56 protein-coding genes (1 of these 56 cut by a window edge) are annotated in these 54,922 nt (G+C 68.2%); 21 read left to right on the plus strand and 35 right to left on the minus strand.

Annotated elements, in window-relative coordinates; all coding sequences use genetic code 11:
• The 9 genes from AB4Z46_RS21160 to AB4Z46_RS21200 form a co-directional block, all read right to left on the minus strand.
• A partial coding sequence (locus tag AB4Z46_RS21160; RefSeq protein ID WP_341888899.1) for a GTP-binding protein occupies positions 1-144 on the minus strand: 144 nt, incomplete at its 3' end.
• 123 nt (positions 145-267) lie between these two features.
• The gene (gene fusA, locus AB4Z46_RS21165; protein ID WP_442285506.1) at positions 268-2,370 is read right to left on the minus strand and encodes an elongation factor G; all 2,103 of its coding nucleotides are present in this window, start codon (positions 2,368-2,370) and stop codon (positions 268-270) included.
• Between the two features lie 87 nt (positions 2,371-2,457).
• A complete protein-coding gene (gene rpsG, locus AB4Z46_RS21170; RefSeq protein ID WP_028249583.1) occupies positions 2,458-2,931 on the minus strand; it encodes a 30S ribosomal protein S7 in 474 nt (157 codons plus the stop codon).
• 147 nt (positions 2,932-3,078) lie between these two features.
• The gene (rpsL, locus tag AB4Z46_RS21175; RefSeq protein ID WP_013543948.1) at positions 3,079-3,456 is read right to left on the minus strand and encodes a 30S ribosomal protein S12; all 378 of its coding nucleotides are present in this window, start codon (positions 3,454-3,456) and stop codon (positions 3,079-3,081) included.
• Positions 3,457-3,727: 271 nt separating this feature from the next.
• Positions 3,728-4,897 (minus strand): D-alanyl-D-alanine carboxypeptidase family protein, encoded by a 1,170-nt coding sequence (locus AB4Z46_RS21180; protein WP_442285507.1) that lies wholly within the window; start codon positions 4,895-4,897, stop codon positions 3,728-3,730.
• A 24-nt stretch (positions 4,898-4,921) separates the two neighbouring features.
• Positions 4,922-5,554 (minus strand): alpha/beta hydrolase, encoded by a 633-nt coding sequence (locus AB4Z46_RS21185; protein ID WP_442285508.1) that lies wholly within the window; start codon positions 5,552-5,554, stop codon positions 4,922-4,924.
• Positions 5,555-5,706: 152 nt separating this feature from the next.
• Positions 5,707-6,060, minus strand: a complete 354-nt coding sequence (locus tag AB4Z46_RS21190; protein ID WP_442285509.1) for a (2Fe-2S) ferredoxin domain-containing protein — start codon at positions 6,058-6,060, stop codon at positions 5,707-5,709.
• A 9-nt stretch (positions 6,061-6,069) separates the two neighbouring features.
• On the minus strand, positions 6,070-7,191 hold the full coding sequence (locus tag AB4Z46_RS21195) for a VanZ family protein (RefSeq protein WP_442285510.1): 1,122 nt from the start codon (positions 7,189-7,191) through the stop codon (positions 6,070-6,072).
• A 5-nt stretch (positions 7,192-7,196) separates the two neighbouring features.
• Positions 7,197-7,625: a CopD family protein gene (locus AB4Z46_RS21200; RefSeq protein ID WP_442285511.1), complete on the minus strand. Its 429-nt coding sequence runs from the start codon at positions 7,623-7,625 to the stop codon at positions 7,197-7,199.
• A gap of 345 nt (positions 7,626-7,970) precedes the next feature.
• Between AB4Z46_RS21200 and hemB the strand changes: the two genes are divergently transcribed.
• Positions 7,971-8,975, plus strand: coding sequence for a porphobilinogen synthase (gene hemB, locus AB4Z46_RS21205; protein WP_442285512.1), 1,005 nt, complete (start codon positions 7,971-7,973; stop codon positions 8,973-8,975).
• Positions 8,976-9,053: 78 nt separating this feature from the next.
• Positions 9,054-10,193: a magnesium transporter CorA family protein gene (locus AB4Z46_RS21210; protein ID WP_442285513.1), complete on the plus strand. Its 1,140-nt coding sequence runs from the start codon at positions 9,054-9,056 to the stop codon at positions 10,191-10,193.
• Between the two features lie 62 nt (positions 10,194-10,255).
• On the opposite strand, the gene AB4Z46_RS21215 is transcribed toward AB4Z46_RS21210, so the two are convergent.
• Positions 10,256-10,624 carry a DUF4148 domain-containing protein gene (locus AB4Z46_RS21215; RefSeq protein ID WP_442285514.1) on the minus strand — a complete coding sequence of 123 codons (369 nt, stop codon included), beginning with the start codon at positions 10,622-10,624 and terminating at the stop codon, positions 10,256-10,258.
• A 212-nt stretch (positions 10,625-10,836) separates the two neighbouring features.
• Positions 10,837-11,187, minus strand: a complete 351-nt coding sequence (locus tag AB4Z46_RS21220) for an alpha/beta hydrolase (protein WP_442285515.1) — start codon at positions 11,185-11,187, stop codon at positions 10,837-10,839.
• Between the two features lie 124 nt (positions 11,188-11,311).
• Between AB4Z46_RS21220 and AB4Z46_RS21225 the strand changes: the two genes are divergently transcribed.
• Positions 11,312-12,268: a LysR substrate-binding domain-containing protein gene (locus AB4Z46_RS21225; RefSeq protein ID WP_442285516.1), complete on the plus strand. Its 957-nt coding sequence runs from the start codon at positions 11,312-11,314 to the stop codon at positions 12,266-12,268.
• Here the strand turns inward: AB4Z46_RS21225 and AB4Z46_RS21230 are convergent.
• From AB4Z46_RS21230 to AB4Z46_RS21240, 3 genes are read right to left on the minus strand one after another with little or no spacing between them, the layout of a single operon-like run.
• The gene (locus AB4Z46_RS21230) at positions 12,261-13,136 is read right to left on the minus strand and encodes an amidohydrolase family protein (protein WP_442285619.1); all 876 of its coding nucleotides are present in this window, start codon (positions 13,134-13,136) and stop codon (positions 12,261-12,263) included. The genes AB4Z46_RS21225 and AB4Z46_RS21230 overlap by 8 nt on opposite strands.
• 35 nt (positions 13,137-13,171) lie before the next feature.
• Positions 13,172-13,855 carry a dienelactone hydrolase family protein gene (locus tag AB4Z46_RS21235; RefSeq protein WP_442285517.1) on the minus strand — a complete coding sequence of 228 codons (684 nt, stop codon included), beginning with the start codon at positions 13,853-13,855 and terminating at the stop codon, positions 13,172-13,174.
• Positions 13,856-13,857: 2 nt separating this feature from the next.
• Positions 13,858-14,478: a 2-hydroxychromene-2-carboxylate isomerase gene (locus tag AB4Z46_RS21240; protein WP_442285518.1), complete on the minus strand. Its 621-nt coding sequence runs from the start codon at positions 14,476-14,478 to the stop codon at positions 13,858-13,860.
• A gap of 70 nt (positions 14,479-14,548) precedes the next feature.
• Here AB4Z46_RS21240 and AB4Z46_RS21245 point away from each other — a divergent pair, with 70 nt between their 5' ends.
• Both AB4Z46_RS21245 and AB4Z46_RS21250 read left to right on the plus strand, forming a co-directional pair.
• Complete coding sequence (locus AB4Z46_RS21245; RefSeq protein WP_442285519.1) at positions 14,549-15,295, plus strand: SDR family oxidoreductase; 747 nt, start codon at positions 14,549-14,551, stop codon at positions 15,293-15,295.
• A 14-nt stretch (positions 15,296-15,309) separates the two neighbouring features.
• Positions 15,310-15,951 carry a MarC family protein gene (locus tag AB4Z46_RS21250; protein WP_442285620.1) on the plus strand — a complete coding sequence of 214 codons (642 nt, stop codon included), beginning with the start codon at positions 15,310-15,312 and terminating at the stop codon, positions 15,949-15,951.
• A gap of 3 nt (positions 15,952-15,954) precedes the next feature.
• Here the strand turns inward: AB4Z46_RS21250 and AB4Z46_RS21255 are convergent, their stop codons facing one another.
• The 5 genes from AB4Z46_RS21255 to AB4Z46_RS21275 are packed head-to-tail and all read right to left on the minus strand — an operon-like array spanning position 15,955 to position 20,079.
• Positions 15,955-16,413: a metallophosphoesterase family protein gene (locus AB4Z46_RS21255; protein WP_442285520.1), complete on the minus strand. Its 459-nt coding sequence runs from the start codon at positions 16,411-16,413 to the stop codon at positions 15,955-15,957.
• A 30-nt stretch (positions 16,414-16,443) separates the two neighbouring features.
• Positions 16,444-17,094 (minus strand): ABC-type transport auxiliary lipoprotein family protein, encoded by a 651-nt coding sequence (locus AB4Z46_RS21260; RefSeq protein WP_442285521.1) that lies wholly within the window; start codon positions 17,092-17,094, stop codon positions 16,444-16,446.
• Between the two features lie 20 nt (positions 17,095-17,114).
• Entirely contained in the window at positions 17,115-18,098 is a 984-nt protein-coding gene (locus AB4Z46_RS21265; RefSeq protein ID WP_442285522.1) for an MlaD family protein, read from the minus strand.
• Between the two features lie 5 nt (positions 18,099-18,103).
• Entirely contained in the window at positions 18,104-18,931 is an 828-nt protein-coding gene (locus tag AB4Z46_RS21270; RefSeq protein WP_442285523.1) for an ABC transporter ATP-binding protein, read from the minus strand.
• On the minus strand, positions 18,931-20,079 hold the full coding sequence (locus AB4Z46_RS21275) for an MlaE family ABC transporter permease (protein ID WP_442285621.1): 1,149 nt from the start codon (positions 20,077-20,079) through the stop codon (positions 18,931-18,933). The genes AB4Z46_RS21270 and AB4Z46_RS21275 overlap by 1 nt, the downstream gene beginning before the upstream one ends.
• A gap of 222 nt (positions 20,080-20,301) precedes the next feature.
• Here AB4Z46_RS21275 and AB4Z46_RS21280 point away from each other — a divergent pair, with 222 nt between their 5' ends.
• From AB4Z46_RS21280 to AB4Z46_RS21290, 3 genes are all read left to right on the plus strand, one after another.
• The gene (locus tag AB4Z46_RS21280; protein ID WP_442285622.1) at positions 20,302-21,813 is read left to right on the plus strand and encodes a CoA-acylating methylmalonate-semialdehyde dehydrogenase; all 1,512 of its coding nucleotides are present in this window, start codon (positions 20,302-20,304) and stop codon (positions 21,811-21,813) included.
• 55 nt (positions 21,814-21,868) lie between these two features.
• Positions 21,869-23,503 (plus strand): GMC family oxidoreductase, encoded by a 1,635-nt coding sequence (locus AB4Z46_RS21285; protein ID WP_442285524.1) that lies wholly within the window; start codon positions 21,869-21,871, stop codon positions 23,501-23,503.
• A gap of 286 nt (positions 23,504-23,789) precedes the next feature.
• Positions 23,790-24,548, plus strand: a complete 759-nt coding sequence (locus AB4Z46_RS21290) for a sulfite exporter TauE/SafE family protein (RefSeq protein WP_442285525.1) — start codon at positions 23,790-23,792, stop codon at positions 24,546-24,548.
• Between the two features lie 4 nt (positions 24,549-24,552).
• Here AB4Z46_RS21290 and mrdA read toward each other — a convergent pair whose 3' ends face one another.
• The 4 genes from mrdA to AB4Z46_RS21310 form a co-directional block, all read right to left on the minus strand.
• Positions 24,553-26,529 (minus strand): penicillin-binding protein 2, encoded by a 1,977-nt coding sequence (mrdA, locus tag AB4Z46_RS21295; RefSeq protein ID WP_442285526.1) that lies wholly within the window; start codon positions 26,527-26,529, stop codon positions 24,553-24,555.
• A 147-nt stretch (positions 26,530-26,676) separates the two neighbouring features.
• The gene (gene mreD, locus AB4Z46_RS21300; protein WP_442285527.1) at positions 26,677-27,198 is read right to left on the minus strand and encodes a rod shape-determining protein MreD; all 522 of its coding nucleotides are present in this window, start codon (positions 27,196-27,198) and stop codon (positions 26,677-26,679) included.
• The gene (gene mreC, locus AB4Z46_RS21305) at positions 27,195-28,196 is read right to left on the minus strand and encodes a rod shape-determining protein MreC (RefSeq protein WP_442285528.1); all 1,002 of its coding nucleotides are present in this window, start codon (positions 28,194-28,196) and stop codon (positions 27,195-27,197) included. The genes mreD and mreC overlap by 4 nt, the downstream gene beginning before the upstream one ends.
• A gap of 140 nt (positions 28,197-28,336) precedes the next feature.
• Positions 28,337-29,380 (minus strand): rod shape-determining protein, encoded by a 1,044-nt coding sequence (locus tag AB4Z46_RS21310; protein WP_077002382.1) that lies wholly within the window; start codon positions 29,378-29,380, stop codon positions 28,337-28,339.
• A 225-nt stretch (positions 29,381-29,605) separates the two neighbouring features.
• On the opposite strand from AB4Z46_RS21310, the gene gatC reads away from it, so the two are divergent.
• From gatC to gatB, 3 genes are read left to right on the plus strand one after another with little or no spacing between them, the layout of a single operon-like run.
• The gene (gatC, locus tag AB4Z46_RS21315; protein ID WP_442285529.1) at positions 29,606-29,905 is read left to right on the plus strand and encodes an Asp-tRNA(Asn)/Glu-tRNA(Gln) amidotransferase subunit GatC; all 300 of its coding nucleotides are present in this window, start codon (positions 29,606-29,608) and stop codon (positions 29,903-29,905) included.
• On the plus strand, positions 29,902-31,389 hold the full coding sequence (gatA, locus tag AB4Z46_RS21320) for an Asp-tRNA(Asn)/Glu-tRNA(Gln) amidotransferase subunit GatA (protein WP_442285530.1): 1,488 nt from the start codon (positions 29,902-29,904) through the stop codon (positions 31,387-31,389). The genes gatC and gatA overlap by 4 nt, the downstream gene beginning before the upstream one ends.
• Before the next feature lie 15 nt (positions 31,390-31,404).
• On the plus strand, positions 31,405-32,892 hold the full coding sequence (gene gatB, locus AB4Z46_RS21325) for an Asp-tRNA(Asn)/Glu-tRNA(Gln) amidotransferase subunit GatB (protein WP_442285531.1): 1,488 nt from the start codon (positions 31,405-31,407) through the stop codon (positions 32,890-32,892).
• Positions 32,893-33,046: 154 nt separating this feature from the next.
• Here gatB and AB4Z46_RS21330 read toward each other — a convergent pair whose 3' ends face one another.
• The 3 genes from AB4Z46_RS21330 to pyrE are packed head-to-tail and all read right to left on the minus strand — an operon-like array spanning position 33,047 to position 35,458.
• The gene (locus AB4Z46_RS21330; RefSeq protein WP_442285532.1) at positions 33,047-34,036 is read right to left on the minus strand and encodes an acyltransferase family protein; all 990 of its coding nucleotides are present in this window, start codon (positions 34,034-34,036) and stop codon (positions 33,047-33,049) included.
• A gap of 39 nt (positions 34,037-34,075) precedes the next feature.
• Positions 34,076-34,750: a DUF4124 domain-containing protein gene (locus AB4Z46_RS21335; RefSeq protein ID WP_442285533.1), complete on the minus strand. Its 675-nt coding sequence runs from the start codon at positions 34,748-34,750 to the stop codon at positions 34,076-34,078.
• 24 nt (positions 34,751-34,774) lie between these two features.
• Entirely contained in the window at positions 34,775-35,458 is a 684-nt protein-coding gene (gene pyrE / locus AB4Z46_RS21340) for an orotate phosphoribosyltransferase (RefSeq protein ID WP_442285534.1), read from the minus strand.
• A 13-nt stretch (positions 35,459-35,471) separates the two neighbouring features.
• Here pyrE and AB4Z46_RS21345 point away from each other — a divergent pair, with 13 nt between their 5' ends.
• From AB4Z46_RS21345 to AB4Z46_RS21380, 8 genes are all read left to right on the plus strand, one after another.
• Positions 35,472-36,275, plus strand: a complete 804-nt coding sequence (locus AB4Z46_RS21345; RefSeq protein WP_442285535.1) for an exodeoxyribonuclease III — start codon at positions 35,472-35,474, stop codon at positions 36,273-36,275.
• A gap of 88 nt (positions 36,276-36,363) precedes the next feature.
• Entirely contained in the window at positions 36,364-37,707 is a 1,344-nt protein-coding gene (locus AB4Z46_RS21350) for an AmpG family muropeptide MFS transporter (protein ID WP_442285536.1), read from the plus strand.
• Positions 37,708-37,815: 108 nt separating this feature from the next.
• A complete protein-coding gene (locus AB4Z46_RS21355) occupies positions 37,816-39,009 on the plus strand; it encodes a beta-ketoacyl-[acyl-carrier-protein] synthase family protein (protein ID WP_442285537.1) in 1,194 nt (397 codons plus the stop codon).
• Entirely contained in the window at positions 39,006-39,836 is an 831-nt protein-coding gene (locus AB4Z46_RS21360) for a beta-ketoacyl synthase chain length factor (RefSeq protein ID WP_442285538.1), read from the plus strand. Before AB4Z46_RS21355 ends, AB4Z46_RS21360 begins: the two co-directional genes overlap by 4 nt.
• 7 nt (positions 39,837-39,843) lie before the next feature.
• Positions 39,844-41,466 (plus strand): NAD(P)/FAD-dependent oxidoreductase, encoded by a 1,623-nt coding sequence (locus AB4Z46_RS21365; RefSeq protein ID WP_442285539.1) that lies wholly within the window; start codon positions 39,844-39,846, stop codon positions 41,464-41,466.
• A 117-nt stretch (positions 41,467-41,583) separates the two neighbouring features.
• Positions 41,584-42,297, plus strand: a complete 714-nt coding sequence (locus tag AB4Z46_RS21370; protein ID WP_442285540.1) for a response regulator — start codon at positions 41,584-41,586, stop codon at positions 42,295-42,297.
• Positions 42,298-42,386: 89 nt separating this feature from the next.
• Entirely contained in the window at positions 42,387-43,571 is a 1,185-nt protein-coding gene (locus AB4Z46_RS21375) for an ATP-binding protein (RefSeq protein ID WP_442285541.1), read from the plus strand.
• A 139-nt stretch (positions 43,572-43,710) separates the two neighbouring features.
• Positions 43,711-44,973, plus strand: coding sequence for an O-antigen ligase family protein (locus AB4Z46_RS21380; RefSeq protein WP_442285542.1), 1,263 nt, complete (start codon positions 43,711-43,713; stop codon positions 44,971-44,973).
• Between the two features lie 16 nt (positions 44,974-44,989).
• On the opposite strand, the gene AB4Z46_RS21385 is transcribed toward AB4Z46_RS21380, so the two are convergent.
• The 3 genes from AB4Z46_RS21385 to AB4Z46_RS21395 all read right to left on the minus strand — a co-directional run bounded on the left by AB4Z46_RS21385 (position 44,990) and on the right by AB4Z46_RS21395 (position 46,600).
• Complete coding sequence (locus tag AB4Z46_RS21385) at positions 44,990-45,325, minus strand: hypothetical protein (protein WP_442285543.1); 336 nt, start codon at positions 45,323-45,325, stop codon at positions 44,990-44,992.
• A 118-nt stretch (positions 45,326-45,443) separates the two neighbouring features.
• On the minus strand, positions 45,444-45,656 hold the full coding sequence (locus AB4Z46_RS21390; protein ID WP_442285544.1) for a zinc-finger domain-containing protein: 213 nt from the start codon (positions 45,654-45,656) through the stop codon (positions 45,444-45,446).
• A gap of 5 nt (positions 45,657-45,661) precedes the next feature.
• Positions 45,662-46,600 (minus strand): branched-chain amino acid transaminase, encoded by a 939-nt coding sequence (locus AB4Z46_RS21395; RefSeq protein WP_442285545.1) that lies wholly within the window; start codon positions 46,598-46,600, stop codon positions 45,662-45,664.
• Positions 46,601-46,716: 116 nt separating this feature from the next.
• Between AB4Z46_RS21395 and AB4Z46_RS21400 the strand changes: the two genes are divergently transcribed.
• Positions 46,717-47,712, plus strand: coding sequence for a recombination-associated protein RdgC (locus AB4Z46_RS21400; RefSeq protein ID WP_442285546.1), 996 nt, complete (start codon positions 46,717-46,719; stop codon positions 47,710-47,712).
• A 33-nt stretch (positions 47,713-47,745) separates the two neighbouring features.
• On the opposite strand, the gene AB4Z46_RS21405 is transcribed toward AB4Z46_RS21400, so the two are convergent.
• From AB4Z46_RS21405 to AB4Z46_RS21430, 6 genes are all read right to left on the minus strand, one after another.
• Positions 47,746-48,222 (minus strand): glycerate kinase, encoded by a 477-nt coding sequence (locus AB4Z46_RS21405; RefSeq protein ID WP_442285547.1) that lies wholly within the window; start codon positions 48,220-48,222, stop codon positions 47,746-47,748.
• A gap of 155 nt (positions 48,223-48,377) precedes the next feature.
• A complete protein-coding gene (locus AB4Z46_RS21410; RefSeq protein WP_442285548.1) occupies positions 48,378-49,025 on the minus strand; it encodes a dihydrofolate reductase family protein in 648 nt (215 codons plus the stop codon).
• A 125-nt stretch (positions 49,026-49,150) separates the two neighbouring features.
• Positions 49,151-50,710 carry a methyl-accepting chemotaxis protein gene (locus AB4Z46_RS21415; RefSeq protein WP_442285549.1) on the minus strand — a complete coding sequence of 520 codons (1,560 nt, stop codon included), beginning with the start codon at positions 50,708-50,710 and terminating at the stop codon, positions 49,151-49,153.
• Positions 50,711-50,854: 144 nt separating this feature from the next.
• On the minus strand, positions 50,855-51,646 hold the full coding sequence (locus AB4Z46_RS21420) for a hydroxyacylglutathione hydrolase (protein WP_442285550.1): 792 nt from the start codon (positions 51,644-51,646) through the stop codon (positions 50,855-50,857).
• 58 nt (positions 51,647-51,704) lie between these two features.
• On the minus strand, positions 51,705-52,691 hold the full coding sequence (locus AB4Z46_RS21425) for an aldo/keto reductase (RefSeq protein ID WP_442285551.1): 987 nt from the start codon (positions 52,689-52,691) through the stop codon (positions 51,705-51,707).
• Positions 52,692-52,826: 135 nt separating this feature from the next.
• On the minus strand, positions 52,827-53,792 hold the full coding sequence (locus AB4Z46_RS21430) for an AraC family transcriptional regulator (protein ID WP_442285552.1): 966 nt from the start codon (positions 53,790-53,792) through the stop codon (positions 52,827-52,829).
• 231 nt (positions 53,793-54,023) lie between these two features.
• On the opposite strand from AB4Z46_RS21430, the gene AB4Z46_RS21435 reads away from it, so the two are divergent.
• Positions 54,024-54,922, plus strand: the beginning of a protein-coding gene (locus AB4Z46_RS21435; RefSeq protein WP_442285553.1) for an arylsulfatase. Its footprint extends 1,480 nt past the window's final position; 899 of the gene's 2,379 nt are visible here — the first part of the coding sequence; its start codon is at positions 54,024-54,026; its stop codon lies beyond the right edge, outside the window.

Genomic DNA, 54,922 nt, shown 5'->3' on the forward strand with positions numbered 1-54,922 from the left:
GTCGTAGGCCTTCGCTTCGCCGCCGAACTTGGCCGACAGCACGGTGGCGATCGCCGCCGTCAGCGTCGTCTTGCCATGGTCCACGTGACCGATCGTGCCCACGTTGACGTGCGGCTTCGTGCGGGTGAATTTTCCTTTTGCCATTTTCTATCCTTGAAAGAGCATTGCCCGTGTGAGGTTTAACGTCTGCACCCTGTTGCTGGTTCTCTCGCCACGGGCAACGAGAGGCACAGGGTCGCAGACCCGGGGCGCGAGCCCCTTGACTTGTTACTTGGAGCGCGACGCGACGATGGCTTCAGCCACGTTGCGCGGTGCTTCGGAGTAGTGCTTGAATTCCATCGTGTACGTGGCGCGGCCTTGGGTGGCCGAGCGCAGCGTGGTCGAGTAGCCGAACATTTCCGACAGCGGGACTTCAGCCTTGATGAGCTTGCCGCCGCCGATCATGTCGTCCATGCCCTGCACCATGCCGCGACGCGACGAGAGGTCGCCCATCACGTTGCCGGCGTAGTCTTCAGGCGTTTCGACTTCCACGGCCATCATCGGCTCAAGGATCACCGGCGAAGCCTTGCGGGCGCCTTCCTTGAAACCGAAGATCGCAGCCATCTTGAAGGCCATTTCGTTCGAGTCCACGTCGTGGTACGAACCGAAGTGCAGCGTGACCTTGACGTCGACGACCGGATAGCCGGCCAGCACGCCTTGCGTCAGCGCTTCGATCACGCCCTTCTCGACCGCGGGGATGTACTCGCGCGGCACCACGCCGCCCTTGATCGCGTCGACGAACTCGAAGCCCTTGCCGGCTTCGTTCGGCTCGAGCTTGAGCACCACGTGGCCGTACTGGCCCTTGCCGCCCGATTGGCGAACGAACTTGCCTTCGGCATCTTCGACCGTCTTGCGAATGGTTTCGCGGTAGGCCACTTGCGGCTTGCCGACGTTGGCTTCGACGCCGAACTCGCGCTTCATGCGGTCCACGATGATTTCGAGGTGGAGCTCGCCCATGCCGGAGATGATGGTCTGGCCGGATTCTTCGTCGGAACGCACGCGGAACGACGGATCTTCGGAGGCCAGGCGCTGCAGCGCGATGCCCATCTTTTCCTGGTCGGCCTTGGTCTTGGGCTCGACGGCCTGCGAGATCACGGGCTCGGGGAATTCCATGCGCTCGAGCGTGATGATGGCATCGGGGTCGCACAGCGTTTCGCCGGTCGTGACGTCCTTCAGGCCCACGCAGGCGGCGATGTCGCCGGCACGGATTTCGTCGATTTCGAGACGCTCGTTGGCGTGCATCTGGACGATACGGCCGATGCGCTCCTTCTTGCCCTTGACCGGGTTGTAGACCGTGTCGCCCTTGCTCAGCACGCCCGAATAGACGCGCACGAAGGTCAGCTGGCCCACGTACGGGTCGGTCATCAGCTTGAATGCCAGCGCCGAGAACTTCTCTTCGTCGGCGGGCTTCCGGCTGGTTTCCTTCTCGTCGTCGTCGGTGCCGGCGACCGGCGGGATGTCCAGCGGCGAGGGCATCAGCTCGATCACGGCGTCGAGCATGCGCTGCACGCCCTTGTTCTTGAATGCGCTGCCGCACATCATCGGCTGGATCTCGCCGGCGATGGTGCGGGTGCGCAGGCCGAGCGTGATCTCCGCCTCGGTGAGGTCACCCTCTTCGAGGTACTTGTTCATCAGCTCTTCGGAGGCCTCGGCGGCGCTCTCGACCATCTTCTCGCGCCATTCCTTGGCGGACTCGAGCAGTTCGGCCGGGATCTCGCGGTAGTCGAACTTCATGCCCTGCGAGGCTTCATCCCAGTAGATGGCCTTCATCTTGCGCAGGTCGACCACGCCCTGGAACTTGTCCTCGGCACCGATCGGGATCACGATCGGCACGGGGCTGGCCTTCAGGCGATCGATCATCATCTGGCGCACGCGGAAGAAGTTGGCGCCGATGCGGTCCATCTTGTTCACGAACGCGAGACGGGGCACCTTGTACTTGTTGGCCTGGCGCCAGACGGTCTCGGACTGGGGCTGCACGCCGCCGACCGAGTCGTACACCATCACGGCGCCGTCGAGCACGCGCATCGAGCGTTCGACTTCAATCGTGAAGTCCACGTGGCCCGGGGTGTCGATGATGTTGATGCGGTGCTCGGGCATGGAGTGGTCCATGCCCTTCCAGAAACAGGTCACGGCGGCCGAGGTGATCGTGATGCCGCGCTCTTGCTCCTGCTCCATCCAGTCGGTGGTGGCGGCGCCGTCATGCACTTCGCCCAGCTTGTGGGTCACGCCGGTGTAGAACAGGATGCGTTCGGTGGTGGTCGTCTTGCCGGCGTCGATGTGCGCCGAGATACCGATGTTGCGGTAGCGCTCGATGGGGGTCTTGCGTGCCATGAAATTTACTCCGTTAACGGATGAAAGCCCGCCCACCGGTCTCGGTGGTTCGGGCTTCCAGCCTGTCTGATTAGGGGGGAACGACTCTTAGAAGCGGAAGTGGCTGAAGGCCTTGTTGGCCTCGGCCATGCGGTGCACTTCATCGCGCTTCTTCATGGCGCCGCCACGGCCTTCCGTGGCTTCCATGAGTTCGTTGGCCAGACGCAGGGCCATCGACTTTTCGCCGCGCTTGCGGGCGGCTTCCTTGATCCAGCGCATCGACAGCGCCAGGCGACGGACCGGGCGCACTTCGACTGGCACCTGGTAGTTCGCGCCGCCGACGCGGCGCGACTTCACTTCGACCATCGGCTTCACGTTGTTGATGGCCATCGTGAAGGCTTCCAGCGGGTCCTTGCCCGGGTTCTTCTTCTCGATCTGGTCGAGCGCACCGTAGATGATGCGTTCTGCGACCGCCTTCTTGCCGCCTTCCATGATCACGTTCATGAACTTCGACAGCTCGACATTGCCGTACTTGGGATCCGGCAGGATTTCACGTTTGGGGACTTCGCGACGACGTGGCATTTTTCTAACCTCTTTGCTTCAGTTGGCGCCGTTTCCAGCACCGCGAGAGCCAACAAGAACTCTCACTTACTCGACCCAATATCGGGTCACTTCGCTCGATGCACCGGCCAGGGCACTCGAACACCGCTGATTGAAATACAGAAAGCCTTAGGCCTTCTTGGGGCGCTTCGCGCCGTACTTGGAACGCGACTGCTTGCGGTCTTTCACGCCTTGCAAGTCGAGCGAACCGCGCACGATGTGGTAGCGAACACCGGGCAAGTCCTTGACACGACCGCCGCGAACCAGCACGACGCTGTGTTCCTGCAGGTTGTGGCCTTCGCCGCCGATGTAGGAAATGACTTCGAAGCCGTTGGTCAGGCGCACCTTGGCGACCTTGCGCAGCGCCGAGTTCGGCTTTTTCGGGGTCGTGGTGTAGACCCGGGTGCAGACACCGCGACGTTGCGGCGAGTTCTGCATGGCAGGGCTCTTCGAATTGATCTTTTCGACCGTTCGACCCTGACGCACCAGTTGATTGATGGTTGGCATGTGTAAATAAGTCCCAAAACTACCCCGAAGGCCCCAGGCGTGAACCGGCCGGACGGGGGGAACGACCAATAATTGGCCGAAAACGTGAATCCCTTCGGATTTTCCGAAAAGCCCAACAGTATAGCACGCTCCCAGGTTGCCCGCACTTCGTGTCGGGCGCCCACCCCCTACCGGGGGCAACACCAGCGGCCCGGCGAAGCCGGTTCCGCGGTGTTCCACCAACGGGCCTGGCTGCGCCGGCCGACAGCAATCAAGGGGCGAGCAACTGCAACTACTTGATCCAGAGGCGTACTGCGTCCCAGGCGCGGCCGAGGACGCCTGCTTGCTGCACGGCATCTAACGCCACCAGGGGAACCTCGGCCACGGGCTCGTCGCCCAGCGTGACCTTCAGGGAGCCGATCGGCTGGAACTTGGTAAAGGGCGCGACCAGCGGATCGGGGCGCACCACCTGCGTCTTGATCTTGCCTGCCGAGCCAGCCGGCACAGCCACCACGATGGCGTCCGGACGGCCGAGCTTGACGGTGTTTTCCTTGCCCTTCCAGACCGCCGGCGTCGCCACCGCCTGGTTGGCGTCGAACAGACGGACCGCGTCGAAGGCCGTGTAGCCCCAGTTGAGGAGCTTCTGCGATTCGTTGGCGCGCGCGTTTTCGCTCGCGGCGCCCAGCACGATCGACACCAGGCGCCGACCGCCCGTGAGATTCGGGAAGTCGCGCTTGGCGGTAACGATCATGCAGTAGCCGGCCGCCTGGGTATGGCCGGTCTTCAGGCCGTCGACGGTCGGGTCGCGGAACAGCAGCAGGTTGCGGTTGGTGTCGTTGGTCGACGGCGTGCCGGGGAACCGGTATTTCTTGATCGCGTAGTAGTGCACGTACTCGGGAAAATCGCGCATCAGGCGGGTCGCCAGGATGCTCAGGTCGCGCGCGGTGGTGGTGTGGCCGGGCTCGGTGAGGCCTTCGGGGTTCTTGTAGGTCGTGTTCTTCATGCCCAGGGCCTTGGCCTGCTCGTTCATGAGTTCGACGAAATGCTCGACCGTGCCGCCCACGCCCTCCGCCAGCGCCACCGTGGCGTCGTTGCCCGACTGCACGATCAGGCCCTTGATCAGGTCTTCCACGGGCACCTGCATCTTCGGGTCGATGAACATGCGCGAACCCGGCATCTTCCAGGCGCGCGTGCTGACCGGCAGGGTCTGCTGCAGGCTGATCTTCTTCGCGCGCAGCGCGTCGAAGACCAGGTAGGCCGACATCAGCTTGGTCAGCGACGCCGGTTCGACCTGGCTGTCGATGTCCTTCTGCGCCAGCATCTGGTTGGCAGTGACGTCGAGCAGCATGAAGCTGCGCGCGGCGATCTCCGGCGGCGCCGGCACCTGGGCCCCGGCGGCAAGACAGAAAGATGCGGCAGCGGCGACTGCGAAGGCACGCAGCGCCTCAACAAAACGATTCATGGGGGAGCGAGACGACGAAAAAAACTAGCCCGCGCGCAAATGGCGGACGACGAGGCTCTTGAGCAGCGGCAATTGTCCGTGAAAGAAATGGCCCCCTCCGGGAACGACTGTGACAGGAAGTGACTGCGGCCGGGCCCAGTCCATCACCGCGGCCAGCGGCACGGTGTCGTCCTGCTCGCCGTGCACCACCAGGGCGCACTCGTGGGCCTCGGCCGGCAGCGCCGCGACCGAGAAGCGCGCCGCCGCCGTGCCGACCAGCACCACGTGGTGGATGTCGCGCGCGGCCCAGAGCTTGTCGATGGCGCAGCTGGCGACGAAGGCGCCGAAGGAAAAGCCGGCGATCGCCAGCGGCCCCTCGGGCGCCAATTGCTCGACCACCGCGCGCATGTCCTCGCACTCCCCGCGGCCTTCGTCGTGCACACCTTCGCTGGCGCCGACACCGCGGAAGTTGAAGCGCACCGCGGTCCAGCCGCAGGCGACGAAGGCGCGCGCCAGCGTCTGCACCACCTTGTTGTCCATGCTGCCGCCGAACAGCGGATGCGGATGGGCGATCACCGCCACGCCGAGCGCCGGCGCACCTTCGGCCGCGCGGTCGCGCAGTACTTCGATGACGCCTGCCGCGCCCTTCAGTTGGAGCTTTTCGGTCCGCGCGTTCATCTCAGTTTTCCACCACGCGATCACATCGCCCACGACGCATGAAACCGGCGCAGTCAAAGGCCAGGAACGCCGCGGAACCGGCTCTGCCGGGCCGCTGGGGTTGCCCCCTTGAGGGGGAGGCGCCGCAAGGCGCATCGGGGGTGAGCTTCATACTAGCGACCGACATCGGGCGACAGCAGCAGCCGCTCGACCACTTGGCCGTTCTTGAGGTGCGACTCGACGATCTCGTCGATGTCCTCGTCGTCCACGAAGGTGTACCAGACCGCGTCCGGATAGACGACGGCGACCGGCCCACCGGCGCAGCGGTCCAGGCAGCCGGCCTTGTTGACCCGGACCTTGCCGGGTCCGGCCAAGCCGGCCTCCTTGACGCGCGACTTGCAGCGATCGAAACCGGCCTGGGCCTCGTGCTTCGAGCAGGAATCCTCGCCACTCTTGCGTTCGTTCAGGCAGAAGAAGATGTGGCGGCCGTAATAGCCCGCCGGCGCGGGAATGCTGGAACTCGACATCGACCCATTCTATTGAGCCGGCGCGCCGGGCGCCCTGCGCGACAGCTCTACCAGTACGTAAGCGAGGGTTGCAAAAGGCCAGGTCCAGCCCAGCCACTGCGCAAGGCCATGGAAGCGGATGAACCGCCCCTGCTCCCAGGTCGCCAGCGTCTGGGCGAAATAAGCGCTCTCGGGCGCCTGGTTCAGGAGGCTCAGGTGCACCACCAGCGCGATCAGCAGCAGGGCCGCGCAGAAGCGCCGCGGAGCGCCCAGCAGCAGCACGCCGATGAACAGAGCGGCCGCGATGCCGACTTGCACCGGCAGGCTGAGCCAGGCCCAGGCGTGCGGCGGCCCGTAGCTGAGCGCCGCCGACAGCGCCGAGGCGCCCACGCCCGCCAGCAGGATCAACGGCAGCAGGATCGCCCGCCGGGCGGCCGAACGCGTGACCAGAAAGCCGAGCAGGCAAGGCACCAGCGCGCCCAGCATGACGCAGAGCAGTTCGACCCCCGGCACCAGGGGTTCGAGTTCGAACTCGCGCACCGGCATCCATTCGATGAAGGGCGTGTCGACCAGCCAGTCGGCAATGCCGGCCTCGAGCCGCTCGAACACCTGGCCCAGGCCGAAGCTGACGGCGGCCGGAAACAGCAGCGCGATCGGCCACAGGGCCAGCAGCACCAGCCCGCCGCGCGAATCGTCGACGAACCAGTTCGAGCGGGTCCGATGCCAGTGGGCGACCGCGCCGACACGCTCGAGCACCGCCGCGAGCACCGCGCCGACGAACGCGCCGACGATGTTGAGCCCGAGGTCGACGTTGGAGGGAATGCGCGCCGGCAGGTAGCTCTGCAAGGTTTCCATGGCGAACGAAATCGCCGCGGCCACGGCCGTGGCACGAAGCACGGCGCGGATGCCGCCGGTGGCCGGCCGGTTGCGGATCACCGCGATGGCGGCGAGAAAACCCAGCGGCAGATAACCGACGACATTGATGCCGAAGTCGAAGCCGGTCCAGTACTTGGGCCAGGGCGCCGCCAGGTAGGCCCAGGGCGCGATGCCCTGGTCGCGCCAGTCGGCGAAGGGATACAGGCTCGCGTAGACGATCAGCGCCGCGTAGGCGAGCGCCAGCGGCAAGGCGACGGATTTGTGCTGCGTGGCCACCGCATTCAGAACGGCTTGACGACGACCAGCACCACGATGGCGAGCAGCAGCAGCACGGGCAGTTCGTTGAACCAGCGGTACCAGCGATGGCTGCGGCGGTCGTTGCCCGCCACGAAACGGCGCAGCAGCACGCCGCAGCCATGGTGATAGCCGATGGCCACCAGCACCAGGGCCAGCTTCGCATGCATCCAGCCGCTGCCCGGTCCGCGGCCGATGCCGTAGCCGAGCCAGAGCCACAGTCCGAAGCCGAGCGCCGGCACGGCGAGGAAGGTCATGAAGCGGAACAGCTTTTGCCCCATCAGCACCAGCCGGGCCCGCTCGGCGACCGATTCCGGCGCGACCAGTGCCAGGTTGACGAAGATGCGCGGCAGATAGAACAGTCCCGCGAACCAGCTGGCGATGAAGACGATGTGCAGCGATTTGACCCAGAGCATGGCGGCAGTTTAGTGGGGCGCTCCCTCCCCGCCCGGCCCACGCCCGCCGTCGGACGCGCAAAAAAAAGCCCGACGTCAAAACGTCGGGCTTGGGAAGCCCTTTTGCTGTCACACATCAAGGCACCCGCTCAGGGAGGAAAAGCGGGGAGCGGCAAGCCGCCCGGGACAGAATTTAACAAAGGCAAAACAACCTATCAAGCAAGACGGGCCATTTTTTTAACCTTATGGTTGAAACCACTAGTACCAATAGCTTCGTTTCATTCTCGATTGCGAGCAGAAATAAGCAGAAGATCGTGTGAAAGCCGGATTCCAAGCGGTCGTCGCTCTTGGGGCACAATTTTCGACATGACCTTCCACGCCTCTTTTCCCGCCGGCCGGCCGCGCCGCCTGCGCCGGGACGCGTTCACGCGCAATCTCGTGCGCGAGCACACACTCACAACCAATGACCTGATCTACCCGGTGTTCGTGCAGGAGGGAGAGAAACGGCGCGACGCGGTCGCGTCGATGCCGGGCGTGGAACGGCTGAGCCTCGACCTGCTGCTGCCGGTCGCCGAGCAGTGCGTGGCGCTCGGCGTTCCCGTGATGGCCTTGTTCCCCGTCATCGATGCCCGGCTGAAGACGCCGGCCGGCGACGAGGCCTTCAATCCCGACGGCCTGATCCCGCGCGTGGTGGCGGCGCTCAAGTCGCGCTTTCCCGAGCTCGGCGTGATGACCGACGTCGCGCTCGACCCCTACACCAGCCACGGCCAGGACGGGCTGCTCGACGACAGCGGCTACATCCTCAACGATCCCACCGTCGAAGTGCTGGTCAAGCAGGCGCTCGCCCAGTCGCGCGCCGGCGTCGACATCGTGGCGCCGAGCGACATGATGGACGGCCGGATCGGCGCGATCCGCAACGCGCTCGAGGCGCGCGGCGACATCCACACGCGGATCATGGCCTACAGCGCCAAGTACGCGAGCGCCTTCTACGGCCCCTTCCGCGACGCGGTCGGCTCGGCCGCCAACCTCGGCAAGAGCGACAAGAAGGTCTACCAGATGGACCCGGGCAACAGCGACGAAGCGCTGCGCGAAATCGCGATCGACATCGCCGAAGGCGCCGACATGGTGATGGTGAAGCCCGGCATGCCCTACCTGGACATCGTGCGCCGGGTGAAGGATGAATTCCGGGTGCCTACCTTCGCCTACCAGGTGAGCGGCGAGTACGCGATGCTCAAGGCCGCGGCCCAGAACGGCTGGCTGGACCACGACGCGGTGATGATCGAAAGCCTCCTGGCCTTCAAGCGCGCCGGGGCCGACGGCGTGCTGACCTATTTCGCGCTCGATGCGGCGCGGCTGCTCAAGCAAAACTGAGACCTTGCGGGACAGACCCGCAAAACTGCACGGCAGTTTTTTGCTCTGTCCTCAACTGACTAGGAATACGCCCCCCCCATGCGCATCTTCAAGATCGACGGCACGCAGGTCACCGAGCACGACGCGCTGGCGCCGATGGCGGCGCCGGGCGCCTGCGAACGGGGCTACCTGTGGCTGTCGCTGACGCGGGACGAATTCCGGACCTCGCTGCCGCAGGTGCAGGAGGTGCTGCAGTCGCTGTGCGGCACCCTGCTGCTGGACCTCCACGTGAGCGATCTGCTCAACGACCAGTTGCCCTCGCGCTACGACTACACCTCGCAGTACGACCTGCTGGTGTTCCGCCGGCTGGCCGCCTCCAACGGCAAGGAGCCGTCGCCGAAGGCCGACACGCCGGTGCGCGGCGGCCCGACCGTGCTGCGCCGGGTGGACACCCGTCCGGTCGGCTTCGCGGTGTTCGATCGCGTGCTGCTGTCGGTGCATCCCGAGGACGGTACGGTGCGCGACGCCTTCGCCGCCAAGCTGCTGGCGGCGGCGGCCGCGCCGGACGACCGCGGCCGCGCGGCGGTCCCGGCGCTCGACATCCGCGCGGTGTCCTCCCGCATGCCCTCGGGCCCTGCCGACCTGATGCTGCGCGTCGTCAACCAGATCGTCGACGCCTACCTCGACCTGCGGCGCGAGTTGACACGCCAGCTCGACCACTGGCAGGCCGAGCTGATCGACCCGCGCAGCCGCTTCACCAACTGGAGCGCGCTGATGGATTCCCGGCAGTCGCTCTACCACCTCGATGAGATCTGCGAGGACCAGCGCGGCGCAATCCAGGACTGGATTGATGCACTCGAGACCTTGCCGACGCCGGCGGGCACCGCCGAGCAGCGCGAGCGCGAACTGGTCATGGTCCGCAGCCGCGACGTCCTCGAGCACATCGAGCGCGTGGTGCACCACGTCCGGCGGCTCGAGCAGAACGCCGAAACCGCGGTCCAGATGCATTTCAGCGTCCAGGGCCACCGCGCCAACGACATCATGCGGGTGCTGACCGTGCTGACCGCGATCTTCCTGCCGCTGAACCTGATTGCCGGCATCTTCGGCATGAACTTCGAGTTCATCCCCCTGGTGCACAAGGCCGACGGCTTCTGGATCGCGATGGGATCGATGGGCGTGATCGCGGTGGTGCTGATCCTCGTCTTCTGGCGCAAGCGCTACCTGGCCCGACCCCATTGACCCATTGAAAAAGCCGGAGGGCGCTCTCGCGCCCTCCGGCTTCTGGTCAGGCAGCGCCCGGCTTACTTGACGGTTGCGGCGCCGGCCTTCTGGGCTTCCACGCGCGGTTCCGCCGACTTGTTCATGGTCGAGATCACGCGGCTGTTGACGCGCGAACCGCCGACGACGTTCTGGTCGGGTGCGTTCGCGGTGGCGACGGCCTGGGCACGCACGGCTTCCGGGTTGGCGACCGAGTTGAAAGGCTCGGCGCCGCGCGAACCGCGCACCACGTTCTGGTTCGGCGCAGCCGCGGTACGGACCGCTTCGGCGCTGACTTCGTCGCGGCTCTTGGCCGAGACGGCGGTGTGCACGCCCTGGTAGGTTTCGGCCTGGGCGCCAGCGGCGGCGAGGAAGGACAGTGCGGCAGCGGCGAGGATGCGGGAGGTCTTCATTTCAGTTCCTTTGGAGTCGTCGGAGTTGGTTTCAAACCAGGCTCGCTGTCGCTGGCCTGTGCGCTCGAGTGTCGAGCCGAATCCCTAAGGGAAAACACCAAGAAAAGAGACACCGCGTTTCCCGGATCGAAACAATCCCGATTCCCAGGGGGAAAAGGGAAAAGCCGGACCGTGCCTCGGCATGGTCCGGCCCTCCGGCCCATCGACGCGGATCAGAGGCCGGCTTGCTGCGTCACCGGGCGGACGATCTTGTATTGCGCCGGCACCACGCTGTTCACGAAGGCCTTGCGGTCCAGGTTCTGGTTCGGCTCGTGGGCGGTCGCCACGGCCTGGGCACGGATCGTTGCGCGGTCGGCCGGGGCGGTCAACGCCGGGGCGACGCGCGAGGACACGCCGTCTGCATAGGGGTTCTCGCTGCGCGCGGCCACCACGGCCTGGGCATTCACATCGGCGCGGCTGTTGGCCGACACCGGGGCTTGCACGCCTTCGTAGGTTTCGGCCTGGGCACCCGCGGCGGCCAGGATCGAAAGGGCGGCGGCGGCGATGATCTTCGAAGTCTTCATTTCAGTGTCCTTTGTGTACTTGGGGGGTGGGCTGCTCAGTGGGATAGAGTCTGCCTCAGATTTCTAGGTATAAACCCTATGAAAATGAATCAGGGTGTTCATCAAACAGAAACAATGGAGCGCCATGGACGGCCTGGAACTGCTGAAGACCTTTCGTGAAGTCGCCTTGCGCGGCAGCTTCTCTCGTGCCGCCCACTCGCTCGGGATGTCCAAGGCCAACGCCAGCAAGTACGTAGCGCTGCTGGAAACCCGCTTCGGCGTGCGCCTGCTCAATCGCTCGACACGCTCGGTGAGCCTGACCGACGCGGGCCACCTGCTGCTCGAGCGCAGCAAGCCGCTGCTCGAGATGATCGAGCTGACCCAGTCCGAACTGCAGGGGCACGCGGGACACCCGCGAGGCCGGCTGCGGGTCACGGCGCCGCACGGGCTCGGCCAGAGCAGCTTTTCGGGACTGATCGGCGAGTTCATGGTCACCTACCCGGACGTGCACGTGAGCCTGCACGTGAGCAATCGCGTGATCGACCTGGTCGAGGAAGGGGTGGACATCGCCCTGCGGCTGGGCCGCATCCGGGACGAGAACCTGATCGTGCGACGCCTGCGGCTGATGGACCTGGCCCTGTGCGCCACGCCCAGCTACTGGGCCCGGCGCGGCATGCCGAAGCAGCCGGACGACATGCGCCGGCACGACGTCCTGACTTATTCGCTGGCAGGCGGCGCGCCGCACCTGCCGTTCGAGGTCGACGGCCAGCCCTACAGCGTGCCTGTGACCAGCCGCATGGACGCCAACGACGCCGCGCCGCTGATCGGCGTCGCGCTGGCCGGGCTCGGTGCGGTCTGCGTGCCGACGATGATGGCGCAGTCGCACATCGAACGCGGCGCGCTGGTGCCGGTGCTGAAGGAATTCATGCCGCGCGACCTCTGGCTGTACGCCGCCTATTCGCAGCGCCGCCACAACAGCGCCGCGCTGCGGGCGCTGCTGGACTTTCTCGAAGCGCGCGTGCGAGGCCCCGAACCCTCGGCCGAACCCGAAAAGCCTCCCGCCGCCGGCGGCCGGCGCGTGAAGCAGCAACCCGCTACCTGAGGCCGAACATCGCAGCCGCGTTGCCCCAGGCGATGCGCTGCGCGACCTCCGGCGGCAAGTCGCCGAGCCACGCGCGGTAGCCGCGCATGATCTCGTCGTAGGCGCTCCAGCGCTGGTTCACCCAGGTGTCGGAACCCACCATGAAGCGGTCGGGGTAGCGCAGGATCAGCGCGCGCCATTCGGGGCACAGCATGCCGCCCTCGCAGGTGAGCCCGGGCCGGTACGACAACTCGCCCATCAGCCCGGGATAGCGCTCCAGCAGCGCCTGGACCCGTTCGATCGGCGGGCCGGCGATGCCGGTGTGCGCCCATATCAGGCGCAGCGCCCGGCCCTTGGACGGCGCATGGGCCATCAGCCGATCGATCGCCACGTCGTCCACGTGAGCGAGTACGGCGAGCTGCTTCTGTTCCGCGAGGACGATCAGTTTCCTGGCGACCGGCCCGTCGGCGTTGGCGCTGTCGTAGAGATGGAACTCGCCCAGCCCCTTGTACGGACCGCTCGACGTGCCGCGGGCCAGCTCGGCCTGCACCATCTCGTAGATGCTCTCGTCGCGGAACCAGTTGCCGTAGTCGTCGCGGTTGCGGTAGAGCCGCACGAAGGGCACCACCGCCACGCCGGCCTCGCGCGCTTCGCGGGCGGCAGCGAGCGTCTGCGTCCCGGCGTTGGGGCGGGAGTTGGCGACGATCGCCTTCACGCCGTTGCGCTGCATCCGTGCCAGCGCATCGGCCGGCGGATAGGGCCCGGTGCTGCCGTCCCAGGCCTCCTGGTTGTAGTGCAGGTGGGCGTCGAACAGCGGCCCGGCATAGTCGGCCGACCACGCGCCCGAGCCGAAGGCCATCGCCACCGCCGCGACCAGCGCGGACGGCATGAACCGCTGGCGGCTGGCGGCCATGGACGGCCCGCTCAGCCCAGGTGCCTGGCGAAGAACGCCAGCGTTCGCTCCCTGGCCAGCTTGGCCGCGGAGGCGTCGTAGGAGCCGCGCTGGTCGCAGTTGAAGCCGTGGCCGCATTCGTAGACCTGGACCTCGACGTCGGGATGCGCCTTCCTGAAGGCGTCGACGGTGTCGAGCGGAATCCAGTGGTCGTGGCTGCCGAAATGGACCAGCACCGGCACCTTGGGCTGGAGCGCGCTTTCTTTCGGCGTGGTCATGCCGCCGCCGTAATACGGGGCTGCCGCCGCCAGGCCCGACACGCCGGCCGCCGCGCGCCAGGTCAGGAGGCCGCCCCAGCAATAGCCCACGATACCGACCTTGCCGGCCCGCGCCGCGTGGTCGACCGCCGCCTGGATGTCCTGCAGCACGCCGGGCGCCGGCAAGGCCTCGACCGCGGTCTTGAGCGCGAAGCCGGCCTTCATGTCGTCGTCGGTGTAGCCCAGCTCGACGCCTTGCTGCGCCCGGTGGAAGGTCGCCGGTGCCACCGCCAGGTAGCCTTCGGCCGCATAGCCGTCGGCCACCGCGCGGATGTGCGAGTTGACGCCGAAGATCTCCTGTACCACGACGACGGCCCCCTTGGGCTTGCCCGCCGGCTCGGCCACGTAGGCGGGAAAGCTGAAGCCGTCCCTGGCGGTGAGGTCGATGAATTGGCCCATGGTCATGCTCCTGGATGGGATGTCTGGCGATTCAGGGCGCGCTCGACGAAATCGAGCCGGTCCTGGCCCCAGAAGATCTCGCCGTCGATCACGTAGCTCGGGGCGCCGAACACCTTGGTGTCGATGGCCTGCTGCGTGTAGTCCTCGTAGCGCTCCTGCACCGCCTGGCTTTGCGCCTGGTCGACGCGGCGGGCGTCGAGCCCGCATTCCGCCGCCAGCGCCTCCAGCACCTTCGGGTCGGCGATGTTGCGCTCCTGAACCCAGACCGCCGCGAACACCGCGCCGCAGAGCTTCATCGCGGCTTCGGTGCCGTCGTGCAGGTCGGCCGCGATGATGAGCCGGGCGGCGTCATCGCTGGCGACCGGGAAGAACTTGGGTTTGGGGTTCAGGGCGATGTCCAGGTGCTGCGAGAAGCGGACCAGGTCCACCAGGCGGTAGGCCTGCCGCTGCGGCGCGCGCTTGCCCAGCGGCAGTCCGCCCGAGACCGGGAACACGGCGCCGAAATCGATCGGGCGCACGCGCACCGTGGCGCCCGAGGCCTTCGCGATGGCGGCGAAGCGCGCATGGCCGAGGTAGGTCCAGGGGCTTTGCGGCGTGAAGTAGTAGTCGATGCTGCGGCTCAAGAGCGTCTCCTCGATGATGTAATCCGCTGTGGTTTTAACTGACGCGCGGCTTCCGTGCAGGAGGTGGGATTTGGACCAGGTGCTCTTGATCACCGGCGGCAGCCGCGGCATCGGCGCCGCGACCGCGCTGCTGGCGGCGCGCCGCGGCTACGCGGTCGCGGTCAACTATGCCAGCAACTCGCTGGCCGCCGACGAAGTGGTGCGGGCCATCCGCGCCGCCGGCGGCACTGCGATCACGGTCCAGGCCGACGTCGGCGACGAGGCGCAGGTGCTTGCGATGTTCGAGAAGGTCGACGCCAAGCTCGGCCGCCTGACGGCGCTGGTCAACAACGCCGGCGTGGTCGACGTGCAGTCGCGCGTCGACCAGATGAGCGTGGCGCGGCTCGAACGCATGCTGCGCATCAACGTGATCGGCAGCTTCGTCTGCGCCCGCGAGGCGGTGCGGCGCATGAGCACGAAGCATGGCGGCGACGGCGGCGCGATCGTCAACCTCTCGAGTGCGGCCGCGCGGCTCGGCTCGCCGGGCCAGTACGTGGACTACGCCGCGAGCAAGGGCGCGATCGAGAGCTTCACCGTCGGGCTGGCCAAGGAGGTCGCGGACGAAGGCATTCGCGTCAACGCGGTGCGCCCGGGGCTGATCGACACCGAGATCCATGCCTCGGGCGGCCTGCCCGACCGCGCGTTCCAGCTGGCCTCGACCGTGCCGATGAAGCGCACCGGCAGCGCCGACGAGGTGGCCAACGGCATCGTCTGGCTGCTGTCGGCCGAGGCCGGCTACGTGACGGGAACCTCCCTCGACATCACGGGCGGACGCTGATGGCAACGCCCACGATGGACCTGATCAAGCCGCTGATCACGCTGCTGGCCATCGTGAACCCGCTGGCGATCGTGCCTTTCTTCATCCACTACACGCAGGGCTGCACCGACCACCAGCGCAAGCGCACGGCCTGGGTGTCGGCCTTCAGCGCCTTCATCGTGATCGCGGTCAGCGCGCTGCTGGGGCTGCAGTTGCTGTCCTTCTTCGGCATCTCGATCGCGAGCTTCCAGGTCGGCGGCGGCATGCTGCTGCTGATCAGCTCGCTGTCCATGCTGAACGCCGAGCCGGCGGAGTCGAAGACCAACAAGGACGAGATCCGCGCCACGGAGGTGAAGGCCTCGCTCGGCGCCTCAATCGCCGTCGTGCCGCTGACCATCCCGCTGCTGACCGGCCCGGCCACCATGTCGACGGTGGTCATCTTCGCCGACCGGACGCAGCATGTCTGGGAGCTCGCCATCCTGGTCGGCTACGGCGTGGTGATCGGCCTGGCGACCGGCGTCACCTTCTCGCTGGCCGAGCCGATCGCGCGGGTGCTCGGCAAGACCGGCATCAACGTCATGACGCGGTTGATGGGCCTGATCCTGGCGGCGCTGGCGGTCGAGGTGATGGCCGACGGGCTGGGCACCCTGTTCCCGGTGCTGCACCGCGCCATCTGAGCGCTACGCGCCCAGTTCGACGATGCGCGGCACGATCGCCTCGCCATCGATCCGCAGCTCGGCCACCGAGACCGGCAGCCTGAAGCGGCGCGGCCCGGCACTGCCCGGATTGAGATAGAGCACCGGGCCGCGCTGCTCGGCCCGCGAGCGGTGCGAGTGGCCGGACACCACGACGCGAATGCCGGCCGCGACCGGGTCGATGCGCAGTTGCGCCAGATCGTGGATCACGAAGAGGCGCAGGCCACCGGCTTCCAGCAGCGCCGTCTCCGGCACCGCCTCGGCCCAGGCGCCGCCATCGTTGTTGCCGCGCACCACGGTCAGCGGCGCGAGCGCGGACAAGGCGTCGATGATCTCCAGCCCGCCGATGTCGCCGCCATGCACGATGTGGTCGCAGCCGCGCAGGAAGTCCAGCGCTTCGGGCCGCAGCAGCCCGTGGGTGTCGGAGAGGATGCCGATGCGCATGCGGCCGCCGAAGGCTTCGGTCGCGCGGCCCTACTGCGCGTCGACCCAGGCCACCAGTTCGGCCACCACGACCTCGCTGGCGGCCGCCAGGGCCTTGACGCCGCCGGGCCCGTCGGGGGTCGGCGCCGGTTTCCGGACCATGAAGCTGCGCTGGGCCAGCACCTTGTCGCCGCCGGGCTGGTTGCGGGTCAGGGTGGCGCTCACGCGCACCAGGCCGATGCTGCGCTCGCGCGACTCGAAGTACTGGCTGAATTCCTCCAGCGTGACGCGCAGGGTGTCGGGCAGGCGGCCCGCGGTGCGGGCAATGGTGGCGCTCTCCTCCGGGCCCAGCACCGTGTGACCGGCCGAGAGCGCCTCGCGCAGGCGCTGGCGCAGCAGTTGCGCCGGCGGCTGGCTCCAGCGCGACTGGCCGTAGGGCCGCAGTTCGTTCGCGTCCGCATAGCCGAGGCGGTACAGCAATTGGGTGCCGTCGAGCCGCGAATTGGCATCGACCTCGGCCAGCGCGATCATCGGCAGCGCGCGCGGGGCCGGCGAGGCGGCGGCGGCCGGCGCAGGCGCCGTGCTGCCGGGCCCGAAATCGTAGAGGGCGGCCCGGGCCGGCTTGTCGGGCAGCGCGCCGCACCCCGCCAGCAGCAGCGCGACGGCGAGGCCGGTCAGGGCGTGCTTCAGTGCGTCGTTCATGGGAATCATGGAATGGGCCTTCACGGACTTGCGGTCGCCGCCGGCGCGGAGAAGCCGGGCTCCCCCGGGCCGGCGACGACGCCGCCGCTGCCGAACAGCAGCGACTGCGGGTTGTCGTTGATGCCGTCGGCCRCGCGGCCGAGACGGCGCACCGCGCGGGAGGTGTCGTCGGCGACGCGGTTCACGCGCGGCAGCGTGGCGTTGTTGAAGGAATCCACCGCCTGCGACAGGGCCTTGGTGCCGTCGCCCAGGCGGTCGATCGGACCGTCCTTGGCGTTCAGGCGGGTCGCGGTGGCATTGAAGTTGTTGGCCACGCGCGAGACGTCCGCGGCCGCGGCCTTGACCGTCACCATGGTGTCCTTGGTGCGCTCCACCAGCGGCGGCAGCGCCCTGAGCGCCGGGTTCAGCCCGGTCTTGACCGTGTTGTCGAGCGACTTCGTGAGCTGGTTGGCGCCCGCCGCGGCGGCCGAGATGTTCTCCAGGGCATCGGCGATGCGCTTCTGGTTGTCGTCGCCGAGCAGCGTGTTGACCCGCTGGGTGACTTCCTCGACCCGGTTGATGATGGCCTCGCCGCGGTCCTGCAACTGTGCCAGCAGCGAGGGCCTGAGCGGAATGCGCGGCGGGTTGGCGTTGTCGGGCACCAGCGAGACCTGGGATTCGCCCTTGTCGTCGAGGGCGATGAAGGCCAGCCCGGTGACGCCCTGGTAGCTCAGCGTCGCGAAGGTGGAGGTGGTGAGCGGCACGCGCTCGTCGACGGTGATGCGCACGCGCACATTGCCCTTGACCTTGGGGTCGAAGTCGATCGACGCGACCTTGCCGACCGCGATGCCGCGGTAGCGCACCATCGCCTGCGGCTGCAATCCGCTCACCGGGTCGCGGGTGGAGAGTTCGTACATGTTGCGCACGGTGTCGTCGCGCGTGAGCCAGACCACCAGCGCGACGAGCACGGCGACCAGGCCGAGCACGAAGGCGCCGGCAGCGATGGCATGGGACTTGTTTTCCATGGCGGCTACCTTTGGTTGAGAGGAGCCGGCCGGCTGGCCGCCCCTTCATGGAGCGCTTCCATGGCGCGTCGGCCGCGGCCACCGAGGAAGTACTCGTGGATGAACGGATGCGGATAGGCGATCACGTCGCGCACCGTTCCGGAGACGATCACCTTGTGGTCGGCCAGCACCGCGATCCGGCTGCTGAGGTCGAACAGGGTGTCCAGGTCGTGCGTGACCATCACCACCGTGAGGCCGAGTTCACGGTGCAGACCGCGCAGCAGGTCGCAGAAGCCGTCGGCGCTTTCGGGGTCGAGACCCGCCGTGGGCTCGTCGAGCAGCAACAGCGGGGGGTCCATGATGAGCGCGCGTGCCAGCGCCACCCGCTTGATCATCCCGCCCGACAGATCGGACGGACTCTTGGTGGCCTGCTGCGGGCTCAGGCCGACCATCTGCAGCTTGACCAGCGCGGCGTCGCGGATCAGGTCGTCGGGCAGCAGCTTGAGCTCGCGCAGCGGAAAGGCGATGTTGTCGAGCACGCTGAAGGCCGAGAACAGGGCGCCGTGCTGGAACAGCATGCCGACGTTGGCGGCGCCCATCGCGCTGAGCTGGCCGGGCGGCCGGCCCAGGACCGTGAGCTCGCCCTTCGTCGGGTGCTCGAGCCCGAGGATCTGGCGCAGCAGCACGGTCTTGCCGGTACCCGAGCCGCCCACCAGCGACAGCACCTCGCCGCGCAGGAGGGTCAGGTCGAGATCGCGGTGCACCACCTGGTCGCCGTCGGGCGTCTTGAAGACGGTCCAGAGCTTGCGGATGTCCACCACGCGCTCGGCCTCGTTGGCGGGGAAGTCGGCCATCAGCGGAGCCCCACCCCTTTGAACAGCACGGCGAACAAGGCATCGACCAGGATGACCACCGTGATCGAGGTCACGACCGAGGAGGTGGTGCCGCGGCCGAGGCTTTCGGTGTTGGGCTTCACCTTCAGGCCGAAGTAGCAGCCGATCAGCGCGATCAGGACGCCGAACACGGCCGACTTGGCCAGCGCCAGGTACAGGTTCGACATCGGCACCGCGCGCGGCAGCGCCGACAGGAAGTAGGCCGGCGAGATGTCGAGCGCGAGGTCGGCCGCGATCATGCCGCCGAACAGCGCTGCCATCGAGGTCCACATGCTGATCAGCGGCATCGAGATGGCCAGCGCCAGCACCCGCGGCATCACCAGCCGGAAGCCGTGCGGGATGCCCATCACGCGCATGGCGTCGAGCTCCTCGGTGACCCGCATGACGCCGATCTGCGCGGTGATGGCCGAGCCCGAACGGCCCGCGATCAGCACCGCCGCCAGCACCGGGCCGAGTTCGCGGATCAGCGACAGGCCGAGGATGTTGACGATGAAGGTCTCCGCGCCGTACTGGCGCAGCTGCTGCGAGGTCAGGTAGGCCAGCACCACGCCGATCAGCAGCCCGACCAGGGCCGTAATCGGCAGCGCGGTGGTGCCGAACTGGTAGATCTGGCCCGAGAAATCGCGCCACGGGCCGCGGTGCGGTGCCCGGGCCAGCTTGCCGAGGTCGAGCGTGAGCTGGCCGATCAGCCCGAGGAAGTCGCGCGCCGCGAACATCATGCGCGGCCCGTTGTGGGCGAAGGCCTTGAAGCGCGCGGCCAGCGTCACCACAGGCTCGGTGGGCGCGCTGCAGGTGTACAGGGCGACCTGGTCGAGCACGGCCTTGTGCTGCGAATCCATCTCGAGGCGAGCCGGCCAGGCCTGCCGCCAGTGATCCCAGAGCAACTGGGCGCCGATGTGGTCGAGCTGCTCGATCGGCCGCAGGTCCCAGGGCCGATCGTCCTGCGCGGGAATCCCCTTCAGGCTCTCGGACAGGACACTCCAGGCGCTCGGGGAGGACATCGCCAGCACGGTCCATCGCCCGCTGGCGATCGCCCATCGGCGGCCCTCCTGCTCGCGCTCGGCCACGCGCGGCGGCGCGCCCTGCGCATCTTGCGCGTCGGCGGGCATCGGCGAATCGGTCGGCATGGAGGCGGCGGGCAGGTCGGACAGCGAAAAACGCAACATCGTAACCGGGTGCGTCCGCGCCGGACCTCTCGATGGCCGCCCTTGCATGCAGGCGATCGCGCATCCCTCGGGCGTTTGCCACAATCGGCGCTGGACCGCACCCTCCCCGTCCTGTCCCGCCATTCCCCCACTCGCCGGCCGCGCCGGCAGGAGCACACCATGCAGATGAGCAAGACCCCGATCCACCACTTCGTCGGCGGCCGCGTCGTGGCCCCGAAGTCCGCCCGCGCCCAGGACGTCTTCAACCCTGCGACCGGCGCCGCCACCGGCAGCGTGGCGCTGGCCAACCGCGCCGACGTCGATGCCGCCGTGGCCGCCGCCCAGGCCGCCTTCCCGGCCTGGGCCGACACGCCGCCGATCCGTCGCGCCCGCGTGATGTTCAAGTTCCTCGAACTGCTGAACCGGCACAAGGACGAACTCGCCCACCTGATCACCGCCGAGCACGGCAAGGTCTTCACCGACGCCCAGGGCGAGGTCACGCGCGGCATCGACATCGTCGAGTTCGCCTGCGGCATCCCGCAGCTGCTCAAGGGCGACTTCACCGACCAGGTCTCCACCGGCATCGACAACTGGACCCTGCGCCAGCCGCTGGGCGTGGTGGCCGGCATCACGCCGTTCAACTTCCCGGTGATGGTGCCGATGTGGATGTTCCCGGTGGCGATCGCCGCCGGCAATACCTTCGTGCTCAAGCCCAGCCCGACCGACCCGAGCCCGTCGCTGCGCATGGCCGAGCTGCTCAAGGAGGCCGGGCTGCCCGACGGCGTCTTCAACGTCGTCCAGGGCGACAAGGAGGCGGTCGACGCGCTGCTGGAGCACCCGGACGTCAAGGCCATCAGCTTCGTCGGCTCGACCCCGATCGCCAACTACATCTACGAGACGGGCGCGCGCCACGGCAAGCGGGTGCAGGCGCTCGGCGGCGCCAAGAACCACATGGTGGTGATGCCCGATGCCGACATCGAGCAGACCGTGGACGCGCTGATCGGCTCGGGCTACGGCTCGGCCGGCGAGCGCTGCATGGCGATCTCGGTGGCGGTGCTGGTGGGCGACGTGGCCGACAAGGTGATGCCGCTGCTGACCGAGCGCGCCCGGACGCTGAAGGTGCTGAGCGGCACCAACCTCGAGGCCGAGATGGGCCCGATCGTGACGCGCGCGGCGCATGAGCGCATCACGGGCTACATCGCCCAGGGCGAGAAGGAAGGCGCGAAGCTGGTGGTCGACGGCCGCGGCTTCGACGGCGATGCGGCAGGCGAAGGCTGTGGCGACGGCTTCTGGATGGGCGGCACGCTGTTCGACCACGTCACGCCCGAGATGCGCATCTACAAGGAAGAGATCTTCGGCCCGGTGCTGTCCTGCGTGCGGGTGCACGACCTCAAGGAGGCGGTGGACCTGATCAACGCGCACGAGTTCGGCAACGGCGTGAGCTGCTTCACGCGCGACGGCAACGTGGCGCGCGAATTCAGCCGCCGCATCCAGGTCGGCATGGTGGGCATCAACGTGCCGATCCCGGTGCCCATGGCCTGGCACGGCTTCGGCGGCTGGAAGAAGAGCCTGTTCGGCGACATGCACGCCTACGGCGAGGAAGGCGTGCGCTTCTACACCAAGCAGAAGTCGATCATGCAGCGCTGGCCCGAGAGCATCGGCAAAGGCGCAGAGTTCGTGATGCCGACGGCGAAGTAGCCTTCGTCGAAGGCGGAGTGGATTCCCATAACGACAAGACACAAGCAAGACCCGAATGAGCGATACCACCTTCGACTACATCGTGATCGGCGGCGGCACCGCCGGCGCGCTGATGTGCAACCGCCTGACCCGCAGCTCGCAGCAGCGCACGCTGCTGATCGAGGCCGGCCGCAAGGACGACTACCACTGGATCCATATCCCGGTGGGCTATCTCTACTGCATCGGCAACCCGCGCACCGACTGGCTCTACAGCACCGAGCCCGATGCCGGCCTGAACGGCCGCACGCTGCGCTACCCGCGCGGCAAGACGCTGGGCGGCTGCTCCAGCATCAACGGCATGATCTACATGCGCGGCCAGTCGCGCGACTACGACCAGTGGGCCGCGCTCACCGGCGACGACACCTGGCGCTGGAACAACGTGCTGCCGGCCTTCAGGCAGCACGAGGACTACTACCTCGGCGCCGACGAGATGCATGGCGCCGGCGGCGAGTGGCGGGTCGAGAAGCAGCGCCTGCGCTGGGACATCCTCGACGCCTTCGCACAGGCGGCGCAGGAGGCCGGCATTCCGCGCAGCAGCGACTTCAACCGCGGCAGCAACGAGGGCGTGGGCTACTTCCAGGTCAACCAGAAGGACGGCTGGCGCTGGAACACGGCCAAGGCCTTCCTGCGGCCGACCTGCTACGGCCGGCCCAACTTCGAGATGTGGGTCAACGCCCAGGTGACGAAGCTGATCGTCGAGGCGCAGGCCGACGGCACGCGGCGCTGCACCGGCGTGCAGGTCTGGGACGGCCACGAGATGGTGACCGCGCACGCCACCCGCGAGGTGCTGCTGTGCGCGGGCAGCATCGGCTCGCCGCAACTGCTGCAGCTTTCGGGCATCGGCCCGGCCGAGCTGCTGAACCGGCATGGCATCGAGGTGGTGGCCGACCTGCCCGGCGTCGGCGCCAACCTGCAGGACCACCTGCAGATCCGCGCGGTCTACAAGATCAAGGACGCACCCACGCTCAACGTGATGGCCTCGTCGCTCTACGGCAAGGCCAAGATCGGCCTGGAGTACCTGCTCAAGCGAACCGGGCCGATGAGCATGGCGCCCTCGCAGCTCGGCGCCTTCACGCGCAGCTCGCCCGAGCACGAATGGCCGAACCTCGAATACCACGTGCAGCCGCTCTCGCTCGATGCCTTCGGCGAGCCGCTGCACAGCTTCCCGGCCTTCACCGCCAGCGTCTGCAACCTGAACCCGACCAGCCGCGGCACGGTGCGCATCAAGAGCGGCAAGTTCAACGATGCGCCGGCGATCGCGCCCAACTACCTGAGCACCGACGAGGACCGCAAGGTGGCGGCCGACTCGCTGCGCGTGACCCGGCGCATCGCGGCCCAGCCCGCGCTCGCCAGGTACGCCCCCGAGGAATGGAAGCCCGGCGTGCAGTACCAGAGCGACGAGGAGCTGGCGCGGCTGGCCGGCGACATCGCGACCACCATCTTCCATCCGGTGGGCACCACCCGGATGGGCGCCGACGGCGACCCGATGGCGGTGCTGGACTCGCGCCTGCGCGTGCGCGGCATCCAGGGACTGCGGGTGGTCGACGCCGGGGCCATGCCCACCATCACCAGCGGCAACACCAACAGCCCGACGCTGATGATGGCCGAGAAGGCGGCCGGATGGGTGCGAGAGGCCGCTGTCGCCCCGTGATGTATCCGTTTGTTTCTTTTGGCGGGTAATCCCCGATGCACTGGCACGGTGCATCGAACTAAAGTCTCGGCACTCGCAAACGGGCCAGCCCGCAGCGCGGGGGACCGAGGAGACATCTTTCCAAGAACCAGAACAAGCTCAGTCAAGGCATCCGGACGAGATGCCGTTTTTTTGAACAAGGCGCCGCGAGTCGGCGCCTTTTCTTTTGGGCTCGCCAGCGGCGGCCGCCGGGCGATCGAGGTCTGCTGCCAGAGGGCGCACAACCCCGGATGAGACAATTTCCTCCATGGAAGTTCTGGTGCTGACCCTCGCCTCGCTGTTCGCGGGTTTCATCGATTCCATCGTCGGCGGCGGCGGCCTGATCCTGGTGCCGGCGCTGTTCAGCGTGCTGCCGGGCACCGCCCCGGCCACCTTGCTGGGCACCAACAAGAGCGCCTCGGTCTGGGGCACGGCCGCGGCCGCGGCGCAGTTTCACCATCGCGTCGGCCTGCGCTGGCACACGCTGCTGCCGGCCGGCGCGCTGGCCTTCGCGGGCTCGCTGGCCGGGGCTTGGGGCGTGACGGTGGTGCCGGGGGATTTCCTGCGCAAGCTGCTGCCGCTGGTGCTGGTCGCCCTGCTGCTCTACACGCTGGCGCGCAAGGACATGGGCCGCCACCATGCGCCGCGCTTCAGCGGCCGCGCCGAACTGCTCGCCACCTGCTCGATCGGCATGCTGCTCGGCCTCTACGACGGCTTCTTCGGTCCGGGCACCGGCAGCTTCTTCGTCTTCCTGTTCGTGCGCTGGATGGGCTACGACTTCCTCAACGCGGCGGGCTCCGCGAAGCTGCTCAACACCATGACCAACCTGGGCGCGCTGCTGCTGTTCGGGCTCAAGGGCCACGTGCTGTGGCAGCTGGCGCTGACCATGGCGGTCGCCAACGTGGCCGGCAGCGTGATCGGTGCGCGGGTGGCGATCAAGCATGGCGCCGGCTTCGTGCGCAAGGTGTTCATCGTCGTCGTCGGCGCCCTCATCCTGAAGACCGCCTACGACGCCTTCCTGCGCTGAAGCCTCAGGGGGCGGCCGCCGCTTGCGCGGCGCCGCCGGCGGGCGGCCAGGCAACTTCGCTCGCCACGCGCGGCTTGCCGATCGGCGCGGTGGCCTTGCCGATCTGGATGGCGGCCATGTCGGCTTCGCTCGGGTACTGGTTCATGAGCCAGTAGTCGAACACGCGACGCGCGATCGGGGCCGCGGCGCCGGCGCCCCAGCCGGCGTTCTCGACGATCAGCGCCACCGCGATCTTCGGGTCGTTGACGGGCGCGAAGGCCATGAACAGGGCGTGGTCGCGCTGGTGCTCCTCCAGCGCCTTGGCGTTGTACTTGGTGTTCTGCGCCTGCGTCACGGCCTGCGCGGTGCCGGTCTTGCCGGCCGCCTGGTAGCCGGCGCCGGCGAACACGCCGCGCGCGGTGCCGCTGGTCACCACCGCGGTCAGTCCCTCGCGGATCACGGCGACGTCGGCCGGCCTGTAGCCGAGGTTCTCGGCCGGCGGCTGCGCCACCTGCTTGACCTCGCCCGTGACCGTGTCGCGGATCGCCAGCACCAGGTGCGGCCGGTGCTTGATGCCGCCATCGGCCACGATCGACGTCGCCTGCGCCAGCTGCAGCATCGTGAAGGTGTTGTAGCCCTGGCCGATGCCCAGCGAGATGGTCTCGCCGGCATACCACTTCTTCTGCTCGGGCCGGCGGTAGGCGTTGCGCTTCCACTCGGTGCTGGGCAGCACGCCGCGCACCTCGCCGCCGATGTCGATGCCGGTGATCTGGCCGAAGCCCAGCGGCTTCATCGCATCGTGGATCAGGTCGACGCCCATCTCGTTGGCCAGCGAGTAGTAGTAGATGTTGCTCGACAGCTGGATCGAGCGGCGCATGTCGACGTTGCCGATGTTGCCCTCGGGGCTGCCGAAGCGGTGGCCGCCGAAGTTGAAGTAGCCGGGGTCGTTGACCAGCACGCTGGGGCCGCGCTTGCCGGTCTGCAGCGCGGCCAGCGCCATGAAGGGCTTGTAGGTCGAGCCCGGCGGATAGGTGCCGCGCAACGCGCGGTTGAGCAGCGGCTTGTCGAGCGACTCGCTGAGCTCCTTCCAGCTCTCGGTGTCGATGCCCTCGACGAACAGGTTCGGATCGAAGGTGGGCTTGCTCACGAAGGCCAGGATCTCGCCGGTCTTGGGGTCGAAGGCGACCAGGGCGCCGCGGCGCTCGCCGTACATGTCCTCGACCAGCTTCTGCAGCTTGATGTCGAGCGACAGCATGACGGTGTTGCCGGGCGTCGCCGGGTGGGCCGCGAGCCGGCGTACGGCGCGGCCGCCGGCCGAGGTCTCCATCTGCTCGACGCCGGTCTGGCCGTGCAGCGTCTTCTCGTAGCTCTGCTCGATGCCGAGCTTGCCGATGTACTCGGTGCCCTTGTAGTTGGCCAGGTCCTCGTCCTCCCAGTCTTCCATCGCCGTCTTCTCGGCCTGGTTGATGCGGCCGATGTAGCCCAGCACATGGCTGGCCAGCTCGCCGTGGGGGTAGTTGCGGAACAGCCGGGCCTTGATCTCCACGCCCGGAAAGCGATAGCGCTGGGCCGCGAAGCGAGCCACTTCCTCGTCGCTCAGGCGGGTGCGGATCGGCACCGAGTCGAAGCTGCGCGAGTCTTCCCGCAGCCGCTTGAAGCGCCGGCGGTCGCGCGGCGAGATCTCGAGCACCTCGGTCAGGGCATCGATGGTGTCCTCGAGATTGCCGGCCTTGGAGGGGGTGATCTCGAGCGTGTAGGCCGAGTAGTTGGAGGCCAGGACGATCCCGCTGCGGTCGAGGATCAGGCCGCGGTTCGGCACCACCGGCACGATCGCCGTGCGGTTGCTCTCGGCTTGCTCGGCCAGGTCTTCGTGCCGGACCACCTGCAGGTAGGCCAGCCGCGCGCACAGCAGTCCGAAGGCCGCGAGCACGACCACGCCGATCACGATCACTCGCCGCCTGAAGCGGGAGAGGTCGGCGGCAACGTTGCGGATCTCGGTCATTGGCCCACCCCCAGGCTGCGCGCACTTCGTGTCGCTTCGCCACCCCCCTTCGAAGGGGCGCCGGCAGCGGTCCGGCGAAGCCGGGCCCGCGCCGGCTCCCGAACGGAGGCGGCGCAGCGAGCCCGAGATGCGGCTGCGGGCGCCATCTTAGAGCGGGCGGTTGGCATCCGGTTCCGGGGTTCTGCGCTGCGGCGCCAACAAGACCAGGCTGACCAGCGGCCACAGGGCGGCCTCCAGCGCCGGCGCCACCAGCAGCGACCAGCCCGGGAAGACGCCGCCGCCGATCATGCGGATCGCGAGTTCGATCAGGTGCGACAGCGCGAACAGCGGCAGCACCTGCAGCGCCTGCGAGAAGAGCGGGAACCACAGCAGGCGCCGGTGGACCATGGTCGCCAGGAAACCGAGCGTGGTGTAGGAGAGGGCATGCTGGCCGAGCATGGCGGCCTGGTGCACGTCCATCAGCAGGCCGAAGACGAAGGCCGCGCCGATGCCGATGCGCGCCGGCTGGTGCACGCTCCAGAACACGATCACCAGCGCCAGCAGGTCGGGCGTCCAGGCCGCGCGGCCCAGCGGCACCATGTTGAGCAGCAGGGCCACGATCAGGCTGGTCCACATGAACAGCGGACTGACGGGCAGCAGAAGCTGCTGCTGGCCTGGACGCATGATCATCGCGGCCCCGCTTCCTTCTTGTCGGTCTTCTTGCCCGCTTTCGCCTCGGCCTTGGCGTCGGCCTTCGCATCCGCCTTGTCGGCCTTCTTCTTCGCGGCGACGGCCGAGGGGGAGTTGGGCGGGGTCGGCTTCGGCACCGCCTGGGCACCGGTGGGCGCCAGCACGAGCACGTAGCGCGCCGCGCTCACGTGGGCCAGGGGCAGGCAATGGATGCGCGCGAACGCGGAGTCGGCGCGGCGCTCGATGCGGTCGATCTTCGCCACCGGCAGGCCCGGCGGATAGACGCCGTCGACGCCGCTGGTGGTCAGCACGTCGCCTTCCTGCACATCCGAATTCGCCTGCATGAAGCGCAGCTCGAGCCCGCCGCCGTGCGCGCTGGCGTCGCCGAAGGCCACGCTGCGCGCACCGGTGCGCACGTTCTGCACCGGGATCGCCAGGTCGCGGTCGATCACCAGCGTGATCTCGCTCGAGAAGGGTTGCACCTGCGTCACCTGGCCGAGCACGCCGTGCTCGTCGATCACCGGGGAGCCGGGCGCGATGCCGTTGGTGAGGCCCTGGTCGATCACCAGCTTGCGGGTGTACGGATCGGCCGCGTCGTAGAGCACCTCGGCCGCCCGGCCCGGGGTCTGGGTGGTCTGGCGCAGTTCGAGCATGGAGCGCAGGCGCGCGTTCTCCTGCGCCAGGGTGTCGGCCTGGCTGGCGCGCTCGGACTGCAGCGCGAGCGCCTTGCGGGCGTCCGCCTCCTTGCCTTGCGCGGTCTGCAGGTCTTCGAGGTAGCGCCCCCCGCCGGCCACCAGTTGCACCGGCTTGAGCGCCAGCCACTGCACCGGATAGAGCACGGCGCCGATCGCCAGCCGGATCGGCTGCACGAGGTGAAAGCGCGCGTCGGCCACCATCAGGAACAGCGCCAGCGCGCTGAAGAAGATCAGTTTGCTCAGCGCCGACGGCCCCTGGTTGAAGAGGGGCGGAGCGGTTCGATCGAGGGTGCCAAGCGGCATGACGCTTTATGCCACGAGAGCAGCGCTGTTTGTTTTTGTGTGTTCCAGGGTTGCCGCGGAACCGGCTTCGCCGGGCCGCAGGCAACGCCCCCGGTAGGGGGTGGGAGGGCTACACGCAGTGAGCCCGACCTGGGGGCGAGTCATTCGCTCGTGAAGATGCTGCCCAGGCGATCCATGCGCTCGAGCGCGATACCGCAGCCGCGCACCACGCAGGTCAGCGGGTCTTCGGCGACCAGCACCGGCAGGCCGGTTTCCTCGGCCAGCAGGCGGTCGAGGTCGCGCAGCAGCGCGCCGCCGCCGGTCAGCATCATGCCGCGCTCGGCGATGTCGGCGCCGAGCTCGGGCGGCGTCTGCTCGAGCGCGTTCTTGACGGCCGAGACGATGTTGTTGAGCGGATCGGTCAGGGCTTCCAGCACCTCGTTGCTGCTGATCGTGAAGCTGCGCGGCACGCCTTCGCTGAGGTTGCGGCCCTTGACTTCCATCTCCTTGACTTCGGAGCCCGGGAAGGCCGAGCCGATGTTCTTCTTGATGACTTCGGCCGTCGGCTCGCCGATCAGCATGCCGTAGTTGCGGCGGATGTAGTTGATGATGGCCTCGTCGAAGCGGTCGCCGCCGACGCGAACGCTGCCCTTGTAGACCATGCCGCCGAGCGAGATCACGCCGACTTCGGTGGTGCCGCCGCCGATGTCGACCACCATCGAGCCGCTGGCCTCGGACACCGGCAGGCCGGCGCCGATCGCGGCGGCCATGGGTTCTTCGATCAGGTAGACCGAGGTCGCGCCGGCCGCTTCGGCCGCGTCCTTGATGGCGCGGCGCTCGACCTGGGTCGAGCCGCAGGGCACGCAGATGATGATGCGCGGGCTCGGCGTGAGCAGCGAGCGCGGGTGCACCATCTTGATGAACTGCTTGATCATCTGCTCGGTGATCACGAAATCGGCGATCACGCCGTCCTTCATGGGACGGATGGCCTCGATGTTGCCGGGCACCTTGCCGAGCATCGCCTTGGCTTCCCGGCCCACGGCCTGGATCACCTTCTTGCCGTGCGGGCCGCCTTCATGGCGGATCGCGACGACCGAGGGCTCGTCCAGGACGATGCCCTTGTTGCGGGCGAAGATCAGGGTGTTGGCGGTGCCGAGGTCGATCGCCAGGTCGGTCGAGAAGTACCGACGGAAAGCTCCAAACATGGTGGAATCCTCTGGGGCACGACATGCGCGTCGGCATGCCATCGCCCTCTTTTTTGGGTCGTGTGACGGGTGGTTTGAAACGTTTTTGCGGCAAATGCCGGCGCGTTCGCGGGGGTTGCGGCAAAGGCGGGATAATAACCGAATCCCCTGACTCTCCCGCGGTTTCACGCACCTTTGCGGGGGGTGAACACACCCGATTTTCGCGTCAGAACGCTCTTTTTCCCGATGTCCCTCACTTCCAACGATATCGCGCGCATCGCCTCGCTCGCGCGGCTCCAGCTGGCCCCTGACGAAAGCGAGCGAATGCTCGGCCAGATCAACGGCTTCTTCGACCTCGTCGAACGCATGCGCGCGGTCGACACCACCGGCGTCGAGCCGCTGGCCCATCCGGTGGCCGCCATCGAGGACATCACGCTTCGCCTGGCCGCGGACGTGGTGAGCGAACCCAACAACCGCGAGGCCAACCAGCGCAGCGCGCCGGCGGTCGAGAACGGCCTGTTCCTGGTCCCGAAGGTGATCGAATGAGCGCGGAAATCCATCACATGGGCGTGGCCGGGCTGGCCGCAGCACTGCGCCAGCGCAAGGTTTCGGCCGTCGAGGCCGCCCAGCACCACCTGTCCCGCATCCGCGATCACAAGGATCTCGGCGCCTTCGTGGCGCTCGACGCCGACCTCACGCTGGCCCAGGCCCGTGCCGCCGACGCCCGCATCGCCGCCGGCTCCGGCGCGGCGCTGGAGGGCGTGCCGATCGCCCACAAGGACATCTTCGTCACCGCCGACCTGCCGACCACCGCAGGTTCGCGCATCCTGGCCGGCTACCGCTCGCCCTTCGACGCCACCGTGGTGCGCAAGCTGGCCGAGGCCGGCGCGGTGACGCTGGGCAAGCTCAGCTGCGACGAGTTCGCGATGGGCTCGGCCAACGAAAACGTGGCCGTGCCGGCGATCGGCTTCGACCACGCGGTGCCGGTACGCAATCCCTGGGACACCGGCCGCATCCCCGGCGGCTCGTCGGGCGGCAGCGCCGTGGCGGTCGCGGCAGGCCTGGCGCCGGGCGCCACCGGCACCGACACCGGCGGCTCGATCCGCCAGCCGGCCTCCTTCTGCGGCGTCACCGGCATCAAGCCGACCTACGGCCGCGCCTCGCGCTACGGCATGGTCGCCTTCGCCTCCAGCCTCGACCAGGCCGGACCGATGGCCCGCTCGGCCGAGGACTGCGCACTGCTGCTGTCGGCGATGTGCGGGCCCGACCCGGACCGCGACTCGACCTCGCTGGCCCGACCGCCCGAGGACTTCTCGCGCTCGCTCAAGGATTCTCTGGAGGGCTTGCGCATCGGCGTACCGAAGGAGTTCTTCGGCGAGGGCGTGGCGCCCGGCGTGCGCGCCGCGGTCGATGCGGCGCTGGCCGAGTACGAGAAGCTCGGCGCGCGCCGCGTCGAGATCACGCTGCCGCGCACCGAACTGTCGATTCCCGTGTACTACATCATCGCGGCCGCCGAGGCCTCGAGCAACCTGAGCCGCTTCGACGGCGTGAAGTTCGGGCACCGCGCCAAGAACTACCGCGACCTCGCCGACATGTACGCCCAGACCCGCGAGGAAGGCTTCGGCGACGAGGTCAAGCGCCGCATCATGATCGGCACCTACGTGCTCTCGCACGGCTACTACGACGCCTACTACCTGCAGGCGCAGAAGGTGCGCCGCATGATCGCGGACGACTTCCAGCAGGCCTTCGCGCAGTGCGACGTGATCGCCGGCCCGGCCGCGCCCAGCGTGGCCTGGAAGCTCGGCGAGCACGGCGGCGACCCGGTCGCCGACTACCTGGCCGACATCTTCACCTTGCCGGCCTCGCTGGCCGGCCTGCCCGGCATGAGCGTGCCCGCCGGATTCGACGGCGGCCTGCCGGTCGGCATCCAGCTGATCGGCAACTACTTCGCCGAGGCGAAGCTGCTCAACGCGGCGCATGCCTTCCAGCAGGCGACCGACTGGCACCTCCGCACTCCGGCGGGCTTTTGATGGCGAAGAACTGACATGAGCGAAACCAACACTTTCGAAGCCGCACAGAGCGGGCGCCCGACCGGCCCGCTGGTGCGCGGCTATGAAGTCATCATCGGCTTCGAGACCCACGCCCAGCTCTCGACCGCCTCGAAGATCTTCAGCCGCGCATCGACCGCCTTCGGCGCCGAGCCCAACACGCAGGCCTGCGCGGTCGACCTGGCCCTGCCCGGCACGCTGCCGGTGATGAACAAGGGCGCGGTCGAACGCGCCATCAAGCTCGGCCTCGCGCTGGGCTCGACGATCGCACCGCGCAGCGTGTTCGCGCGCAAGAACTACTTCTATCCCGACCTGCCCAAGGGCTACCAGATCAGCCAGTTCGAGATCCCGGTCGTGCAGGGCGGCTCGGTCAGCTTCTTCCTCGGCGACGAGCCCAAGACCGTGCGCCTGGTGCGCGCCCATCTCGAGGAGGACGCGGGCAAGTCGCTGCACGAGGACTTCATCGGCCAGTCGGGCATCGACCTGAACCGCGCCGGCACGCCGCTGCTCGAGATCGTGACCGAGCCCGACATGCGCTCCACCGCCGAGGCCGTGGCCTATGCGCGCGAGCTGCACAAGATCGTCACCTGGATCGGCATCTGCGACGGCAACATGCAGGAAGGCAGCTTCCGCTGCGACGCCAACGTGTCGGTGCGCAAGCCCGGCGACAAGTTGGGCACGCGGCGCGAGATCAAGAACCTGAACAGCTTCAAGTTCATGCAGCAGGCGATCGACTACGAGATCCGCTGGCAGATCGAGGAGATCGAGGACGGCCGCCAGGTCCAGCAGGCCACCGTGCTGTTCGATCCCGACACGGGCGAGACCCGCGCCATGCGCACCAAGGAAGACGCGGCCGACTACCGCTACTTCCCCGACCCCGACCTGCCGCCGCTGGCGATCGCGGCCGAATGGATCGAGCGCGTGCGCGCCGAGATGCCCGAGCTGCCGCGCGCGATGGCCGAGCGCTACGTGCGCGATCACGGCCTGTCGGACTACGACGCCGCGCAGTTGACCCAGAGCCCGGCGCTGGCCGGCTACTTCCAGGCCGCGGTGGCTGCCGGCGCCAATGCCAAGCTGGCGAGCAACTGGATCACGGGCGAGATCGCCCGGCGCCTCAACCAGCAGGACATCGCGATCACCGAGGCGCCGGTGTCGGCGGTCCAGCTGGCCCGGCTGGTCGAGCGCATCGGCGACGGCACGATCTCGAACAACGCCGCGCGCCAGGTCTTCGATGCCCTGTGGACCGGCGAAGGCCAGGAGGTCGACGCCATCATCGAGGCCAAGGGCCTGAAGCAGATGAGCGATTCAGGCGCGCTGGAAAAGATCATCGACCAGGTGCTGGCGACCAACGAGAAGAACATCGCCGAATACCGCGCAGGCAAGGACAAGGCATTCAACGCGCTGGTCGGCCAGGTCATGAAGGCCAGCCAGGGCAAGGCCAACCCGGCGCAGGTCAATGCGCTGCTGAAGGCCAAGCTGGGGTGATTTCGCTCGCCCCCAGGTTGGCTCACTTCGTGTAGCCGCCCACCCCCTTCCGGGGGCAACACCGGCGGACTGGCGAAGCCAGATCCGCGGTGTTTCACCAACGGGCCTGGCTGCGCCGGCCGGAGCGGAGCCCTGCGGTGCGGGTGTCTTTGCTTCAGGTGCGCGCGGCGGGCTTGAGCTGGCGCTGCTGCAGCGCCCTTCTCGCCGATATCGGCAGCCGCTGCGACCACTCGCTCGACGGCTTCTCGACCAGCCTGAAGAGCACGTAGGCCACCGCGCTGCAAACCACAACGCCGATCGGCACCCACAACGCATGCAGCGACTCCGGCGTGCGGGGGAGCACCAGGTTGAGCAGTTTCACCCCGAGCGGGAAATGGATGAGATACAGGGAATAGGAAATGGAGCCCAGGAAAAGCGCCACCCGCAGCCGCATCGCCGGCAGGTAGCGGATCGCCAGGTAGCACGAGAGGCCTGCCGCCAGTTCGGGGTAGGAGGACTTCGGTATTGCGGCGGCGGCGGCCAGCAGGACCAGCCCTGCGGCCTCGGCCATGGGGATCCGAAGGATGGCGACGTAGCAGGCCACGAATCCCATCAAAAAATAGGGAAGATGGCGGACGACATCCAGCCGATCGGCTCCGAACGCGGCGACCGCGGCACAGACGCAGAACGAGACGATGCGGACCAGGCGGCGCTGCGAGAACAGGAGCGGAAAGAAAATGGAGATGAAAAGGTAATATTTCATCTCCACGATGAGCGTCCATATCACCGGGTTCTCGCCCGGGACGTCCAGGTACAGCAAATACTGCGACAGCTGCAGCAGCGAGATCTTCGGCGCCTCGCCCTTGACCATCGCCGCCCCCAGCGAGAGCGTGAACGTGAACAGCAGCGCGACGGCGTACGTGGGCTGCAGGCGCAACAGCCGCTTGAGCCAGAACCGGCCGATGTCCGTGATCCGGTACTCCCCCTTCAGAAGGCTGTAGGGAATGATGTAGCCCGAGATGACGAAGAACACCTGGACGCCGACCGCTCCGTGCTTCGCGAGATCGGCCGCGGTCCCCGAAAGTGCCGGAGCGAAATGGCAGATGCACACCATCAACGCCGCGAGGCCGCGCAGATAGTCCAGCGTGAAGATCCGGTTGCCCATGCGACTGTTTCCTTGGATGCAGTCAGGGCGCGCCGACTGCTACCGCGCTGAAGCGGCAGCCGCGCTCGACGCCCAGAGCGGCTTGAGACGCGCCTGTTCCTCGTCGAAGCGCGCATTCAGGCGCTTCTTCTCGTCTTCCTGCTCCCCGATGAAGCGGTTCTGCACCGCGACGCTCCTGGCGTTGTCTTCCATCTTGCGGCGCACCGCTTCGGGGGCCTTGCTCGGGTCCTTCTTGTAGAACTCGAGCTCGTCGTCGATCTTCCTGCGGTCGTCGGCCAGCTCGCCCAGGCGCTTCCTGGCGGCCTGGATGACGACGTCGATCTGTACCAGGGCCTCGGCGCGCTCGCGGTCGTGGGTTGCCGGGTTGGGGTAGCGCACCAGCAGCGCTCGCTCGCGCCGCCGCTCTTCCAGCAGCCGGGCCGCCTGCAGTTGCGTCAGGCGTTCCCGCTCCTCGCGCTCGGCCTGCTCGCGCGCCGTGTAGGTCGGCTCGAGCTTGCGGCGCATGGTGCCGCTCGGGTTGAGTTCGCGCTGTTCACGGTCGATGCAGTCGGGGATCGGACGGTCGGCGGTGATGGTGCGCCCGCGCGCGTCGGTGCAGCTGTAGATGCCTGTCGAGGCGGATGGCGTGCGCGCGGGCTGCTGCTGTGCCTGCACCGCGCCGGCCGCAGCCAGCGAGAACGCCAGAAATGCCTTCAGTGCTTGCTTGCTCGCCAACATCAATCCTTCAGACGGGTTGAATCAGCCCGCGCCGTAACGTGCCCGGTACGCCAGCACGTGCTGGCGGTGGGTGCCCAGCGCGTCATCCGCGCGGCCCGAGAGATACTGTAACAAGTCATCCAGCGTTGCAATGGAAATTACTGCAAGTCCGAGCTGATTGCGTACATATTGCACGGCGCTGTGGTCCACGTCGACCCCGTTCTCGGTCGCCTTTTCCTGCCGGTCCAGTGCGATCGCGACCGCGTGCGGCGTGGCGCCCGCGGCCCGGATGGCGGCGATCGACTCGCGCACCGCGGTGCCTGCCGACATCACGTCGTCGACGATCAGCACCCGGCCCTTGAGCGGGGCGCCGACCAGCGTGCCGCCTTCGCCATGGTCCTTGGCTTCCTTGCGGTTGTACGCGAAGGGCACGTTGCGGCCGCGCCGCGCGAGCTCGGCCGCCACCGTGGCGCCGAGCGGAATGCCCTTGTACGCCGGGCCGAAGATCATGTCGAACTCCAGCCCGCTCGCGATCAGCCGGTCTGCATAGAATTCGGCCAGCCGCGCGAGCTTGGCGCCATCGTCGAACAGGCCCGCGTTGAAGAAATAGGGGCTGATGCGGCCGGCCTTGGTCTTGAACTCGCCGAAGCGCAGCACCCCCGACTCCAGCGCAAACTGCACGAACGCCTGTGCCAGCGCGCCGCCTTCTTCCATCTTTTCAGCCATAGGGAATGTCCTCGTGTTCAAACTGACCAGCCTCAACCTCAACGGCCTGCGATCGGCTGCCACCAAGGGCGTCGCCGACTGGGTCGGCGGACTGGCGCCGGATTGTATTTGCATGCAGGAAATCCGCGTCCAGGCCAGCGACATCGAGGGGCGCTTCGAAGAGATGGCGGGATTGAAGGGCCACTTCCATTTCGCCGAGAAGAAAGGCTACGCCGGCACCGCGATCTACACCAGGCATGCGCCCAGCGAAGTGGTGGTGGGCTGGGGCGACGCCGAATTCGACGCCGAGGGCCGCTACCTCGAACTGCGCTTCGACACGCCGAAGCGCAAGCTGTCGATCATCAGCTGCTACTTTCCCAGCGGCTCGTCGGGCGAAGAGCGGCAGGCGGCGAAGTTCCGCTTCCTCAAGGGGTTCTTCCCGCACCTGATCGCATTGAAGCGCGAACGCGAGTTCGTCCTGTGCGGCGACATCAACATCGCGCACAAGGAGATCGACCTCAAGAACTGGCGCGGCAACCAGAAGAACAGCGGCTTCCTGCCCGAGGAGCGCGCCTGGATGACGAAGCTGCTCGACGCCGGCGCCGAGGGTGCGGGGCTGGTCGACGTCTACCGGATGCTCAAGCCCGAGACCACCGGCGACGCCTACACCTGGTGGAGCAACCGCGGCCAGGCCTATGCGAACAACGTGGGGTGGCGGCTCGACTATCACCTCGCGACGCCGAAGCTGGCGCAGCTCGCGCGCGACGAATCGATCTTCAAGACCATCAAGTTCAGCGACCACGCGCCGATCACGGTGGACTACGACTTCACGCTGTAGGACCGGACAGAAGGCCTGGGCCGCAGCCGCCATCGCCGGAGGCCGCGCGCATGCGGGAATAATGCGAGGCCTCAACCTCCCGTACCGAATGTCCGCACCGCAGGCTGCCGAAGCCCCCCCGTCCCCGCCCTGGCGCGACGCGCTCAAGGTCTATCTCGAACCCGCTTCGCTGCGCATGCTGGCGCTGGGCTTCTCGGCCGGCCTGCCGCTGCTGCTGGTGCTGGGCACGCTGAGCTTCCGCCTGCGCGAGGCCGGCATCGACCGCTCGACCATCGGCTTCCTGAGCTGGGTCGGCCTGGCCTATGGCTTCAAGTGGGTCTGGGCGCCGCTGGTGGACCGCCTGCCGGTGCCGCCCTTCACCACCCTGCTCGGTCGCCGCCGCGGCTGGCTGCTGCTGGCCCAGCTGGCGGTGATCGCCGGGCTGGCCGGCATGGCCTTCAACGACCCGCGCGACGGCCTGCCGCCGCTGGTCTGGTGCGCGCTGCTGGTGGCCTTCGGTTCGGCGACGCAGGACATCGCGCTGGACGCCTTCCGCATCGAATCGGCCGCCACGCGCAAGCAGGCCGCGCTGGCCGCCTGCTACCAGACCGGCTACCGGCTGGCGATGATCTGGGCCGGCGCCGGCGTGCTGTGGGTCGCGGCCTGGGCCGAGCTGCCCGGCCTCGCGGGCTACCAGAACGGCGCCTGGAAGACCGCCTACCTCGTGATGGCGGCCTCGATGGCGGTCGGCGTCCTCACGGTGCTGGTGTCGCCCGAACCGGTGCGCGCCGCCCTGCCGCAGCCGAAGAACGCCCGCGAATGGCTGTCGAGCGTGCTGATCGAGCCCTTTGCCGACTTCATCCGCCGCTACCGCTGGCAGGCGGTGCTGATCCTGTCGCTGATCGCGGTCTACCGGATCAGCGACGTGGTGATGGGCATCATGGCCAACCCCTTCTATGTCGACATGGGGTTCACCAAGGACGAGGTCGCCACGGTCAGCAAGATCTACGGCGTGGTGATGACGCTGGTCGGCGCCTTCGTCGGCGGCGTGCTGTCGATGAAGCTCGGCGTGATGCGGGTGCTGATGCTGGGCGCCGTGCTGAGCGCCGCCAGCAACCTGCTGTTCGCCGGGCTGGCCTCGCGCGGGCACGACCTCACGGCGCTGGTGCTGGTGGTGTCGGCCGACAACCTGGCCGGGGGCATCGCCTCCGCAGCCTTCATCGCCTACCTGTCGAGCCTGACCAACATCAGCTACTCGGCCACCCAGTACGCCCTGTTCAGCTCGCTGATGCTGCTGCTGCCCAAGTTCATCGCCGGCTACTCGGGCGTCTTCGTGGACAACTTCGGCTACAGCGCCTTCTTCATCGGCACGGCGGTCCTGGGGGTGCCGGTGCTGCTGCTGGTGGCGCTGGCGTCACAGGCCGCCAAGCGCGGCAGGGCTGATTCGCCCTAGGTGCGCCCTGCCCTGAGACCCCCGACCGCAGGGTCGAGACCTTGGCGACGCCGGGAAGCGTCGCCCAACTGGTAGGCTGTCGTGTTTTAGCCACCGCACCCGCCCAACGTGACACCTTCACGCATCCCCCCCCTGCAGATCAGCGCCTTCACCGCGACCTCGGCCGTCGGTGTGGGCAAGACGGCCCTCTGCGACGCGCTCGCGCAGTCGCGCAGCGGCCTGCGCGCCAACGACTTCGGCGCCTCGCCGCTGCCGACCTGGATCGGCCGCGTCGACGGCCTCGAAGAACTCCGCCTGCCCGAGGAACTCGCGGCCTGGGATTGCCGCAACAACCGGCTGGCCTGGCTGGGCCTGCAGGCCGACGGCTTCATGGAGGCGGTCGCCGCCGCCCGCAAGCGCTACGGCCCGACCCGGATCGCGCTGATCCTCGGCACCTCGACCTCCAGCATCGGCGAGACCGAGACCGCCTACACGCAACTGGCCGACGGCGCCTTCCCCGCCGACCAGCAGCGCCCCAAGGTCCACACGCCGCATTCGCTCGCCCTCTTCGTGCAGCAGGCACTGGGCCTCGAAGGCCCGGCCGAAACCATCTCCACCGCCTGCTCGTCGAGCGCCAAGGTGTTCGCCTCCGCCGAGCGGCTGATCCGCCTCGGCCTGGTCGACGCGGCCGTGGTCGGCGGCGTCGACACGCTGTGCGGCAGCGTGCTGTTCGGCTTCAATTCGCTCGAACTGGTCTCGCCCGCACCCTGCCGCCCCTTCGATGCCGCGCGCGACGGCATCAGTCTCGGCGAGGCCGCGGGCTTCGCGCTGGTCGAACGCGGCCGCGGCCGGCTCGAACTGCTGGGCTATGGCGAGGCCAGCGACGCCCACCACATGTCCACCCCGCATCCCGAGGGCCTGGGCGCCGAGAAGGCGCTCGACGACGCGCTGGCGCGCGCCGGCCTCGCGGCCGACGCCATCGACTACATCAACATGCACGGCACCGCGAGCTCCAAGAACGACGAGGTCGAAGGGGCCCTGGTGACACGCCGCTTCCCCGTCACCACCCACGCCAGCTCGACCAAGGGCTTCACCGGCCACACGCTGGGCGCGGCCGGCATCGTCGAGGCCGTGATCAGCCTGCTGGCGATCGAGACCGGCCTCAAGCCGGGCACCGTCAACACCACCACGCTCGACGCCGAGTGCGGGCCGCAGATCAAGCTGCAGCCCGCGCGCGGCGAGGTGCGCTACGCGCTGAGCAATTCCTTCGGTTTCGGCGGCAACAACTGCTCGCTGGTCTTCGGCAAGGGAGCCGCAGTATGACGACGCACAAGACCCCCACGCTCTTCATCGAAGGCCCGGCCTTCTGGGCCGCGACGCTGCCGGGCTGGGAGATCGCCAGCGCCGTGTTCCGCGGCGATGGCGCGCCGGCCGACCCGCCGGCCAAGCGGCCCTCGCCGCAGCTGCTGGCGCCGGCCGAACGCCGGCGCGCTCCCGACACCGTGGCGCTGGCGCTCGAAGTGGCGGCCGCCGCCGTGGCCGGCTCGGGCCGCAACGCGGCCGACCTGCCCTGCGTCTTCGCCTCGGCGCATGGCGACCTGGGCATCAACGACTACATGTGCAGCACGCTGGCGGCCGATCCGCTGCTGCTGTCGCCGATCAAGTTCCACAATTCGGTGCACAACGCCGCGGTCGGCTACTGGACCATCGGCACCGGCTGCATGGCGGCCAGCAATTCGCTCGCGGCCTATGAGAGCAGCTTCGCCTCCGGCCTGCTCGAAGCGGCGGCGCAGTGCGCCGCCGACCAGCGCGCCGTGCTGCTGGCCGGCTACGACATGCCGGCCGTGGGCGCGCTGGCCTCGGTGACGACCAGCCGCGAGATGCTGGCCGTGGCCCTGGTGCTGTCGCCCACGCGCACTGCGCGCACCGTGGCATCCCTCGAGTGGTCGCTGGCCGGAGGCGCCCTGCCGGCGACGCGGGCACGCTGCGCCGCGGCACGCGCCCTGGAAGTCAACGCGATGGCCGATGCCCTGCCGCTGTTCGAGTCGCTGGCGCGCGGCGAGCCCGAGTCGCTGAGCCTTCCGCTGTCGGCCACGCTGTCGCTGCAGATCGAGCTGCAGCCGCAACTGCAGCTCGAACCGCAGAGCTGACGATCCCATGGATGCCAGCCGCCCCGCACACGATGTCGTGATCATGGGCGGCGGGCTCGCAGGCCTCACGCTGGCGCTGCAGCTGCGCCAGAGCTTTTCCGACATCGACGTCGTGGTGCTGGAGCGTCGCACGCATCCGGTGCCGCATGCGACCCACAAGGTCGGCGAATCGTCGGTCGAGATCGGTGCTCACTACTTCGACACCGTGCTCGGCCTCAAGCCGCACCTGCACGGCGCCCAGCTGCGCAAGTTCGGTTTCCGCTTCTTCTTCAGCGAAGGCCGGCGCGACATCGACCAGGTGACCGAGATCGGCGCCAGCCGCTATCTCTCGGTGCCAAGCTACCAGATCGACCGCGGCATCTTCGAGAACTACCTGGCCGAGGAGGCCGGGCGCCAGGGCGTGCGCTTCATCGACCACGCGACGGTGCGCCGGATCGACCTGGCCGACGATCCGCGCGGGACGCATCGGATCGAATGGTCGCAGGGCGGCCAGACGCACCCGGCAAGCAGCCGCTGGCTGGTAGATGCCTGCGGCCGCGCCGGCTTGCTCAAGCGCAAGCTCGGGCTCGAACAGGCCAACGCGCACGACTGCAACGCGGTGTGGTTCCGCATCGGCGAGCGCATCGCGATCGACGACTGGTCCGACGACCCGCATTGGCGCACACGCTGCCAGCCGCAGTCGCGCTGGCTGTCGACCAATCACCTGGTCGGCGCGGGCTACTGGGTCTGGCTGATCCCCCTGGCCTCGGGCTCGCATTCGGTCGGCATCGTCGCCGACCCGCGCCTGCATCCGCTGGAGCGGCTGGACAGCTTCGACAAGGCGATGCAGTGGCTCCAGGCCTGGCAGCCGCGCCTTTACGACGCGCTCGACGGCAAGCGCCACCTGCTGCAGGACTTCGCCTACCTGCGCAACTTCTCCTACGGCTGCAAGCAGGTGTTCTCGGGCCAGCGCTGGGCGCTCACGGGCGATGCCGGGCTGTTCCTCGACCCCTTCTATTCGCCGGGCAGCGATTTCATCGCGATGGCCAACACCTACATCTGCGACCTGGTCGGGCGCGACCGTGCCGGCCACGCGCTGGCGGCGAGGGCCCAGCTCTACGACCAGATCTACCACTCGTTCTATGAGAGCACGCTGGCGCTCTACACCGACCAGTACCCGCTGTTCGGCGACCCCGAGGTGCTGCCGGTGAAGGTGATATGGGACTACAGCTACTACTGGGGCGTGCTGGCGCAGATCTTCTTTCAGAAGCGACTCACCGACCTGGTCCTGCTGGGCAGCCTGCGCGACGAGTTGCAGCACTGCCAGCACCTCAACATCGCGGCCCAGGCCTTCTTCCGCGACTGGTCCGCCGTGAGCCACCGGCGCAATTCGGCCGTGCTGCTCGACCAGGCCGCGCTGCCGTGGTTCGCCGAACTCAACCGCAGCCTGAGCGACACCCTGGACGACGATGCCTTCAAGCACCGCCTGCGCCAGTCGGTGGACCGGCTGACCTCCCTGGCCGGCGAGATGCTGGCCCGCGCCACCGGCGACCACCCGGGCCTGGACGGCGGCGCGCTGTCCGCGCTGCTGGCACGGGCGACCGCACCCGCCGGCTCGCCGCCCGAACCCCTTCTTTTCGCCGCCGGATGAAACCGTCGGCGGCAAGGTTTACCCAACTTTACGAAGCGTTCAACCCTGCGGCACCCCGCGGGAGGAAGCTACCCCCTTGAATACAACACCGTGGCGCAACGCACGGAGACACACCGAATGAGCACCCCGCAACTCCTGATGATCGAAGACGACACCCGCCTGGCGCAGATGGTGGGGGAATACCTGACGCAGTCGGGCTTCGGCTTCTCCCACGCCGCCGACGGCGCCAGCGGGCTCGAGATGCTGCAGCAGCGCTCGCCCGACCTCGTGATCCTCGACCTCATGCTGCCCGACACCGACGGCCTCGAGGTCTGCCGGCGCATCCGCGCGCTGCCGGGCGGCCAGGCCAAGGTGTCCGTGCTGATGCTGACCGCCAAGGGCGACCCGATGGACCGCATCATCGGCCTGGAGATCGGTGCCGACGACTACCTGCCCAAGCCCTTCGAGCCGCGCGAGCTGCTGGCGCGCATCCGCGCCGTGCTGCGCCGCCGAGGCGAAACCACGAGCGGTTCCGAAGGCCCCGCCGTGATGCGCTTCGGCTCGCTGGACATCGACCGCAATGCGCGCACCGTCACGGTGGGCGGCGCGCTCGCCGACCTCACCTCCTACCAGTTCGACCTGCTGGTGGCGATGGCCGAGCGCGCCGGCCGCGTGCTCACGCGCGACCAGATCATGGAAGCCGTGCGCGGCCGCGAGCTCGAGGCCTTCGACCGCTCGATCGACGTCCACATGGGCCGCATCCGGGCGGCGATCGAGGTCGATGCCAAGAACCCCAAGCGCATCCTCACGGTGCGCGGCGTGGGCTACGTCTTCGCCAAGCAACAAGACTGAATACATGGCCCCCACGCTCGTCACTTCGTGTACTCGCTGCCCCCCGAGGGGGCCCAGTCCGCCTTGGGGCGGCCCTGCGGCGGACTGACATGCTGCTCAATCTCTACCGCCGCCATCTCTACGTCCGCGTCTGGCTGGCCGTGGTGGCGGGCGTCTTCATCCTGACGCTCACGGCCAACTGGATCGTGCGCGAGGCCGCCGAAAACGAGCGCGAACGGCTGGCGCCGGTGCCGCGCGAGGTGGTGGTGCTCGACTCGAAGGACCGCCACATCGGCAGCGGCAAGGCCATGCGCGTGCCGGGCCAGGGGCTGGAATTCGACGTCACGCTGAACGACGGCAGGACGCTCTCGCTGCAGGTGGCGCCGCGCGACCGCGGCCCGGGCGCGCCGGGCATGTCGCCCTGGCGCACGCCCTTCGGCCTCGGCTGGATGGTGGCGCTGGTGGGCGTGGCGGTCGCGCTGGGCGTCTACCCGATCGTGCGTCGGCTCACCAAGCGGCTCGAGGCCCTGCAGCGCGGCGTGCAGCGCTGGGGCGAAGGCGACCTGTCGGCGCGCGTGCCCGAAGACGGCCAGGACGAAGTGGCCGATCTTTCCAGTGGCTTCAATGCCGCCGCAGCCCGCATCGAGCAACTGGTGAGCTCGCACAAGTCGCTGCTCGCCAATGCCTCGCACGAGCTGCGCTCGCCGTTGACGCGCATCCGCATGGGGCTCGAATTGATGGGCGAGCGGCCCGGCCCGGCCGCGCGCGAGGAGATCTCGCGCAACATCGCCGAACTCGACCAGCTGATCGACGAGATCCTGCTGGCCAGCCGGCTGGACGCGAAGGAAGCCGACATGGGCACGGTCGAGACGGTCGACCTGACGGGCCTCGCGGCCGAGGAGTGCGCCCGCGTCGATGCCGACCTGGAAGTCAAGGAAGGCACCGACAGCGACGCCCTCACGGTGCGCGGCGTGCCGCGCCTGCTGCGCCGCGCGATCCGCAACCTGCTCGAGAACGCGGGCCGCTACGGCGCCGGCGAGACCAGCGTGGAGATCGGCAGCCGCGCCGGCCAGGCCGAGATCCGCGTCAACGACCGCGGCCCGGGCGTGCCGGCGGCGCTGCGCGAGCGCATCTTCGAGCCCTTCTACCGCCTGCCGGGCGCCAGCGAGCGCAACGGCGGCGTCGGGCTCGGCCTGGCGCTGGTGAAGTCGATCACCGAGCGCCACGGCGGCAGCGTGCGCTGCGAGGACCGCCCCGGCGGCGGCGCCAGCTTCGTCATAACGCTCCCCCACTAAGACCGCGCGCGGCCGGCGCAGCCAGGGCCCTTCGTGAAACACCGCGGAAGCGGCTTCGCCGGGCCGCTGGTGTTGCCCCCGGCAGGGGGTGGGCGGCTACACGAAGTGAGCCAACCTGGGGGCGAGCTAAAATTTTTCCATGCAGAGATCGCACATCGTTCGGCCCGCGGCCATGTTCTGGGGGCTCACGGTGTTCATGCCGGTCGGGGTCACCTATGTCGCGGCACTGCTGCTGATGATCGCGTTCGCGGCCGCCGGCGGCTGGCGCGAGCGGGCGGTGCGGCTGCGCCGCAACCCGATGTGGTGGCCGGTGATGGCCTACGTGATCTGGACGCTGGTCATCCTGGCGATCGAGCCGCACTACCCCGAGACGCCCGCGAACCTGATGCACGGGCTGCGCATCGCGGCCACCGTGCTGATGGCGCTGGCGCTCACGCGCGACGAGGCGATCTGGGCCGTGCGCGGTTTCTGGCTCATGGGGCTCGCGAACATCGTGATGATCGGGCTGTACTACACGGTCGGCTTCCCGATGTGGCATCCCTGGCGCGGCGTGCTGACCCTGGTCGGCAACAAGTCGATCAGCAATGCGCTGCTGTTCACGATCATGGCCGGCTCGGCCGTGGTGTACGGGCTCAAGTCGCTGGTCGAGCATCGACCCTGGCGGGCCGTGGCGGCCTTCGCGCTGGTCCCGGCCGTGATCGCGATCATCACCTTCACGCTGCCTTCGCGCACCTCGCTGCTGGCGCTGCTGCTGGTGATCCCGGCCGCCTGCGTGCACCAGTGGCGGCGGCAGCTCAAGGTGCTGGCCCTGGTGCTGATGGTCGGCGGCGCGATCGCGATCGGCGGGCTGTGGAACTCGCCGGTGGTGCAGCAGAAGTTCGCGGTCGGCATCCAGGAGATCGAGGCGGCGCAGGCCGGCGAGATCTCCGAGGCCAGCTGGGTGGTGCGCTACTACATGTACCGCGACACCGCCCGCATGATCATCGACCGGCCCCTCACGGGCTGGGGCATCGGCGGCTGGACCGAGCAGTGGCACCTGCGCGGGCCGAAGCTGCTCGACTACAAGAACATGCCCCACAACGACTTCCTCTGGATGGGGTCGCAGGCCGGCGTGCCGGGTTTGCTGAGCCTGCTGGTCATCGCCCTCGTTGCGGTCTGGGTGGCCTGGCGGCGCGACGACCTCGCCGGTCGCCTGGCCTTCGTCGCGACGCTGGTCATGCTGATCGCCACCAGCGTGAACTCGGCCCTGCGGGATGCGCAGATCGGGCTGGCGCTGCTGTGGGTGGCGATGGTCTACCTGCGGCTGGCGCAGGAGCCGGGGGATTCGTGGCGCGGGCTGGTGCCGCCGCGACGCCATGGGGCTGCCCCACCGCTCAGGGCGGCGGATCGGGCGCAGAACTGACGCGCTGCCGCCCGGTTCAGCCCTCGAGGCCCCGCTCATAGCCCACGAACGGGCCGAAGAACACCATCTCGCCCTCGAGCCCCGCGGCGACTTCGTGCTGCTTGGGAAGCTCGTCGATGAATTCGGGCCAGGACTGCGCGACGTGGCTGGACCACTCGCCGGGGTCGAGCCGCGTGATCGGCCCCTGGGTGGCCAGGAATTCAAAGCCCTGGGAGGTCAGCTTCGCCACCGCGAGCCGCGTGGCGGCCTCAGGGTCCGCAGCCGTCGCATAGGCCGAGACATAGGCGCCGGCGAGCGTCGACGGCATCCTGCCGTTCGAGCCTCGCCCGACCTTGACGTTGATGAGGAACAAGCCGCGCTCCGGAGGCGCCGGCTGCCTTGACTTGAACAAGCCCCACATTGGATTCGCTCCTGGCGCCGTGCCGCCACGGCGCGCCCTCACGCGCTGCGCGCGAGAAACCCGAGCCAGCTCAGTGATGGTGCCCCGCGGCCTCGCCCGCCTTGAGGCGGTACACCGTGCCGCAATAGGGGCACTTGGCCTCCCCGGTGCGTGCCACGTCGAGGTAGACCTTCGGGTGCGCGCTCCAGAGCTGCATGTCGGCCTTGGGATTGGGGCAGAACACGCCGCCCTGGTCGTTCAGGTCCTTGGCGAGGAGTTCGATGGTGCTCTTGGCGGTGGACATCGTCTTCAGACCTTGGTGAGCCAGTGGGCGTACTTGGGATTGCGGCCGTTCACGATGTCGAAGAAGGCGTTCTGGATCTTCTCGGTGACCGGGCCGCGCGAGCCGATGCCGATCTCGACGCGGTCGAGTTCGCGGATCGGCGTGACTTCGGCGGCCGTGCCGGTGAAGAAGGCTTCCTCGGCGATGTAGACCTCGTCGCGCGTGATGCGCTTCTGCACCACCTCGATGCCGAGGTCCTTGCAGATGTGCAGGATGGTGTTGCGCGTGATGCCGTTGAGCGCGCCGGCCGACAGGTCGGGCGTGTAGACCACGCCGCCCTTGACCACGAAGATGTTCTCGCCCGCGCCTTCGGAGACGAAGCCGCTGGCATCGAGCAGCAGCGCCTCGTCGTAGCCGTCGTCGAGCGCTTCCATGTTGGCCAGGATCGAGTTGCTGTAGTTGCTGACCGCCTTCGCCTGCGTCATCGTGATGTTGACGTGATGCCGCGTGTAGCTCGAGGTCTTGACGCGGATGCCGCGCTTCATGCCTTCTTCGCCGAGGTAGGCGCCCCAGGCCCAGGCCGCGACCATCGCGTGGATCCTGTTGCCCTTGGGGCTCACGCCGAGCTTCTCGGAGCCGATCCAGACCAGCGGGCGCAGGTAGCAGCTGTCGAGCTTGTTCTCGCGCACCACCTGCTTCTGGGCCTCGTTGACCTGTTCCTGCGTGAACGGGATCTTCATGCGCAGGATCTTGGCGCTGTTGAAGAGCCGCTCGGTGTGCTCGGCCAGGCGGAAGATCGCGGTGCCGTTGACCGTATTGTAGGCGCGCACGCCCTCGAAGGCGCCGCAGCCGTAGTGCAGCGTGTGGGTCAGCACGTGGATCTTGGCTTCGCGCCAGTCCACGAGTTCACCGTCCATCCAGATCTTGCCGTCACGGTCGTCCAGTGCGGGGGGCAGCGCGCTCATGTCTTTGTCCTTCAACCGGGGGGGTATGTCGCAAAAGCTTTCGATTTTACCGGCGCCGACCGCGGGCGCCGCACCGACAATGGTCGGTTTTGCCAAACAGCCAGAAAAGGGATTCCGTGTCCGTCTTCAAGAACGTCATCGTCTACCGCATCGAAACCACGTGGTCGCAGTCGCTGGACCAGGTCGAACTGGGCCTCGGCACGCAGCGCTTCGTCCCCTGCAGCCCGTCGCAGGAAAGGTCCGCCGGCTGGGTCGAGCCCCGCGGCGAAGACAACGGTCCGCTCGCCGAATCGGTGGCCGGCCAGTGGCTGCTCGAATTCATGATCGAAAGCAAGACGCTTCCGGCCTCGGTGGTGCGCCGCAAGGTCGAGGAGCGCGCCGCGCAGATCGAGGCCACCACCGGCCGCAAGCCCGGCAAGAAGGAAAAGAAGGAACTCAAGGAAGACGTCACCCACGAGCTGCTGCCGCTGGCCTTCACGCGGCACGCGCGGGTCGCGGTGTGGATCGACCCCAAGGCGCACCGGCTGGTGGTCAACGCCAGCAACGCGGCGCGCGCCGACGAAGTGGTCACCAGCCTCGTGAAGTCGCTCGACGGCTTCGCGGTGGCGCTGGTCAACACCCAGATCGAGCCGGCAGTTGCAATGTCGGAGTGGCTGTCGAGCCAGGAGCCGCCCGCCGGCTTCACGATCGACCGCGAATGCGAACTCAAGGCCACCGACGAATCGAAGGCCGTGGTGCGCTACGCCAAGCACCCGCTGGACATCGACGAGGTGCGCCAGCACATCGCCGACGGCAAGCGCCCGACCCGGCTCGCCATGACCTGGGACGACCGCGTCTCCTTCGAGCTGACCGAGGGCCTGCAGCTGCGCAAGATCGTGTTCCTCGAAGGCACGCTCGACGACGCGCCGGCTTCGGGCAAGGAAGACAACTTCGATGCCGACGCGGCGATCGCGACCGGCGAGCTGGGGCAGCTGGTGCCCGAGCTGCTCGAAGCGCTGGGCGGCGAGATGCGCCTGGGCACGGCGGCGGTTGCGGCACCTGCCGCCGAGGCAGCACCCAAGGCCGATGCCGACGCCGAGGCAGCGCTGGTCGACGACTCTGCGCCGTTCTGAGTCCGCGCCGCTGACCGGCGGCTGGACCGCCGGCTAGACCGGCGGGCGCAGTGCGTCGGCGGCGCCGGGCTTGACGGCGTCGGCGCTGGGCGCGTCGGCCGGCGATGCATCGTCCTCGGCCACCTGGGGCCGAACCAGCGTCCATTCGGTGAGCTTGCCGCCCACGAAGGTGGCATCGACCCAGGAGCCGCCGGCATCGGTCCAGCGGAACAGCTCGGGCTGCTCGTCCTTGGGCGAGCGCTGCTCGCCGAGCGCGCGCGTCATCGCGATCACGTGCAGCAGGGTCGCCTTGGGCTTGAGCTTGGCGTTGAGCATCACCGCGCTCGCGACCGTGCCGATCGGCCGGTCGGCGGCGCGCTTGAGCACCTGCATCGTGCGGTTGAAATGCATGAGAAGGAACATGACGATCGCGCCGCCGACCAGTGCCACGCCGGCCCAGCCGTAGCTGCGATAGGCCACGCCGAGCAGGACGAGGCCGCCGACGGGGACGAGGATTTTGCTGAAATTCATGGGGAGATTGTCGCGCGGGCGGGACCGGCCCCTGATTTCCCGGCGCCGTCTGCGGATTCCCGCGACTCGGACCCGTTCGAGGTATGCCCCTGCCCCTTCGCCTCGGCCGGCGATGTCGGCGGTCCAGGTCGCGGCACCAGCGATCTGGGCCGCGGTCACGCCCGCCTGCGCAAGAACACGTGGGTCGCGCGTTCGCCGGCAACGGACTCCGCGCATTCATAACCCAGCGCAGGCAGGTCGAGGCCCTGGAAGAGCGGCTCCCCCGCCCCCAGCAGCACCGGCTGCACCGCCAGATGCAGCTCGTCGATCAGCCCCGCGCCCAGATACTGCCGAACCGAGGAAACGCCGCCGCCGAGGCGAACGTCGAGGCCGCCCGCCGCGGCCCTCGCCTGCTCCAGGGCCGCATGAATGCCTTCGGTGACGAAGCGGAACTCCGTGCCTCCGGCCATCGCGAGCGGCGCGCGCGGATGGTGCGTGAGCACGAACACCGGCGTGTGATACGGCGGCTCGTCGCCCCACCACCCCTTCCATTTCTCATCCGGCCACGGGCCCCGGACCGGACCGAACATGTTGCGCCCGAGGATCCAGGCGCCGATGCCGGCAAAGCCCTGCTCCGCGATGCTGTTGTCGACGCCTGTCTCTCCATCGGCATGGCCGTGCATCCGGCGCCACAGGCGGGTGTGGAAGAACCACTCCATCAACTCGGGACCCCGGACGCCGAGCGGATTCTGAAGATCCTGGCCCGGCCCGGCGCCGTAGCCGTCGAGGGAGATGGCGAAGCTTTGAACGCGGAGTTGGGACATGGGCTTGCTCCTTGCGTGATCAAGCTGGCCCGGGCACGGGCCAGCGCCCCATTGTCCACGGGGCCGAAGACCCCTGGGTCATCGCCGGCGCTGCCCCTCTATCGCGAAAATGCCCGATGCGCCCGTCAGGTCGGCACGGCGCGCACGTTGAAGACGCTCACCGTCCGCACCAACGCACCGGCCTGCTGTTGGAGCGACCCGGCAGCGGCCGCCGCCTGCTCCACCAGCGCGGCGTTCTGCTGGGTGACATGGTCCATCTGCGTGATGGCCTGGTTGATCTGCTCGATGCCCGAGGTCTGCTCCTGGCTTGCCGCGGTGATCTCGCCCATGATGTCCGTGACGCGCCGCACGCTGCGGACGAGTTCGTCCATGGTGCGGCCCGCCTGCGAGACCTGACGGCTGCCGCGCTCGACCTTGCCGACCGAGTCGTCGATCAGGGCCTTGATCTCCTTCGCCGCGGCGCCCGAACGCTGCGCCAGGTTGCGCACCTCCGACGCCACCACCGCGAACCCGCGCCCCTGCTCGCCCGCGCGCGCCGCCTCGACCGCGGCGTTCAGCGCCAGGATGTTGGTCTGGAAGGCAATGCCGTCGATGACGCCGATGATGTCCACGATCTTCCGGGACGACGCATTGATCGCTTCCATCGTGTCCACGACTTCGCCGACCGCTGCGCCGCTCTGGGTCGCGACCTCGGAGGCCGAGGTCGCGAGCGCGTTCGCCTGCCGGGCGTTCTCGGCGTTCTGCCTGACCGTGGTGGTGAACTCTTCCATCGACGCCGCCGTCTGTTCGAGCGAGCTGGCCTGCTCCTCGGTGCGTGACGACAAGTCATGGTTGCCGCTCGCGATCTGGCTGGAGGCCGTCGCGATGGTGTCGGTGCCATTGCGAACCTCGCCGACGACATGCGCGAGGCTGTCGTTCATCGTCCGCAGCGCCTGCAGCAGCTGGCCGGTCTCGTCGGTGGTCTTCGACTCGATGCGGCTCGTGAGGTCGCCCGCCGCGACGGTCTGCGCGATGTGCACCGCGTCGCGCAGCGGACGAGCCACGATCTGCGAGAGCCAGAAGGCGAACAGCAGGCCGAGCGCGATGCTGCCCACCAGCGCGCCCGCGATCCACGAGCGCGTCTGCGCGTAGGTCCGATCCCCTTCGTCGCTGGCCCGCGTGCCGCCGTCGAGCGTCAGCGCAACCAGTTTGTCGAGCGTTCCGCCCATGTCGCCGTGCAGGCGCGATGCCGCGCCGCGCATCAGCGCGAGCGCCTCGTCGCGCCGATGCTGCCGCGACAGGCCGACGACCTTGTCCTGCTCGGCGACGTACCGCGCAGCGGCCTTCTCGAAGTCGCCGTACAGGGTGCGCTGCTCGGGCAGCGAGATCAGCGACTCGAAGGCGGTGCGATTCTTCTGGATGCGCTCCTTCAGCGAATCCATCGACTTCTCGTAGCGGGCCATGTCGGTGTCGTTGTCCGACAGAATGTGCTGGAGCCCTTCGGAGCGCAAGCGCGCGATCTCGGCCTTGAGATCGAGCAGCACGCGTGACGCCGGCATCCAGTTTCTCGCGAGGTCGGTGGAAGTCCGATTGACGGTCGCGAGCTGCGCGATCGAGAAGATGCCGAGCAGCGCGGTCAGCATGAGCACCGCCGCGAAGGACAGCAGCAGCTTGCTGGCAATCTTGAGGTTGTGGAACGAAGTCATGGGTCTTGTGCAGCGGAAGGGAAGGCTCGGAAAGGCGCACGCGTTTCAGGTGCGCCCATCTGATATCGGCACTTCGATGGCGCTTTGAAGGGCCGAACGCGCGTCAACCCCCTGCCTGGGCTGCACGATCGACGACCCCCGGGCTCACCACTTGTTGCGCAGCTCGCGAAGCTTGACGAACACCGTCTTCGCATCCGGCTTCTCGGGCAGATCGGGAAAGACCTCGCGAAGCGCCGCGATGACGCTCGGACTGGAAAGGCGCAGGAAGGTGTTGATCTGCTTCTCCTCGCGCAGCGTCGTCACGCGGGCCCTCGCCGGGTCATGCCCCGTCATGTCGGGCAACAGCGCCCTGGCGGCCGCGTTGTCGGGCTCGCGCGCGAGCGTGAAGCGCAGGTTGTTCTCGATGTAGTCGTGGCCCGGGTAGACGCGTGTGTCGTCGGGCAGCTTCGCGAGCTGGTCGACGAAGGTGGTGTACAGGTCTTCGGGATTGCCGCCGTTGTGGCAGTTGCCCGCTCCGGCATTGAACAGCGTGTCGCCCGAGAACAGCGCCGGCTGCTCGGTGTGGGATCGCAGGCAGATGTGGCACATCGTGTGGCCGGGCGTGTCCAGGCATTCGAGCTCGACGGTCTTGCCGACCTTGATCACGTCGCCGGCCTTGACGCCGCGATCCACGCCGGCGATGCGAGACCCCGACTGGTAATGCGCAATCACCTTGGCCCCGGTCGCCGCGACCACGGCCTCATTGCCGCCGGTGTGGTCATGATGCTCGTGCGTGTTGAGGATCTGCGTGATCTGCCAGCCCTTCTCCTTGGCGGCGGCCAGGCACTTCTGGTGGTCCAGGGGATCGATGGCGAGGGCTTCGCCGCTCTCGGGGCAAACGATCAGGTAGTTGTAGTTGCGGTAGGCGTTGCCGGTCCAGATGCGCTCGACGATCATGGGATGCTCCAGGTGTCACGGATGTGCAAGCGGGAAGCATACCGTCGGCGGGGACGCTTCAGTGGTCGATCAGGCCCATGTGCGCCTCGGACAGGCGCGGCTGGCGCACCGGCCCGTTCGCCGGCGCGGCATCGAGTTCGCGCAAGTCCTCGTCGCTCAGCCGAAGGTCCGCGGCACCGAGGTTCTCGTCCAGTCGGCCGAAGCTGCGCGTGCCCGGGATCGGCACGATCCACGGCTTCTTCGCCAGCAGCCAGGCCAACGCCACTTGCGCCAGGGTCGCGCGCTTGCGCTCGGCCACCTTCGCGATCGGTGCCAGGAAGGCCCGGTTGGCATTCGCCCCGCGCGCGAAGCGCGGGAAGGTGCTGCGCAATCCGGCATCGCCGAACGTGGCGTCGTCGCCGACCTTGCCGGTCAGGCAGCCCTGGCCCAGCGGGCTCCAGGCCACGAAGCCGATGCCCAGTTCTTCCACCGTCTGCAGCAGGCCGTTCTCGGGGTCGCGCGTCCACAGGGAGTACTCGGCCTGCACGACGCTGACGGGTTGCACGGCGTGGGCGCGGCGGAGGGTCGCGGCGCTGGCCTCGGACAAGCCGAAGTGCTTCACCAGGCCTCGCGCCACGAGATTCTTCACTGCGCCGGCGACCTCCTCGATCGGCACCTTGGGATCGACCCGGTGCTGGCAGAACAAGTCGATGGCCTCGACCTTCAGTCGCTTCAGCGAGGCTTCGGCCACCTTGCGGATCTGTTCGGGGCGGCTGTTCAGCCCGACGATCCGGTCGTCCTGAACGTCGAAGCCGAACTTGGTCGCGACGGCGACGCCGGCACGGAACGGGGCGATCGCCTCGCCCACCAGCGCTTCGTTGACGTACGGGCCATAGGCTTCGGCCGTGTCGAAGAACGTCACGCCGAAATCATGGGCGGCGCGGATGACGTCGATCTGGTCCTGGCGGCTCAGGGACGTCGGGCCATGGCCGAAGCTCATGCCCATGCAGCCGAAGCCAAGGGCCGAGACTTCAAGACCGCTGTTGCCAAGCTTGCGTTTTTTCATGGGTTCACTCACTGAACGAGATCGAAGGGACGAACGTCTCCTGCGGCTTGCCGCTGCGCGGCGCCACTGGCGTACGTACGGGTTGGTTTGCGAGTTCGGCGGGAGCGGCGCGAAAGCGCCGGAGCGCCGGCCTCGTCAGCCGCTCGTGCGGCCCAGCTGAAGTTCTCGCAGACGCTTGACGTCGCGAGCGGGCGGCGAGCCGAAGAAGCGGCTGTATTCGCGGTTGAACTGCGACTGGCTGTCGTAGCCGACGCGGTGCCCCGCGGTCGCGGCGTCCACGTGTTCGCCGATCATGATGCGTCGCGCCTCCTGCAGGCGGAGCTGCTTCTGGAACTGCAGCGGGCTCATCGCGGTGACCGCCTTGAAATGATGGTGCAACGAGGACACGCTCATGTGGACTTCGCTGGCGAGCTCTTCGACCCGCAGCGGCTCCTGAAAACGGCGCGACAGCAGACTGATGGCCTGGGTGATCCGCTGGCTGTGGCTGTCGACCATGGCCATTTGTGCCAGCCGCCAGCCATCGGGCGATCTGAGCAGGCGGTACAGGATCTCGCGGGTGATCAGCGGCGCCAGGGCCGGCACATCCTCGGGCGAGGCCAGCAACTTGACCAGGCGCAGCAGCGGGTCCAGCAGCGTGGAGGAAATCTCGCCCGTGAACATCCCGCGCTGCGAGGCGCGCACCGGAAGGCTTTCGCCCAGCTTGAGCTCCAGCGCCAGGGCCGCAATGTCCTTGACGTCGAAATCCAGTCGCAGGCCAAGGTACGGCGCTTCCGGCGATGCGTCGATCACCTGGCCCGCCACGGGCAGGTTCTGTGCGACCACCAGGTAGTGGCTGCTGTCGTAGACGTAGACCTCGCCACCGAGCAGGACGCGCTTGCTGCCCTGCGCCAGCACGCAGAAGGCCGGCTCGTAGACCGCGTGGACCGGATGCTGCGTATGCGAGGCGCGGGCCAGGGTGAGGCGCGGGATCGCCGTCGCGTGGGCGCCATCGGTGACGGTGTAGCGGTCGACCAGGGCGGCCAGCTCAGCCCGCATGACCGTGGCCTGCAGTTGCTTCGCAGATCGTTCGTCGCGCAGTGCTTGATGGGTGGAGGTCAGCATGGGCCGTAGCTTAGGCGCCGCGCCGCCGCTTGTCTCGACGTCCGGACCTCTGCCGGAGGATCGTGCAAACATCCCCAAGGATCCTGCAAGGCCTGTAGCGGGCAACCCGCGTTCCGAGTACCCTCCCGCTTTCCAGCTGAAGGCGCCCCTCCAAGGGAGGCACCAGGAATGGCTTGGGGACGCGCGCTGGTGATGTGTATCTGCTCCACCGATTCAACCGAGGAGAAGCTCGTGAGCGATCAAACCAAGCCGAAGGACCGAACCCACCTCCCGATGCGCAACACATCGAGGCCCGGACTCATCACCTACGACGCGAGGGACCCCGACACCCGGTTCCCGCCGATCGACCAGTTGCGCCCGCCCAAGGGAGCGCCCAACGTGCTGATCGTCCTCATCGACGATGCCGGCTTCGGCTCGGCCAGTGCCTTCGGCGGCCCTTGCCAGACACCCAACGCCGAGAAGCTCGCGGCGGGCGGCCTGAAGTTCAACCGCTTTCACACCACCGCCCTCTGCTCGCCGACGCGCCAGGCCCTGCTGACCGGCCGCAACCACCACTCCTGCGGCATGGGCGGGATCACCGAGATTGCCACCGGCGCCCCGGGCTACAGCTCGGTGCTGCCCAACTCCATGTCGCCCCTGGCGCGGACCCTGAAGCTCAACGGCTATTCCACGGCGCAGTTCGGCAAGTGCCACGAGGTGCCGGTGTGGGAGACGAGTTCGGTCGGACCGTTCGACGCCTGGCCGACCGGCGGGGGCGGTTTCGAGTACTTCTACGGCTTCATCGGCGGCGAGGCGAACCAGTGGTATCCGACGCTGTACGAGGGCACCACGCCCGTCGAGCCGAAGAAGACGCCCGAGCAGGGCTACCACCTGATGGAAGACATGACCGACAAGGCCATCGCCTGGATCGCGCAGCAGAAGTCGCTCGCGCCCGACAAGCCGTTCTTCGCCTACTTCGCGCCCGGTGCGACCCATGCACCCCACCACGTGCCCAAGGAGTGGGCCGACAAGTACAAGGGCAAGTTCGACCAGGGCTGGGACAAGTTGCGCGAGGAGACATTCGCGCGCCAGAAGGCGCTGGGCGTCATACCGGCTGACTGCGAACTGACCACGCGCCACGAAGAGATCCC

The sequence above is a fragment of the Variovorax sp. M-6 genome (genome assembly GCF_052114385.1).
Classification (GTDB): domain Bacteria; phylum Pseudomonadota; class Gammaproteobacteria; order Burkholderiales; family Burkholderiaceae_C; genus Variovorax.

Bases quoted from the DNA above. Each gene is read 5' to 3' on its own strand.
- AB4Z46_RS21380 (WP_442285542.1), top strand. From the start codon at position 43,711: ATGCAGAGATCGCACATCGTTCGGCCCGCGGCCATGTTCTGGGGGCTC.
- AB4Z46_RS21420 (WP_442285550.1), bottom strand. From the start codon at position 51,646: ATGATCGTCGAGCGCATCTGGACCGGCAACGCCTACCGCAACTACAAC.
- AB4Z46_RS21405 (WP_442285547.1), bottom strand. From the start codon at position 48,222: ATGAATTTCAGCAAAATCCTCGTCCCCGTCGGCGGCCTCGTCCTGCTC.
- pyrE (WP_442285534.1), bottom strand. From the start codon at position 35,458: ATGGCTGAAAAGATGGAAGAAGGCGGCGCGCTGGCACAGGCGTTCGTG.
- AB4Z46_RS21375 (WP_442285541.1), top strand. From the start codon at position 42,387: ATGCTGCTCAATCTCTACCGCCGCCATCTCTACGTCCGCGTCTGGCTG.
- AB4Z46_RS21390 (WP_442285544.1), bottom strand. From the start codon at position 45,656: ATGTCCACCGCCAAGAGCACCATCGAACTCCTCGCCAAGGACCTGAAC.
- hemB (WP_442285512.1), top strand. From the start codon at position 7,971: ATGACCTTCCACGCCTCTTTTCCCGCCGGCCGGCCGCGCCGCCTGCGC.
- AB4Z46_RS21360 (WP_442285538.1), top strand. From the start codon at position 39,006: ATGACGACGCACAAGACCCCCACGCTCTTCATCGAAGGCCCGGCCTTC.
- AB4Z46_RS21180 (WP_442285507.1), bottom strand. From the start codon at position 4,897: ATGAATCGTTTTGTTGAGGCGCTGCGTGCCTTCGCAGTCGCCGCTGCC.
- AB4Z46_RS21215 (WP_442285514.1), bottom strand. From the start codon at position 10,624: ATGAAGACCTCCCGCATCCTCGCCGCTGCCGCACTGTCCTTCCTCGCC.
- rpsL (WP_013543948.1), bottom strand. From the start codon at position 3,456: ATGCCAACCATCAATCAACTGGTGCGTCAGGGTCGAACGGTCGAAAAG.
- AB4Z46_RS21330 (WP_442285532.1), bottom strand. From the start codon at position 34,036: ATGGGCAACCGGATCTTCACGCTGGACTATCTGCGCGGCCTCGCGGCG.
- AB4Z46_RS21310 (WP_077002382.1), bottom strand. From the start codon at position 29,380: ATGTTTGGAGCTTTCCGTCGGTACTTCTCGACCGACCTGGCGATCGAC.
- AB4Z46_RS21425 (WP_442285551.1), bottom strand. From the start codon at position 52,691: ATGAAAAAACGCAAGCTTGGCAACAGCGGTCTTGAAGTCTCGGCCCTT.
- AB4Z46_RS21365 (WP_442285539.1), top strand. From the start codon at position 39,844: ATGGATGCCAGCCGCCCCGCACACGATGTCGTGATCATGGGCGGCGGG.
- AB4Z46_RS21255 (WP_442285520.1), bottom strand. From the start codon at position 16,413: ATGCGCATCGGCATCCTCTCCGACACCCACGGGCTGCTGCGGCCCGAA.
- AB4Z46_RS21235 (WP_442285517.1), bottom strand. From the start codon at position 13,855: ATGGGCCAATTCATCGACCTCACCGCCAGGGACGGCTTCAGCTTTCCC.
- AB4Z46_RS21250 (WP_442285620.1), top strand. From the start codon at position 15,310: ATGGACCTGATCAAGCCGCTGATCACGCTGCTGGCCATCGTGAACCCG.
- fusA (WP_442285506.1), bottom strand. From the start codon at position 2,370: ATGGCACGCAAGACCCCCATCGAGCGCTACCGCAACATCGGTATCTCG.
- AB4Z46_RS21290 (WP_442285525.1), top strand. From the start codon at position 23,790: ATGGAAGTTCTGGTGCTGACCCTCGCCTCGCTGTTCGCGGGTTTCATC.
- gatB (WP_442285531.1), top strand. From the start codon at position 31,405: ATGAGCGAAACCAACACTTTCGAAGCCGCACAGAGCGGGCGCCCGACC.
- AB4Z46_RS21260 (WP_442285521.1), bottom strand. From the start codon at position 17,094: ATGAACGACGCACTGAAGCACGCCCTGACCGGCCTCGCCGTCGCGCTG.
- AB4Z46_RS21190 (WP_442285509.1), bottom strand. From the start codon at position 6,060: ATGTCGAGTTCCAGCATTCCCGCGCCGGCGGGCTATTACGGCCGCCAC.
- AB4Z46_RS21275 (WP_442285621.1), bottom strand. From the start codon at position 20,079: ATGCCCGCCGACGCGCAAGATGCGCAGGGCGCGCCGCCGCGCGTGGCC.
- mreD (WP_442285527.1), bottom strand. From the start codon at position 27,198: ATGATCATGCGTCCAGGCCAGCAGCAGCTTCTGCTGCCCGTCAGTCCG.
- AB4Z46_RS21285 (WP_442285524.1), top strand. From the start codon at position 21,869: ATGAGCGATACCACCTTCGACTACATCGTGATCGGCGGCGGCACCGCC.
- rpsG (WP_028249583.1), bottom strand. From the start codon at position 2,931: ATGCCACGTCGTCGCGAAGTCCCCAAACGTGAAATCCTGCCGGATCCC.
- mrdA (WP_442285526.1), bottom strand. From the start codon at position 26,529: ATGACCGAGATCCGCAACGTTGCCGCCGACCTCTCCCGCTTCAGGCGG.
- gatC (WP_442285529.1), top strand. From the start codon at position 29,606: ATGTCCCTCACTTCCAACGATATCGCGCGCATCGCCTCGCTCGCGCGG.
- AB4Z46_RS21280 (WP_442285622.1), top strand. From the start codon at position 20,302: ATGAGCAAGACCCCGATCCACCACTTCGTCGGCGGCCGCGTCGTGGCC.
- AB4Z46_RS21210 (WP_442285513.1), top strand. From the start codon at position 9,054: ATGCGCATCTTCAAGATCGACGGCACGCAGGTCACCGAGCACGACGCG.
- AB4Z46_RS21225 (WP_442285516.1), top strand. From the start codon at position 11,312: ATGGACGGCCTGGAACTGCTGAAGACCTTTCGTGAAGTCGCCTTGCGC.
- mreC (WP_442285528.1), bottom strand. From the start codon at position 28,196: ATGCCGCTTGGCACCCTCGATCGAACCGCTCCGCCCCTCTTCAACCAG.
- AB4Z46_RS21430 (WP_442285552.1), bottom strand. From the start codon at position 53,792: ATGCTGACCTCCACCCATCAAGCACTGCGCGACGAACGATCTGCGAAG.
- AB4Z46_RS21270 (WP_442285523.1), bottom strand. From the start codon at position 18,931: ATGGCCGACTTCCCCGCCAACGAGGCCGAGCGCGTGGTGGACATCCGC.
- AB4Z46_RS21220 (WP_442285515.1), bottom strand. From the start codon at position 11,187: ATGAAGACTTCGAAGATCATCGCCGCCGCCGCCCTTTCGATCCTGGCC.
- AB4Z46_RS21350 (WP_442285536.1), top strand. From the start codon at position 36,364: ATGTCCGCACCGCAGGCTGCCGAAGCCCCCCCGTCCCCGCCCTGGCGC.
- AB4Z46_RS21415 (WP_442285549.1), bottom strand. From the start codon at position 50,710: ATGACTTCGTTCCACAACCTCAAGATTGCCAGCAAGCTGCTGCTGTCC.
- AB4Z46_RS21185 (WP_442285508.1), bottom strand. From the start codon at position 5,554: ATGAACGCGCGGACCGAAAAGCTCCAACTGAAGGGCGCGGCAGGCGTC.
- AB4Z46_RS21200 (WP_442285511.1), bottom strand. From the start codon at position 7,625: ATGCTCTGGGTCAAATCGCTGCACATCGTCTTCATCGCCAGCTGGTTC.
- AB4Z46_RS21410 (WP_442285548.1), bottom strand. From the start codon at position 49,025: ATGTCCCAACTCCGCGTTCAAAGCTTCGCCATCTCCCTCGACGGCTAC.
- AB4Z46_RS21370 (WP_442285540.1), top strand. From the start codon at position 41,584: ATGAGCACCCCGCAACTCCTGATGATCGAAGACGACACCCGCCTGGCG.
- gatA (WP_442285530.1), top strand. From the start codon at position 29,902: ATGAGCGCGGAAATCCATCACATGGGCGTGGCCGGGCTGGCCGCAGCA.
- AB4Z46_RS21230 (WP_442285619.1), bottom strand. From the start codon at position 13,136: ATGCCGTCCGCGCTGGTCGCGGCGGTGGCGATGGCCTTCGGCTCGGGC.
- AB4Z46_RS21395 (WP_442285545.1), bottom strand. From the start codon at position 46,600: ATGAGCGCGCTGCCCCCCGCACTGGACGACCGTGACGGCAAGATCTGG.